The 55329-nt window shown below is 64.5% G+C and carries 58 protein-coding genes, 1 tRNA gene and 1 pseudogene (2 of these 60 only partly in view); 35 read left to right on the top strand and 25 right to left on the bottom strand.

Features of this window, described 5'->3' with window-relative positions:
• From HWX14_RS33590 to HWX14_RS33555, 8 genes are all read right to left on the bottom strand, one after another.
• Positions 1-291 carry the 5' portion of a pilin gene (locus HWX14_RS33590; RefSeq protein WP_175886431.1) on the bottom strand. It extends 306 nt beyond the left edge of the window, so only the first 291 of its 597 coding nucleotides appear in the window; it begins with the start codon at positions 289-291; its stop codon lies beyond the left edge, outside the window.
• 95 nt (positions 292-386) lie between these two features.
• Positions 387-1091: a TerC family protein gene (locus tag HWX14_RS33585; protein ID WP_175886430.1), complete on the bottom strand. Its 705-nt coding sequence runs from the start codon at positions 1089-1091 to the stop codon at positions 387-389.
• A 157-nt stretch (positions 1092-1248) separates the two neighbouring features.
• A complete protein-coding gene (gene sucD / locus HWX14_RS33580; protein WP_006477916.1) occupies positions 1249-2130 on the bottom strand; it encodes a succinate--CoA ligase subunit alpha in 882 nt (293 codons plus the stop codon).
• Between the two features lie 69 nt (positions 2131-2199).
• Positions 2200-3366 carry an ADP-forming succinate--CoA ligase subunit beta gene (gene sucC / locus HWX14_RS33575; RefSeq protein ID WP_006477915.1) on the bottom strand — a complete coding sequence of 389 codons (1167 nt, stop codon included), beginning with the start codon at positions 3364-3366 and terminating at the stop codon, positions 2200-2202.
• 68 nt (positions 3367-3434) lie between these two features.
• Positions 3435-4043: a DUF2889 domain-containing protein gene (locus HWX14_RS33570; protein WP_175886429.1), complete on the bottom strand. Its 609-nt coding sequence runs from the start codon at positions 4041-4043 to the stop codon at positions 3435-3437.
• 146 nt (positions 4044-4189) lie between these two features.
• Complete coding sequence (gene recX, locus HWX14_RS33565) at positions 4190-5068, bottom strand: recombination regulator RecX (RefSeq protein ID WP_175886428.1); 879 nt, start codon at positions 5066-5068, stop codon at positions 4190-4192.
• A complete protein-coding gene (gene recA / locus HWX14_RS33560; RefSeq protein ID WP_011546125.1) occupies positions 5068-6138 on the bottom strand; it encodes a recombinase RecA in 1071 nt (356 codons plus the stop codon). Before recA ends, recX begins: the two co-directional genes overlap by 1 nt.
• A 49-nt stretch (positions 6139-6187) precedes the next feature.
• Complete coding sequence (locus HWX14_RS33555; protein WP_175886427.1) at positions 6188-6328, bottom strand: hypothetical protein; 141 nt, start codon at positions 6326-6328, stop codon at positions 6188-6190.
• Between HWX14_RS33555 and HWX14_RS33550 the strand changes: the two genes are divergently transcribed.
• The 6 genes from HWX14_RS33550 to HWX14_RS33525 all read left to right on the top strand — a co-directional run bounded on the left by HWX14_RS33550 (position 6327) and on the right by HWX14_RS33525 (position 12539).
• Complete coding sequence (locus tag HWX14_RS33550; protein WP_175886426.1) at positions 6327-7055, top strand: response regulator transcription factor; 729 nt, start codon at positions 6327-6329, stop codon at positions 7053-7055. The two genes, HWX14_RS33555 and HWX14_RS33550, sit on opposite strands and share 2 nt — an antisense overlap.
• Positions 7056-7071: 16 nt before the next feature.
• Positions 7072-8625 (top strand): sensor histidine kinase, encoded by a 1554-nt coding sequence (locus tag HWX14_RS33545; RefSeq protein WP_175886425.1) that lies wholly within the window; start codon positions 7072-7074, stop codon positions 8623-8625.
• Positions 8626-8852: 227 nt separating this feature from the next.
• Positions 8853-10511: an MFS transporter gene (locus HWX14_RS33540; RefSeq protein ID WP_175886424.1), complete on the top strand. Its 1659-nt coding sequence runs from the start codon at positions 8853-8855 to the stop codon at positions 10509-10511.
• Between the two features lie 159 nt (positions 10512-10670).
• Positions 10671-10747: transfer RNA gene (locus HWX14_RS33535), tRNA-Met, on the top strand.
• Between the two features lie 145 nt (positions 10748-10892).
• A complete protein-coding gene (locus HWX14_RS33530) occupies positions 10893-11945 on the top strand; it encodes a site-specific integrase (protein ID WP_175886423.1) in 1053 nt (350 codons plus the stop codon).
• Positions 11946-11960: 15 nt separating this feature from the next.
• A complete protein-coding gene (locus HWX14_RS33525; RefSeq protein ID WP_124678172.1) occupies positions 11961-12539 on the top strand; it encodes a hypothetical protein in 579 nt (192 codons plus the stop codon).
• Between the two features lie 409 nt (positions 12540-12948).
• Here HWX14_RS33525 and HWX14_RS36690 read toward each other — a convergent pair whose 3' ends face one another.
• Entirely contained in the window at positions 12949-13710 is a 762-nt protein-coding gene (locus HWX14_RS36690) for a hypothetical protein (protein ID WP_244130399.1), read from the bottom strand.
• Positions 13711-14184: 474 nt separating this feature from the next.
• Positions 14185-15150, bottom strand: coding sequence for a hypothetical protein (locus HWX14_RS33515; RefSeq protein WP_244130398.1), 966 nt, complete (start codon positions 15148-15150; stop codon positions 14185-14187).
• A gap of 99 nt (positions 15151-15249) precedes the next feature.
• Here HWX14_RS33515 and HWX14_RS33510 point away from each other — a divergent pair, with 99 nt between their 5' ends.
• From HWX14_RS33510 to HWX14_RS33445, 14 genes and pseudogenes are all read left to right on the top strand, one after another.
• The gene (locus tag HWX14_RS33510) at positions 15250-15483 is read left to right on the top strand and encodes a hypothetical protein (protein WP_004548065.1); all 234 of its coding nucleotides are present in this window, start codon (positions 15250-15252) and stop codon (positions 15481-15483) included.
• Entirely contained in the window at positions 15480-16094 is a 615-nt protein-coding gene (locus HWX14_RS33505) for a helix-turn-helix domain-containing protein (protein WP_175886421.1), read from the top strand. The genes HWX14_RS33510 and HWX14_RS33505 overlap by 4 nt, the downstream gene beginning before the upstream one ends.
• Positions 16095-16267: 173 nt before the next feature.
• Complete coding sequence (locus HWX14_RS33500) at positions 16268-16504, top strand: hypothetical protein (protein ID WP_077055763.1); 237 nt, start codon at positions 16268-16270, stop codon at positions 16502-16504.
• A gap of 4 nt (positions 16505-16508) precedes the next feature.
• Positions 16509-16748 carry a TraK family protein gene (locus HWX14_RS33495; protein WP_161935148.1) on the top strand — a complete coding sequence of 80 codons (240 nt, stop codon included), beginning with the start codon at positions 16509-16511 and terminating at the stop codon, positions 16746-16748.
• A gap of 329 nt (positions 16749-17077) precedes the next feature.
• A complete protein-coding gene (gene traJ / locus HWX14_RS33490) occupies positions 17078-17440 on the top strand; it encodes a conjugal transfer transcriptional regulator TraJ (protein ID WP_038740056.1) in 363 nt (120 codons plus the stop codon).
• A gap of 115 nt (positions 17441-17555) precedes the next feature.
• Positions 17556-18302: a P-type conjugative transfer protein TrbJ gene (trbJ, locus tag HWX14_RS33485; RefSeq protein ID WP_124678233.1), complete on the top strand. Its 747-nt coding sequence runs from the start codon at positions 17556-17558 to the stop codon at positions 18300-18302.
• A 10-nt stretch (positions 18303-18312) separates the two neighbouring features.
• Positions 18313-18501: a hypothetical protein gene (locus tag HWX14_RS33480; RefSeq protein WP_175886420.1), complete on the top strand. Its 189-nt coding sequence runs from the start codon at positions 18313-18315 to the stop codon at positions 18499-18501.
• Positions 18502-18515: 14 nt separating this feature from the next.
• Positions 18516-19934 carry a P-type conjugative transfer protein TrbL gene (trbL, locus tag HWX14_RS33475; protein WP_244130397.1) on the top strand — a complete coding sequence of 473 codons (1419 nt, stop codon included), beginning with the start codon at positions 18516-18518 and terminating at the stop codon, positions 19932-19934.
• A 66-nt stretch (positions 19935-20000) separates the two neighbouring features.
• Positions 20001-20231, top strand: coding sequence for a type I toxin-antitoxin system ptaRNA1 family toxin (locus HWX14_RS33470; protein WP_175886418.1), 231 nt, complete (start codon positions 20001-20003; stop codon positions 20229-20231).
• 39 nt (positions 20232-20270) lie between these two features.
• Positions 20271-20783, top strand: coding sequence for a hypothetical protein (locus HWX14_RS33465; RefSeq protein ID WP_175886417.1), 513 nt, complete (start codon positions 20271-20273; stop codon positions 20781-20783).
• A gap of 93 nt (positions 20784-20876) precedes the next feature.
• Entirely contained in the window at positions 20877-21104 is a 228-nt protein-coding gene (locus HWX14_RS33460; protein ID WP_009951092.1) for a hypothetical protein, read from the top strand.
• A gap of 108 nt (positions 21105-21212) precedes the next feature.
• Positions 21213-21434: pseudogene (locus HWX14_RS33455) on the top strand (conjugal transfer protein TraD); the annotation flags it as partial.
• A gap of 76 nt (positions 21435-21510) precedes the next feature.
• The gene (locus HWX14_RS33450) at positions 21511-23673 is read left to right on the top strand and encodes a P-loop NTPase fold protein (protein WP_124678178.1); all 2163 of its coding nucleotides are present in this window, start codon (positions 21511-21513) and stop codon (positions 23671-23673) included.
• Between the two features lie 41 nt (positions 23674-23714).
• Positions 23715-24416: a competence protein CoiA family protein gene (locus HWX14_RS33445; protein WP_175886416.1), complete on the top strand. Its 702-nt coding sequence runs from the start codon at positions 23715-23717 to the stop codon at positions 24414-24416.
• Positions 24417-24590: 174 nt separating this feature from the next.
• Here the strand turns inward: HWX14_RS33445 and HWX14_RS33440 are convergent, their stop codons facing one another.
• The 4 genes from HWX14_RS33440 to HWX14_RS33425 form a co-directional block, all read right to left on the bottom strand.
• Positions 24591-25073 carry a DUF4411 family protein gene (locus HWX14_RS33440; protein ID WP_027807633.1) on the bottom strand — a complete coding sequence of 161 codons (483 nt, stop codon included), beginning with the start codon at positions 25071-25073 and terminating at the stop codon, positions 24591-24593.
• Positions 25060-26208, bottom strand: coding sequence for an ImmA/IrrE family metallo-endopeptidase (locus HWX14_RS33435; protein ID WP_124678179.1), 1149 nt, complete (start codon positions 26206-26208; stop codon positions 25060-25062). The genes HWX14_RS33440 and HWX14_RS33435 overlap by 14 nt, the downstream gene beginning before the upstream one ends.
• A 348-nt stretch (positions 26209-26556) precedes the next feature.
• Complete coding sequence (locus HWX14_RS33430; RefSeq protein ID WP_175886415.1) at positions 26557-27531, bottom strand: LysR family transcriptional regulator; 975 nt, start codon at positions 27529-27531, stop codon at positions 26557-26559.
• A gap of 174 nt (positions 27532-27705) precedes the next feature.
• The gene (locus HWX14_RS33425) at positions 27706-28680 is read right to left on the bottom strand and encodes a GlxA family transcriptional regulator (protein WP_175886414.1); all 975 of its coding nucleotides are present in this window, start codon (positions 28678-28680) and stop codon (positions 27706-27708) included.
• Between the two features lie 114 nt (positions 28681-28794).
• Here HWX14_RS33425 and HWX14_RS33420 point away from each other — a divergent pair, with 114 nt between their 5' ends.
• Positions 28795-29478, top strand: coding sequence for a DJ-1/PfpI family protein (locus HWX14_RS33420; RefSeq protein WP_175886413.1), 684 nt, complete (start codon positions 28795-28797; stop codon positions 29476-29478).
• 59 nt (positions 29479-29537) lie between these two features.
• Positions 29538-29849, top strand: coding sequence for a cupin (locus HWX14_RS33415; protein WP_175886412.1), 312 nt, complete (start codon positions 29538-29540; stop codon positions 29847-29849).
• A 58-nt stretch (positions 29850-29907) separates the two neighbouring features.
• Here HWX14_RS33415 and HWX14_RS33410 read toward each other — a convergent pair whose 3' ends face one another.
• On the bottom strand, positions 29908-30186 hold the full coding sequence (locus HWX14_RS33410) for a PAAR domain-containing protein (RefSeq protein WP_175886411.1): 279 nt from the start codon (positions 30184-30186) through the stop codon (positions 29908-29910).
• Between the two features lie 585 nt (positions 30187-30771).
• Here HWX14_RS33410 and HWX14_RS33405 point away from each other — a divergent pair.
• Positions 30772-31659, top strand: a complete 888-nt coding sequence (locus HWX14_RS33405; RefSeq protein ID WP_175886410.1) for a LysR family transcriptional regulator — start codon at positions 30772-30774, stop codon at positions 31657-31659.
• Positions 31660-31904: 245 nt separating this feature from the next.
• Positions 31905-35012: a transglycosylase domain-containing protein gene (locus HWX14_RS33400; protein ID WP_175886409.1), complete on the top strand. Its 3108-nt coding sequence runs from the start codon at positions 31905-31907 to the stop codon at positions 35010-35012.
• A 39-nt stretch (positions 35013-35051) separates the two neighbouring features.
• On the opposite strand, the gene HWX14_RS33395 is transcribed toward HWX14_RS33400, so the two are convergent.
• Positions 35052-35399, bottom strand: a complete 348-nt coding sequence (locus HWX14_RS33395; protein WP_175886408.1) for a GFA family protein — start codon at positions 35397-35399, stop codon at positions 35052-35054.
• A 147-nt stretch (positions 35400-35546) separates the two neighbouring features.
• Here HWX14_RS33395 and HWX14_RS33390 point away from each other — a divergent pair, with 147 nt between their 5' ends.
• Positions 35547-35792 carry a DUF1272 domain-containing protein gene (locus HWX14_RS33390; protein WP_175886407.1) on the top strand — a complete coding sequence of 82 codons (246 nt, stop codon included), beginning with the start codon at positions 35547-35549 and terminating at the stop codon, positions 35790-35792.
• 25 nt (positions 35793-35817) lie between these two features.
• On the opposite strand, the gene HWX14_RS33385 is transcribed toward HWX14_RS33390, so the two are convergent.
• The gene (locus tag HWX14_RS33385; protein ID WP_175886512.1) at positions 35818-36501 is read right to left on the bottom strand and encodes a FadR/GntR family transcriptional regulator; all 684 of its coding nucleotides are present in this window, start codon (positions 36499-36501) and stop codon (positions 35818-35820) included.
• Positions 36502-36653: 152 nt separating this feature from the next.
• Here HWX14_RS33385 and dgoD point away from each other — a divergent pair, with 152 nt between their 5' ends.
• Complete coding sequence (gene dgoD, locus HWX14_RS33380) at positions 36654-37802, top strand: galactonate dehydratase (RefSeq protein WP_175886406.1); 1149 nt, start codon at positions 36654-36656, stop codon at positions 37800-37802.
• 119 nt (positions 37803-37921) lie between these two features.
• On the opposite strand, the gene HWX14_RS33375 is transcribed toward dgoD, so the two are convergent.
• Positions 37922-38854 carry a CopD family protein gene (locus HWX14_RS33375; protein ID WP_175886405.1) on the bottom strand — a complete coding sequence of 311 codons (933 nt, stop codon included), beginning with the start codon at positions 38852-38854 and terminating at the stop codon, positions 37922-37924.
• Between the two features lie 390 nt (positions 38855-39244).
• Between HWX14_RS33375 and HWX14_RS33370 the strand changes: the two genes are divergently transcribed.
• The 3 genes from HWX14_RS33370 to HWX14_RS33360 all read left to right on the top strand — a co-directional run bounded on the left by HWX14_RS33370 (position 39245) and on the right by HWX14_RS33360 (position 42925).
• A complete protein-coding gene (locus tag HWX14_RS33370; RefSeq protein ID WP_072443436.1) occupies positions 39245-40009 on the top strand; it encodes a c-type cytochrome in 765 nt (254 codons plus the stop codon).
• A gap of 19 nt (positions 40010-40028) precedes the next feature.
• A complete protein-coding gene (locus HWX14_RS33365) occupies positions 40029-41327 on the top strand; it encodes a cytochrome c (protein ID WP_011546140.1) in 1299 nt (432 codons plus the stop codon).
• 137 nt (positions 41328-41464) lie between these two features.
• A complete protein-coding gene (locus tag HWX14_RS33360; protein ID WP_175886404.1) occupies positions 41465-42925 on the top strand; it encodes a DEAD/DEAH box helicase in 1461 nt (486 codons plus the stop codon).
• Here HWX14_RS33360 and HWX14_RS33355 read toward each other — a convergent pair.
• The 3 genes from HWX14_RS33355 to HWX14_RS33345 all read right to left on the bottom strand — a co-directional run bounded on the left by HWX14_RS33355 (position 42919) and on the right by HWX14_RS33345 (position 46291).
• Positions 42919-43425: a hypothetical protein gene (locus HWX14_RS33355; RefSeq protein ID WP_175886403.1), complete on the bottom strand. Its 507-nt coding sequence runs from the start codon at positions 43423-43425 to the stop codon at positions 42919-42921. The genes HWX14_RS33360 and HWX14_RS33355 overlap by 7 nt on opposite strands.
• Before the next feature lie 70 nt (positions 43426-43495).
• Positions 43496-44323, bottom strand: a complete 828-nt coding sequence (locus HWX14_RS33350) for a ferritin-like domain-containing protein (protein WP_011546143.1) — start codon at positions 44321-44323, stop codon at positions 43496-43498.
• Between the two features lie 327 nt (positions 44324-44650).
• A complete protein-coding gene (locus HWX14_RS33345) occupies positions 44651-46291 on the bottom strand; it encodes a gamma-glutamyltransferase family protein (protein ID WP_175886402.1) in 1641 nt (546 codons plus the stop codon).
• Positions 46292-46503: 212 nt separating this feature from the next.
• Between HWX14_RS33345 and HWX14_RS33340 the strand changes: the two genes are divergently transcribed.
• On the top strand, positions 46504-47283 hold the full coding sequence (locus HWX14_RS33340; RefSeq protein ID WP_012329184.1) for a DeoR/GlpR family DNA-binding transcription regulator: 780 nt from the start codon (positions 46504-46506) through the stop codon (positions 47281-47283).
• A gap of 301 nt (positions 47284-47584) precedes the next feature.
• A complete protein-coding gene (locus HWX14_RS33335; RefSeq protein WP_006477892.1) occupies positions 47585-47782 on the top strand; it encodes a hypothetical protein in 198 nt (65 codons plus the stop codon).
• Between the two features lie 94 nt (positions 47783-47876).
• On the opposite strand, the gene HWX14_RS33330 is transcribed toward HWX14_RS33335, so the two are convergent.
• Positions 47877-48245, bottom strand: coding sequence for a hypothetical protein (locus HWX14_RS33330; protein WP_175886401.1), 369 nt, complete (start codon positions 48243-48245; stop codon positions 47877-47879).
• Between the two features lie 162 nt (positions 48246-48407).
• Here HWX14_RS33330 and glpD point away from each other — a divergent pair, with 162 nt between their 5' ends.
• From glpD to HWX14_RS33315, 3 genes are all read left to right on the top strand, one after another.
• Complete coding sequence (gene glpD / locus HWX14_RS33325; protein WP_175877821.1) at positions 48408-49931, top strand: glycerol-3-phosphate dehydrogenase; 1524 nt, start codon at positions 48408-48410, stop codon at positions 49929-49931.
• 113 nt (positions 49932-50044) lie between these two features.
• Positions 50045-51547, top strand: a complete 1503-nt coding sequence (gene glpK / locus HWX14_RS33320) for a glycerol kinase GlpK (protein WP_175886400.1) — start codon at positions 50045-50047, stop codon at positions 51545-51547.
• An 86-nt stretch (positions 51548-51633) separates the two neighbouring features.
• Positions 51634-52350 (top strand): MIP/aquaporin family protein, encoded by a 717-nt coding sequence (locus HWX14_RS33315; RefSeq protein ID WP_011546148.1) that lies wholly within the window; start codon positions 51634-51636, stop codon positions 52348-52350.
• Positions 52351-52392: 42 nt separating this feature from the next.
• Here the strand turns inward: HWX14_RS33315 and HWX14_RS33310 are convergent, their stop codons facing one another.
• The 3 genes from HWX14_RS33310 to HWX14_RS33300 are packed head-to-tail and all read right to left on the bottom strand — an operon-like array spanning position 52393 to position 55093.
• A complete protein-coding gene (locus HWX14_RS33310) occupies positions 52393-53661 on the bottom strand; it encodes an FAD-dependent oxidoreductase (protein WP_175886399.1) in 1269 nt (422 codons plus the stop codon).
• A gap of 4 nt (positions 53662-53665) precedes the next feature.
• A complete protein-coding gene (locus tag HWX14_RS33305; RefSeq protein ID WP_175886398.1) occupies positions 53666-53974 on the bottom strand; it encodes a non-heme iron oxygenase ferredoxin subunit in 309 nt (102 codons plus the stop codon).
• 36 nt (positions 53975-54010) lie between these two features.
• The gene (locus tag HWX14_RS33300) at positions 54011-55093 is read right to left on the bottom strand and encodes a fatty acid desaturase family protein (protein ID WP_175886397.1); all 1083 of its coding nucleotides are present in this window, start codon (positions 55091-55093) and stop codon (positions 54011-54013) included.
• A 174-nt stretch (positions 55094-55267) separates the two neighbouring features.
• Between HWX14_RS33300 and HWX14_RS33295 the strand changes: the two genes are divergently transcribed.
• On the top strand, positions 55268-55329 hold the beginning of the coding sequence (locus HWX14_RS33295) for a LacI family DNA-binding transcriptional regulator (RefSeq protein WP_175886396.1). The gene runs 1003 nt beyond the window's last position; 62 of the gene's 1065 nt are visible here — the first part of the coding sequence; the start codon lies at positions 55268-55270; its stop codon lies beyond the right edge, outside the window.

The following is a 55329-nucleotide window of genomic DNA, read 5'->3' as shown; positions in this document are numbered from 1 at the left end:
CCCGGCGGGCGGGCTGTAGCCGCCGTCGAGGCTCGCGCCGCTCGCGGCATTGTCGGCGACCGCGAGCCGCGCCGACGACGCGAGCGCCAGCCCCTCGCCGACACGCGAACGCGCGAGGTAATCCTGGTACGCGGGAATCGCATAGGCTGCGACCACGCCGACGATCGCCAGCACGATCATCAGCTCGATCAGCGTGAAGCCGGCCAGCCGCCAGCGCGGCGACGGCCGGTTCGCGCGCCGCAGATCGGCGGCAACGCGACGGAACAGGGAAACGGAAAAGGCTTCGAACATGGCAGGCTCCGGAAACGAAAAACGCCTGCCGACAAAGGCAGGCGTCTCGATCGTAGCCAGCGGGCCGCGAAACCGGCAGTCAGCCGGATGGCCAGTCAGGGCGCGTGCGGCACGCTGCGGCGTTTCCTGAGCGCGTAGCCGATCGCGACGACGAACAGGGCGCCGACGATGCTCGCGCCGTAGACCACTTGCGGCGTATCGAGCACCGGCCAGCGGTCGCCGACCGGGTCGTTCACGATCAGCCCGCCCGCGATCCAGCCGAGCAGCCCGGCGCCGAACGCCACGACGACCGGGAAACGGTCGAGCAGCTTCAGCACCAGCGTGCTGCCCCACACGATGATCGGCACGCTGACGACGAGCCCGAAGATCACGAGCGCGATCCGGTGCGACGGATCGGCCTGCTCGGCCGCGCCGGCGATCGCGATCACGTTGTCGAGGCTCATGACCGCATCGGCGATCACGATCGTCTTCACGGCGTCCCACAGCCGGTCGGCCGGCTTGATGTCGTCGTGCGCGTCGGCGGCCGGCGCCATCAGCTTGATGCCGATCCACAGCAGCAGCAGCCCGCCGCCGAGCTTCAGGAACGGCACGTCGAGCAGCGCGACCGCGAACGTGATCAGCGCGACACGCAGCAGGATCGCCCCCGCGGTGCCCCAGACGACGCCCCGCAGCCGCTGGTTCGCCGGCAGGTTGCGGCACGCGAGCGCGATCACGACCGCGTTGTCGCCGCCGAGCAGGATATCGATGATGATGATCTGGAGGATCGCGCCCCAGTGCAGCGAGGTCAGGAATTCGAGCATGGCGGAGAGGAAAGGACAACGGCCGCCTCGCGGGCGGCCCGGTTCATCGTAGGCGCATGCAGAACGCATGCCCGGTGCTTACGAATTCATTGCGGGAGCATAACAAAAAACGCCGGCTAAGCCGGCGTTTTCTGCAGGACGAGCCCGATGGAAATGATTACAGCGCCTTCTTCAGCAGACGGCCCATTTCCGACGGGTTGCGCGTGACGGTGATGCCGCACGCTTCCATGATTTCCAGCTTCGCTTCGGCCGTATCCGCACCGCCCGAGATCAGCGCGCCGGCGTGGCCCATGCGCTTGCCCGGAGGCGCCGTGACACCCGCGATGAAGCCGACGACCGGCTTCTTCATGTTGTCCTTGATCCACTCGGCGGCGTTGGCTTCGTCCGGACCGCCGATTTCGCCGATCATCACGACCGCATCCGTGTCCGGATCGTCGTTGAACATCTTCATCACGTCGATGTGCTTCAGACCGTTGATCGGGTCGCCGCCGATACCGACTGCCGACGACTGGCCGAGGCCCAGCGCCGTCAGCTGGGCAACCGCTTCATACGTCAGCGTGCCCGAACGCGACACGACGCCGATGCGGCCCTTGCGGTGGATGTGACCCGGCATGATGCCGATCTTCAGTTCGTCCGGCGTGATCGTGCCCGGGCAGTTCGGCCCGAGCAGCAGCGTCTTGCGGCCTTCGCGACGCATGCGGTCCTTCACTTCGATCATGTCACGGACGGGGATGCCTTCCGTGATGCAGATCGCGAGATCCAGATCGGCTTCGACCGCTTCCCAGATCGCAGCGGCTGCGCCTGCCGGCGGCACGTAGATGACCGACACGGTCGCGCCGGTTTCCGCCTTCGCTTCCTTGACGCTCGCGTAGATCGGAATGCCTTCGAAATCTTCGCCGGCCTTCTTCGGGTTCACGCCCGCGACGAATGCTTCGCGGCCGTTTGCGTATTCACGGCAGGCGCGCGTATGGAACTGACCGGTTTTGCCGGTAATGCCCTGCGTGATGACCTTCGTGTCCTTGTTGATCAGAATCGACATGTATTTTGACCTCTGTTCGATGGGCGTCGCGTGCAAACCGCGCCGCCATACGTGTTCATTAGCGCGTGCTTACTTGCCTGCGGCAGCCGCGACGACCTTCTGCGCAGCCTCTTCCATGCTGTCGGCCGAGATGATCGGCAGGCCCGAATCGGCCAGCATCTTCTTGCCGAGGTCTTCGTTCGTGCCCTTCATGCGCACGACGAGCGGCACGTTCAGGTTCACCGCCTTCGAACCGGCGATCACGCCTTCCGCGATCACGTCGCAGCGCATGATGCCGCCGAAGATGTTCACGAGGATCGCCTTCAGGTCCGGGTTCTTCAGCATCAGCTTGAACGCTTCCGTGACCTTCTCGGTCGTCGCACCGCCGCCGACGTCCAGGAAGTTCGCCGGTTCGCCGCCGAACAGCTTGATGGTGTCCATCGTCGCCATCGCGAGGCCTGCGCCGTTCACGAGACAGCCGATGTTGCCGTCGAGCGAGATGTACGCGAGGTCGAACTTCGACGCTTCGATTTCAGCCGGATCTTCTTCGTCCAGATCGCGGTACGCGACGATTTCCGGGTGACGGAACAGCGCGTTCGAGTCGAAGTTGAACTTCGCGTCGAGTGCGGTGACCTTGCCGTCGCCGGAGACGTTCAGCGGGTTGATTTCAGCCAGCGATGCGTCGGTTTCCCAGAATGCCTTGTACAGGCCTTGCAGGATCGCGCGCGCTTGCGGAATCGATGCGGCCGGCACGCCGATCTTCGCGGCGAGGTCGTCGGCCTGCGCGTCCAGCAGGCCCGTCGACGGCTCGACGATGACCTTGTGGATCAGTTCCGGATGCTTTTCGGCGACTTCTTCGATGTCCATGCCGCCTTCGCTCGAACCCATCAGCACGATCTTCTGCGAGATGCGGTCGACGACGAGGCTGACATACAGTTCCTGCTTGATGTCCGCGCCTTCCTCGATCATCAGGCGGTTGACCTTCTGGCCTTCCGGGCCCGTCTGGTGCGTGACGAGCTGCATGCCGAGGATCTGGTTCGCGTATTCGCGCACCTGCTCGATCGACTTCGCCACCTTCACGCCGCCGCCCTTGCCACGGCCACCCGCGTGAATCTGAGCCTTCACGACCCAAACCGGGCCGCCGAGCTCTTCCGCCACCTTGACGGCCTCGTCCACCGAGAACGCCGGCTTGCCGCGCGGTACCGCGACGCCGAATTTCCGCAGGATTTCCTTACCCTGGTACTCGTGAATCTTCATGCGTGATTCCCTTCAGTCTGAGAGTTGGATGAAATGTCGCTTAAGACGCTTCTTCGAATGATTTCCGTTCATTCCTTCGTGCTGCCTTCACCGGGCAGATCCGGCCGAATCGGGCCATACCAGCGCGGGTAGTACTGCCGCACGACCTCGCCGTCGAATCGCAGCGCGCGGCAGCGGCCGAGCTGGAAAGGCGGTTCGGCGTGCACGCCGTCATGATCCGGCCCTTCGCCGCCCTCCTCGCGCACGTTCCACACCTCACCGGCGAACGCCTGGATCGCGGCCGTCGGCAGCACGGCGCACAGTTCGGTGAGATGGGAACAGCCTGCGACGCCGGCGAGCAGCCGGTTCGCGTTGCGGCGGAAATTGCGGAAGAGATTGAGCCCGATGAGGGCCCGATAGGCAGGCGAGGCGGATTGACAGTGACCGGGATAGGGCACCCATTCCGAAGACGCTTCGGCGTCGACGACATTGAGGTCACGATCGATGGTCACGCGCAGCCAGAGTTCGTGGATCGGCAGGCCCTGGGGCCGGATGCCCGACGCAAGCGCGACATCGCGCGGCTTGTGGTCGGTCAGGCAGGCTTCGATGTCCCACAAGCCGTCGCCGCGCTCGTAGGCTTCCGCTCGGATTGCGCGTCGATGTCGCAACTGACGGGGCACGGGCTCGGATAGCGGCATGCTGGAGGTTGAGGCCGAAGAGGAAAACCCGTGGATTTTAGCATATTGGGTATTTGAGACAGTTTGCCGCAACGGCGGGTATTCCCGCCTGTCCAGAAGCGGTTGCAATGCAGCAAAATCGCGCGCCACGCGCGCGACCGGGTGGCTCAGTCGTCGATCGGGAAATCGTCGCCGACCTTCAGCAACTTCACGATGGTCGCACTCGAGAAGCCGCGCGCGGACAGGAAGCGCGCCTGCTTCGCGCGTTCGGCGGGCGTTTGCGGCAGTGCACCGAATTTCTTGCGCCAGACGGCCTGCGCGCGCGTCAATTCGGTCTCGCGCAATTGGGCATTCACCTCTTCGACGAGACCGTCGCCGACCGCATGGCGCTTCAGTTCGCTGACGATGCGCGCGACGCCCACGCGCGACGCGCGACGATGCACGAGGCTCTCGGCGAAGCGTGCGTCGGACAGCCAGCCTTCCTTTTCCAGCGCATCGAGCACCGGTTCGACGGATTCGTCCTCGCCGACGTACGGTGCGAGCTTGCGCGCGAGCTCCGCGCGGCTGTATTCGCGCCTCGACAGATAGCCGAGCGCGCGGCCCTTCAACGACCGCGGCGGCTTCGACGACTTGCGCTCGCCAGCGCCCGGAGCGTCGCTTGAAGCGGTACCGCCGGAAGATGCGCCGAAAGACGCACCGGCGGCGCGGCGTGTGCGGCGCGGATGCTGGCTGCTGCGCGTATAGACATCTTCCGTCGCGGGCGCATCGGCGGCGCGATCGCCCGGGAAGCGGACACCGGACACGCGACGGCGGGGGCGATCGTGTGCGTCGAACGACTCATCGTCGTCGAACGGATCGTCCGGTGCGGCGATCTCAAACGAAACGAGGGCATCGTCGGATGCCCTCGTCGCGGTGCGGTTCGCGGCGTTGCCGCCTGCGTCCCGCCGGTCGGCGCCCGAGGGTCCGGCTCGCCGGCCGGAGCGACCCGCCGTGTCGGGCGTGTCGTGCTCCTCCGGCTCGCCAGCCTGACCTCGGCGCGCAACCATCACTCTTCTTCGTCCAACGCCTCGGCTTCGTTGGCTACGCCATCGGGCATGCTGACGACACCGAGCGATTCGCGGATGCGGTTCTCGATCTCGCGGGCAATTTCCGGATTCTCGCGCAGGAATTCACGCGCGTTGTCCTTGCCCTGACCGATCTTCTCGCCGTTGTAGCTGTACCAGGCGCCGGCCTTGTCGACGATCTTCGCCTGCACGCCGAGATCGATGATCTCGCCCTGGCGGGAAATACCTTCGCCGTACAGGATGTCGAAGATCGCTTCGCGGAACGGCGGCGATACCTTGTTCTTGACGACCTTCACGCGGGTTTCGTTGCCGATCACCTCGTCGTTCTTCTTGATCGAGCCGATCCGGCGAATGTCGAGACGCACCGACGAATAGAACTTCAGTGCGTTGCCGCCCGTCGTGGTTTCCGGGTTGCCGAACATCACGCCGATCTTCATCCGGATCTGGTTGATGAAGATCACGAGGCAGTTCGTGCGCTTGATCGTGCCGGTCAGCTTGCGCAGCGCCTGCGACATCAGGCGGGCCTGCAGACCCGGCAGCGAATCGCCCATCTCGCCTTCGATTTCGGCCTTCGGCACGAGCGCCGCGACCGAGTCGATGACGATCATGTCGATCGAGCCCGAGCGCACCAGCGCATCGGTGATTTCCAGCGCCTGCTCGCCGGTGTCCGGCTGCGAGATCAGCAGCTCCGGCACGTTCACGCCGAGCTTCGACGCGTACTGGACGTCGAGCGCGTGCTCGGCGTCGATGAAGGCTGCGGTGCCGCCGATCTTCTGCAGTTCAGCGATGACCTGCAGCGTGAGCGTGGTTTTACCGGACGATTCCGGACCGTAGATCTCGACCACCCGGCCGCGCGGCAGGCCGCCGACGCCCAGTGCGATGTCGAGACCCAGCGACCCCGTGGAGACGACCTGGATATTCTCGGCCGCCTCGCCGTCGCCCATGCGCATGATCGAGCCCTTGCCGAACTGCTTCTCGATCTGCGCGAGCGCGGCCGCCAGCGCCTTGCTCTTCTCGGCGGTCATCCCGGAGCCCTTCTTGCTATCTTCCATGAATCGTCCTTTGCTATGATGAGCAGCGTCTGTTGGAGGCGCGCCCGCATCAAGCGCTGCCCACGAATGCAGACACTGTATAAAAAAACAGTAGTTTATGCAAGCCCGCAATTTGGGTTGCGTTGTACACGAATAACTTCGGAGACAGCCGCGCCGGCGTGAACGCCCTGCCGGCATCGGTCAGCAACATGCGAATTCTCATCGCCGAAGACGACAGCATACTCGCGGACGGCCTCACCCGGTCACTCCGCCAATCGGGCTATGCCGTCGATCACGTGAAGAGCGGCGTCGACGCCGACACCGCGCTGTCGATGCAGACTTTCGACCTGCTGATCCTCGATCTCGGGCTGCCGAAAATGTCCGGCCTCGACGTGCTCAAGCGCCTGCGCGCGCGCAATTCCACGCTCCCCGTGCTGATCCTGACCGCCGCCGACAGCGTCGACGAACGCGTGAAGGGGCTCGACCTCGGCGCCGACGACTACATGGCCAAGCCGTTCGCGCTCAACGAGCTCGAGGCGCGCGTGCGCGCGCTGACCCGGCGCGGCGCGGGCGGCGGCCCGACCGTCGTGCGCCACGGCTCGCTCGCGTTCGACCAGGTCGGCCGCATCGCGTATGCGAACGATCACGTGCTCGATCTCTCCGCGCGCGAACTCGGCCTGCTCGAGGTGCTGCTGCAGCGGATCGGCCGCCTCGTGTCGAAAGAACAGCTCGTCGATCACCTGTGCGAATGGGGCGAGGAAGTCAGCAACAACGCGATCGAAGTCTACGTGCACCGGCTGCGCAAGAAGATCGAACCGAGCGGCGTGCGGATCTCGACCGTGCGCGGCCTCGGCTATTGCCTCGAGAAGGTCGCGCCCGCGACGCCGGCCGACACGGCCGCGCCCCAGCCCGCGGCCGCCGGCACGCCGCTGCGCTGACGTCGGCGGCGCCGCGATGGCCACGCCGGCCCATTCCCCTTCCCGCCCCCCGACCGGCGCGCCGTCGTCGGCTGCGGACGAGGCGCGCGACGCGCGCTACGAGAACCCGTTCGCACCGCCCGACGAAACCGAATCGCCCGAGACGCCGCGCCCGCGCTCGCTGTTCGGCGAGATCCTCGACTGGATGCTCGCGCCGCTGCTGCTGCTGTGGCCGATGAGCATCGCCGTCACCTATCTCGTCGCGAAGACGATCGCGAACAGCCCGTTCGACCGCGCGCTCGAAACCAACGCCTATGTGCTCGCGCGGCAGATCCATCCGGTCAACGGCGTCGCCGAGCTGACGCTGCCGGAGCAGACGCGCGACTTCCTGCGGGCGGACAACATCGACAGCGTCTACTTCCAGGTGCTCGGCACGCGCGGCGAGCTGGTCGCGGGCGAGGCCGACATGCCGCTGCCGCGCGACGAGGACCGCCCGCCGCCGGGCGTCGTCGTGTTCCGCGACGACCTGCTGCGCGGCAACGACGTGCGTGTCGCGTATACGACCGTCGCGCTGCCGCAGGCGAGCGGCGCGCAGCCCGTGCTCGTGCAGGTCGGCGAGACGCTCGACAAGCGCAATGCGCTCGCCAACGACATCATCAAGGGCGTGATCCTGCCGCAATTCGTGATCCTGCCGCTCGCGATCCTGCTCGTCTGGTTCGGGCTGTCGCGCGGGCTCGCGCCGCTCAACGCGCTGCAGGCGCACATCCGCGCGCGGCGGCCCGACGACCTGTCGCCCGTCGAGGCGCAGCGCGCGCCGCCCGAGATCGAGCCGCTCGTCACGTCGTTCAACGACCTGCTCGCGCGCCTCGAACAGAACATGGCGCTGCAGAAACGCTTCATCGCCGATGCCGCGCACCAGATGAAGACGCCGCTCGCGGGCCTGCGCACGCAGGCCGAATTCGCGCTGCGCCACCCGGTCCCGCCCGACGTGCAGCGCTCGCTCGAGCAGATCGCGACGAGCTCCGAGCAGGCCGCGCGACTCGTCACGCAACTGCTCGCGCTCGCGCGCGCCGAGAACCGCGCGAGCGGGCTGACGTTCGAGCCGGTCGAGATCGGTTCGCTCGCGCGGCGCACGGTGCGCGACTGGGTGCAGGCCGCGCTCGCGAAACGCATGGACCTCGGCTACGAAGGCCCGGACGACGACGCGCCGCTCGACGTCGACGGCAATCCGGTGATGCTGCGCGAGATGCTCGGCAACCTGGTGGACAACGCGATCCGCTACACGCCCGAAGGCGGGCGCATCACCGTGCGCGTGCGGGCCGAGCCCGCGGCGCGGCGCGTGCATCTCGAAGTCGAGGATACCGGCCCCGGCATCCCGGCCGGCGAGCGCGAGCGCGTCGTCGAGCGCTTCTACCGGATCCTCGGCCGCGAAGGCGACGGCAGCGGCCTCGGGCTCGCGATCGTGCGCGAGATCGCCACGCAGCACGGCGGCACGCTGACGCTCGACGATCACGTCTACCAGAGCGCACCGCGCCTCGCCGGCACGCTCGTGCGCATCAGCCTGCCGCTGACCGACACCGCCCCGGATTAACCCTGACGCGCGCCGCCGCGGCGCGGCGCAAAAACGTCGAAACCGGCGATTTACCAACCGTTCGCGCCACGATCGGCGCGCGAAGCGGCCGATTCGACGCGGGTTAACGCGCAGTGGTTTTGTACGCGCGAGTCAGTGGGCCGTAAGTTTCCGTGCCAATAATCGTCGTCAGGCCCGCCCCTCCCAAGGCGGCCGCACATCTATATCAAGGGACTTGGAGACGATTCATGGCAACGTTAGGCGGGCAAATTTCGCACTCGCCGATGACGGGCGAAGAGAAGAAGGTGATCTTCGCGTCGTCGCTCGGCACCGTGTTCGAGTGGTACGACTTTTACCTGGCCGGCTCGCTCGCGGCCTACATCAGCAAGAGCTTCTTCTCCGGCGTCAATCCGACCGCCGCGTTCATCTTCACGCTGCTCGGCTTCGCGGCCGGCTTCGCGGTGCGGCCGTTCGGCGCGATCGTGTTCGGCCGGCTCGGCGATCTCGTCGGCCGCAAGCACACGTTCCTCGTGACGATCGTGATCATGGGCGTCTCGACGTTCGTGGTCGGCTTCCTGCCCGGCTACGCGTCGATCGGCATCGCCGCCCCCGTGATCTTCATCGCGATGCGGCTGTTGCAGGGCCTCGCGCTCGGCGGCGAGTACGGCGGCGCGGCGACCTACGTCGCCGAGCATGCGCCGGCCAACCGGCGCGGCTTCTACACCGCGTGGATCCAGACGACGGCCACGCTCGGCCTGTTCCTGTCGCTGCTCGTGATCCTCGGCGTGCGCACGTTCATCGGCGAGGACGCGTTCGGCAGCTGGGGCTGGCGCGTGCCGTTCGTCGCGTCGATCCTGCTGCTCGCGGTGTCGGTGTGGATCCGGCTGCAACTGAACGAATCGCCGGTGTTCCTGCGCATCAAGGCGGAAGGCAAGACGTCGAAGGCGCCGCTGACCGAAGCGTTCGGTCAGTGGAAGAATCTGAAGATCGTGATCCTCGCGCTGATCGGCCTGACGGCCGGCCAGGCCGTCGTGTGGTACACGGGCCAGTTCTACGCGCTGTTCTTCCTCACGCAGACGCTGAAGGTCGACGGCGCGAGCGCGAACATCCTGATCGCGATCGCGCTCCTGATCGGCACGCCGTTCTTCCTGTTCTTCGGTTCGCTGTCGGACAAGATCGGCCGCAAGCCGATCATCCTCGCGGGCTGCCTGATCGCGGCGCTGACCTACTTCCCGCTGTTCAAGGCGCTTACGCACTACGCGAACCCGCAACTCGAACTCGCGACGCAGAAGGCGCCGATCACGGTCATCGCCGATCCGGCCGCCTGCTCGTTCCAGTTCAACCCGGTCGGCACGTCGAAGTTCACCAGCTCGTGCGACATCGCGAAGAGCGCGCTCGCGAAGGCCGGCCTGAACTACGAGAACGTCGCGGCGCCGGCCGGTACGCCGGCCCAGATCAAGGTCGGCGACACGGTGATCCAGACCTACGACGGCAAGGCGGCCGACGCGAAGGCGCAGGGCGCGGCGTTCGACAAGACGCTCGCGTCGACGCTGAAGGGGGCCGGCTACCCGGCCAAGGCAGACCCGGCGCAACTCAACTGGCCGATGACGATCGTGATCCTGACGATCCTCGTGATCTTCGTGACGATGGTCTACGGGCCGATCGCCGCGATGCTGGTGGAGATGTTCCCGACGCGGATCCGCTACACGTCGATGTCGCTGCCCTATCACATCGGCAACGGCTGGTTCGGCGGCTTCCTGCCGGCGACGGCGTTCGCGATCGTCGCGGCGAAGGGCAACATCTACTCGGGGCTCTGGTATCCGATCGTAATCGCGCTCGCGACATTCGTGATCGGCCTGCTGTTCGTCAAGGAGACGAAGGACTCGGACATCTACGCGCAGGATTGATATTGCGCGTGGAGCGGGGGACCGCCGGCGGAGATGCGCCTTCCGGCGGCCGGCTCCCGCCCGGGATGGAGGCCGGCACGGGGCGGCGGCAACTTTTTTCGGGGAAGATGGAAAAAGGTATTGACAGCCGGCCGACCGATCGACATAATTTGGGTCTTCGGCGAATTAGCTCAGTCGGTTAGAGCGACGGAATCATAATCCGCAGGTCCGGGGTTCGAATCCCTGATTCGCCACCAAATGCGAAAGCCCTGTAAATCTTTGATTTACAGGGCTTTTTCACTAAGGGCTCTGCGGCTTCGCTGCGAGCCCTTTTCTTTTTACCGGCCCCTCGCGGTGCAAATTCGGTGCAATACGCGGTGCAGACCTCACGGAAGGAGCACCATGGCAGCACTGACGAAAACCCCCTCTGGTACCTGGAAAGCAACCATCCGGCGCGTTGGTTGGCCGACCGTCGCCAAAACGTTCCGCACGAAGCGCGACGCAGAGGATTGGGCTCGGCGCACCGAGGACAAGATGGTGCGCGGCGTGTTCATCCAACGCGCTCCCTCGGAAAAAACCACGGTAGCGGACGCCCTCGACCGATACGAGCGGGAAATCGTCCCCACCAAGAAAGCCAGCACGCAGCGTCGGGAAGGCGCTCGTATTCGAGAGCTGAAAGCGCACTTCGGGAAATACTCATTGGCGGCCGTCACGCCTGACCTCGTGGGCCGCTACCGCGACGACCGGCTCGCCCAAGGTAAAGCAAACAACACCGTCCGCCTCGAACTCGCCCTGCTCGGTCACTTGTTCAACGTAGCAATCAAGGAATGGCATGTCGGACTGGTCTACAACCCTGTCGCCAATATCCGCAAGCCCCGCCCCGGAGAGGGGCGAAATCGGCGTCTGTCCGGCCGTGAGCAAGCACTGCTACTCGCAGCTGTCGATAAACACACGAACCCCATGCTGGGATGGATTGTGCGCCTGGCGATAGAAACCGGAATGCGACAGTCGGAAATAGTTGGGCTACGGCGCGGCCAGATCGACCTGGAACGTCGCGTTGTCCGCCTGACCGACACCAAAAACAATGCTGCCCGCACAGTGCCCCTGACCAAGCTCGCGGCGTCGGTCTTGCAAAGCGCCCTTGCGAACCCGATTCGCCCTATTGACACCGACCTCGTCTTTTTCGGAGAACCCGGCCGCGACAGGAAACGGCGAGCGTACCAATTCACAAAGGTCTGGAACGCCATCAAAAAGCAGACAGGCCTGATCGACTTCCGCTTTCACGACCTCCGCCACGAAGGGGTTAGCCGGCTGGTCGAGGCGGGGCTGAGCGATCAGGAAGTGGCTTCGATCAGCGGGCACAAGTCGATGCAGATGCTCCGCCGGTACACGCACTTGCGTGCCGAGGACCTTGTCGGCAAGCTTGATGCCATCAAAACGGCCTCGCTGACCTAACGGAGTTCACGACCTATGCCCGCTAACGAGCAATGGGAACAATTGCTGACGCCAGCGGTGATGCAAGAAAAGCTCATCTCGGCGTCGCTCTACATCACAGCCTTTGAACTTCTGAGGCAATCAATCGTCGGGCGTATTCGCGATTTCTACAACATTGAAAGCATTGGTCTCGAGCCGGGTACGTATCAGCTGAGCGAGGAATATCGCTCGGAAGTTCTCGCTCGCAACAAAAGCACCCTGTACGCATCGCTCGATTGGCTGACCGAGCATGGCGCAATCGATCTTGGCGATCTTGAGACCTTCGAACGCATCAAGTCGATCCGAAACAAGCTAGCTCACGAACTGCCATCGGTCGTGATGGGCTCGGTGGATTTTGACCACGTCGAGATTTTCCAAGATTTGATCACCATCTTGAGAAAAATCGAGGTCTGGTGGGTGGTGAACGTTGAGATTCCAACCAATCCCGACTTTGACGGGCAGGAGATCGATGAGGCGGGGATCGTTCCGGGACCGGTCTTGATGCTTCAAATGATGGTGGAGGTCCTTTCCGGTAACGAAGATCTGTTAGAGCACTATCGAAAGGGCAAGACCTAAATCATCTCAAGCTCAACGCGGCTTTACGCGCAGAAGCGTATGCCGAAATGCCAGATGCGCTCGGCCCGTATAACTTGGGACGTCAGCGGACGGATACCGTCAGATCCGGCGAAGGCTTTTCAACCATGCACGTAGTGAACGCCGGTACCGACCCCGAAGCGGCACTCCGAATTTCCGGGACGCGGCCTTTTGAAGTCGCATGCAGCCACCGGAGAGCAATGAGGCGCTCTCCTCGGAAGCGCGATCTACGGTTCTAGCACGTTCTCTTGTGCATCCGTGGCATTGAACCATGTCGCCGATAATTGCATCCATTTCTCTACGTCTAAAAATTTCTCCTGCAAGACGCGACTGCAAGAATTTTTATGATACTAGGCTCAATCTTTCCTTCTGCGAAACCAACGCGATTAGCTCAAAAGTTATCCGATTCATCAAATGTAACATTCCAATCGTCAGACTCCTCATCATCTCCGCCATCGATGCCGTGAAAATTTTCGAAGAGTGTATTCGACACATAAGAACGTGTTCGCATATCTGGTAGCTCGGCACATATAGCGAGAACTGTGCACTTAATTAAGATCGCCTTTTTGTCTTCACTACGTGAGATGCTTCCTACACGACAAAAACTACCGACAACATTCCGGCCTGTTAGCCACACCGTATTGGCAGACGTCGATGTTGCCTCCCAACGATCGAATACAAACTCGATCTGAACTGAGTTTGCCGATCGACGTCCCCGGACTAATTGCCCTGGACCGAATGACACGTCATTGAGCTGCTTAAAGTTGTGCGCCCCTGCAACATAGATTAAGTCGTTTTGAATGATCGTGCTGGAAAGATCTCCCTTGTCGAGTCGATCCGAGATATTGATTATGGATATTCCTTCAAGTACGCGCATGAAAAGGTCTTTAGCATAGTAATACCTTAGCGGCGCGTGCGAACCTGAATACGCATATAAACTGTCCCTCTCTTCTGGTACCAAATGCCCGTGAGCATCCAAAATTCCAGCTATGCGCGCATCGACATAGTGAGGGAGTGTTTGTAAGTCGATATGCTCGTGCTCGGCGAACTCATACAATCGAAGAAGATTAAAGAAATACCAATATTCACCGATTGATTGAGCAGCCTTCTGTATCACCGCTGAGTCATCGATTTTTACCTCTGCTTCCCACAAGCGCTTTAATTCTCTGAGCCTATTCGGCGTTAGATTTTGGGTAAGGTCGCCTCTGCTGTGTGCTCTGCTGTGGTCGTTGGGACACAGCACAACCAAATTGTCTGCCTCATGTGACCGGCTGGTCGCCCACGGTTCTATGTGATGAACTACGACCGCGTCGTCGCGTGAACGACAAACACAGCAGACCCATTTGTTGTCATAGAGCAATTTCAGTAGACGGTCTTCGGGGATGGGCGTTCGTCCAGACCGAAGGCCCCGTGCAACGGGCTCAGATAGCCCGAGCGACAGAAGCTCGTCGAGCGCTTTTGTCTTGAGCGTGCCAATTTTGTGCCCTTCGGAAAACAAACGTTGTGCGAGTTCCGAGCTTACGCCCCGCGCTATCAGAGAGAGAACACTTCGATTCTTAATCGCGTTCACTTATGCCCCGTGCATGTAGCTATGTCGTACTTCCGCATGCCATCGAGCCGTGCCTTCCTAGCACTGCGACAGCCCGGCGATGCATTCAATATGGCGAGCCAGCGAGGGCTCGCCTTGGACCACACCCAGCATCGCGAAAAATGGGTTTTCGACGTAGGTGTACACATCGAACGGATGCCCCGTCGAATACCTTGTCTCAATAACGTCCGCATATTGGGGATGCAACCGAACCCGGTCACGCTCCATATCGATGATGTAGGACGCTAGATCATTCCATACGCCAAGACATCGAAGCACCGGTGACAGCTCCGCCATCGCAAGCCTAACCAACAGATATGCATCAACGCCATCCTCTGGACTCCCCGCTATACCGGCAAGCTCAAGTCGGTAAAGCACGATTGCGCGCCCGAGGTCTTCGAACTCAATCTCAACACCACAGCGCGAATCGCTCCATAGCTTCATCGAGAGCTCCGCGAGCACATCGGTAAAACTCTCGCTCGGCCCCCATAGACTATTCGGTGGGTAGATCTCCCACAGCTTCGACAAAGCCTCACTGTGTGCCCAAAGAGCCTCCCACAACCTACCGGGGCCGGCATCGTAAAGCTCGCGCACACGCATTGGTGCAGATCCGCGCGATACCGGATACGCAACTCTCGTTTCCTGCTCTCGCCCACACAAGCCAACGGCACTGTAGTAGCGACCATCTGGAAACAGTTCCTGCAAGTGCTCAATTGACTCCGGATTCAGCGCAACGCTGCCGGCGAAATTCTTGCGCCACTTGCCTGACTCTTCGGTCTCCCACGGAAGCAGCGGATGCTGCTTCCGCATGATCCCGTCGAACCAGCGTGCGAACTGGTTTGCATTCTCTACAGTGGTGACCCGCGTCAGCAGCTCATTCAATGTTGCGACCACGCGGATGCGGTCGCGCAAGCGCGCTTGGTCGTCCTTGATGGAACCAAGCGGCCGACCGCGCCTTGGCCGGACAGGCACCACACTTAACGTAGTCGAAAGAGCTTTGGGCATCGGCGGACTCGCGGCGAATTTCTTTTACCGCCCAATATAGCTGAGTTCAGCGAAAACTAGCGATACCAAACGTAACTTGCAGATGTCCCCGGAGCTACAGTGACAACGACGCTTGCCGCATTGAAGGAACGATATTCCGTGTTGCTAACGCTGGATCAGCTCGCGGAAATTCTCGACCGCAGCCCGGAAGGCCTGCGCATCAGCCTGAGTACGTCGCGCGCCGATTGGGCACGCCACATCAACGCGACGAAGGTTCATATCGGACGCCGGATTTATTTCCGCACCGAAGCGATCGCGAAGCTGATCGACGAGCAGTTCTCGGTGCAGCCATGAAGACCAACGTCATGCACGAGCAAGGCGACCTGTTTCGCGCGGAGACGACTTGGTTCCACGTGTTCCACTCCATGATCGAAACCGGCGATATAGCTCGCATGGGACCGTATGCGGTAACGGTCTGTCTCGTCATCAAGGCTCACACCAATTTCAATACCGGACGCTCGTTCCCCGCAATCGACACGATTTCTGCGGAGTCAGGCATCAGCCGCAGCCAAGTGATCCGCGAGCTGAAGACGCTTGAGGCATTCGGTTACATCACCAAGACACGCGACGGCCGGCGCAATGAATATCGGCTGCGCGAGAAAGTTTGCATTCAAGACGGCGCCGGTCGGCCAACCGCCGTGGCGACGTGGGACTACCTGCCCTCGTCGGTACAGGCCGCGACGGCCGACCTGAAAAACGTCTTGGTTTCGGGTGACTTCGCTGGATCGAGGATCGTTCAAATCGAACGGCTACAGGTCAACGTCACGCACGCGAGCGGCAACGCCGTCGTGTTCAACGCTCAGGACATCGCCTGCCTGCCGCAGGACATGCGAGACATCCTGATGTCGTTGCGAACGAAGATCGAGGCTCGACGCCAGGAGGAAGTTATACACAGCTCAGGCTGATACGTGTCTGCCTGACACTCGACATATCCACATTGGTGTCCGGCAGATACCGATTGGCCGCGAATCAGTGTCAGCCGGACACCCTAACAAGATAGATAAATCTATTTAACAAGAAGTACAGCTGCCAGCAGCAGGCTGTGGACAACCTGCGAAACCTGAATTGAGGGACGCACATGAAACGACTCACCGTCACCGTGAGTGACAAGACGGCAACCGAGCTCGACGAGCTCGTGAGGCTACTCAACGATCACCATGAATCCGTCGACCGGTATAGCAGTCACGGCCACCTTACCCGAGCGAGCCTTCTTGCCATGCTAGCTGAGGATGCCGGCCTGGTAGTCAGTCGGCCGGGAAGCTGGGAGGGAGCCAACATGGCCAATGTTCTGTCGTCTCACGGTTATACGGTCTGATGCCATGAAAACACTATCCGAGCGCATAGCAGAGAGGGCGCTGAAGCGCGCCGTTGGTCGCAATGCAAGGAACCGCGCAGCGTTTCTTCTCATGCGTACCGAAATTCAGGCAGCCATCGACGACGGACATTCGCTGATGAGCATCTGGGAGGCACTGGTGGAGGAAGGACACATCCACTACGGCTACCAGGCTTTCCGAAGATACGCCGACGAGCTGACGCGCAGTCAGGAAGTGGCCCGGTAATGGTCAGCAACCTTGCTGCATTCGGCCATTGCCTTCCTGGAGTCGAACAAAACAGGGCTTTTTTCGGCCCATGCGGCATTCGCACGTTGTTCTTTCGATTGATCGAAAGGGATATGGCAAATCAACACCGGCATGTCGATGGCGGAAAGGTCCGATCTCATTTCGAGAGCGATTGCATACCGGGCAGGATAGGTGAAGTTAGCTAACCGGCAAGCCGGCTATCTATCTTCACTCCCCTCATTCGCGCCCTCGGCGCTCAACGGGAATCCTGCTCTGCGAGGCAGCGGCTACCGCCGCTCAGTGCCGGTTCACACCGGCTTGGAGAAGCGATGAACGACGAGAAAAAGATGACAACGCGCAAGTATGGTCGTCACCTCCGCGTGCCGGTCTTGCCCGACGAAGAGGCAGCAATAAAGCGCAACGCGGCGGCCACTGGCTTGAGCATCGCCGCCTACTTGCGAAACGTGGGTGTGGGCTATGAGGTTCGCGGCATCCTCGATCTCGTTCAGGTCCAGGATTTGGCCCGAGTCAATGGCGACCTCGGTCGCCTCGGTGGCCTGTTGAAGCTCTGGTTGACGAACGATGAGCGGACGGCTGGGTTCACGCCAGCAACTATCCGTGCGCTGCTGGCGAAGATCGAGGCCACACAGGACGAATTGCGAGCTGTCATGAAGCGAATAGTGCTCGGATGATTTTTTTAGCCGCTAAAACGAGCATCCCATCGCTACTGATGTTCGGTTCGCAGCGCGGCGTCTCACAAATCGAAGGAGAAGCAAGATGCGTAGAGCAACGCGTCAGGCCACCAAGATGGCACTGGCTATCGGAATCACAGCAGCATTCGGTGGCCCGGTACACGCCGGCATCCCCGTTATCGACGCGACGAACGTTGTTCAAACGACGATCAGCGCCATGCAAAACGTGGCGGCGGTCGCGAAACAGATTCAGCAGTACGAGACGCAGTTGCAGCAATACCAAAACATGCTGCAAAACACGCTCGCGCCGGCTGCCTACGTGTGGGATCAGGCAAACCAGACCATCAGCAAGCTCCTACAAGCACAGGACACGCTGAACTACTACAAGAACCAGGCTGGGAGCATCGACGGGTATCTGTCGCGTTACCAAGACGTGGCCTATTACCGCTCGTCGCCGTGCTTCACCTCGACTGGTTGCACAGACGCGCAGCGGCAAGCACTGCTTGATGCGCAAGCGAACGGCTCTGAGGCGCAAAAAAAGGCAAACGATGCCGTATTGAAGGGCGTCGATCGGCAGCAACAAACGCTCGCGACAGACGCCGCGAACCTTCGCCAGTTGCAGTCACAAGCGACGAGTGCGCAGGGACAAATGCAGGCGCTGCAGGCAGCGAACCAGCTCGCTAGCGCGCAGACAAACCAGCTCCTGCAAATCCGGGGCATGCTGACAGCGCAGGCAACAGCGGCCGCCACCCGCGCACAGGTGATTGCAGATCGAGAGGCCCAGCAGGCGGCATCGGCAAAGCAGCTTCGTGATGGAAGCAACATCACCACCCCGACGCCGAAAAACTGGAGCTTTCAATAAGAGGCCGACGATGAAATTCATTATCTCGCTCTCACTGATTGGGCTCCTTGCAGGCTGCAATGATAAGGGCACCCAGACCGATTCCCAGCGGGCTGCCGCAGCGAAGCAACTGCATGATGGCAGCAACATCATCATCCCCTCTCCAAAAAACTGGTCATGGGGCGATACGCCGTCACAACCGAAGAAAAACGATCAATGACGAAGGACAGCGCTATGAAAACGATGTTTTCCAACGGCGGCAAACTCTCAGTGCTCGGCTTGATGGCCGTCGCGTACTCGGCGACTGTGACGGCCGCGCCGATGAATGCCGATGTGGTCGATTCGGTGATGGCGAAATACCAGGCTGCGGCCAGCGCGTGGGGCAGCGTCATGGTCAATTACGCATCGTGGCTCTTTTGGGGCCTCGCGTTGATAAGCATGGTGTGGACCTTCGGAATGATGGCGTTGCGAAACGCCGGCATTCAGGAGGCGTTTGCCGAAATCGTTCGTTTCTTCGCCGTGCTCGGCTTCTTCTGGTGGATTCTTTTCAATGGCCCTGCGATTGCCGACTCCATCGTCAAGTCGATGTGGATGATAGGTGCCAAGGCCATCGGCCAGTCAACCGGTTTTACGCCAGGAGGTATCGTGCAAATCGGCTACGAAATTTTTACCAAGGCGCTCGATCAGTCGTCGGTCTGGTCGCCCACGGACAGCGTAGTAGGTCTGCTCATGGCGTTGGTCGTGATGATCGTTCTTGCGATTGTCGGCGTGAACCTGCTCCTGGTCTTTGTGTCGGCCTGGATCATGATCTACGGCGGGGTGTTCTTTCTGGGCTTTGGCGGGGCACGCTGGACGTCAGATATCGCGATCAGCTACTACAAGCATGTCTTGGCAATCGGGGCCGAGCTGATGGTGATGCTGCTGCTCATCGGCATCGGCAGAACGTTCATCAACGAGTACTACGCCAGCATGAGAGCCGGCATCGATCTCAAGGAAATGGCGATCATGCTCATCGCCGCATTCGTGCTGATGTATCTCACAAACAAAGTGCCGCCGAGGATCGCTGGCATCGTCGGGGTTGGCGGCGCTGGGTCCATCGGTGGCGTAGGGGTTGGTTCGGTGATGGGTGCGGCCGCCATGACTGCGAGCGCGGCAGCTTCGGTCGGTTCCGCTGCGATGGCTGGCGCGACAAGCGCAGCGGGTGGGACGTCAGCCCTGAAGGCCGCGTTCCAGTCGGCCCAGCAGAACATGGCAAGCGGTGGCGGCATGTTTTCGAGCGGTGGTAACGGCTCTGTCTCGGGTGACGGCGTGAGCTCGTCATCGGGCGGCAGCAGCGGGTTCATGTCCGCAATGGGCACGGCCAGTCGATTCGCAGCTGACATGGGCGTGAATCTCGCCAAGGGAGCAGGCGAGATCGCCAAGGACAAAGCCGCGAACATGGCAGATACCACCAAGGAACGAATCGCACAGACGACGGGCGGCAAAATCGCATCGGCAATTTCGAACAAGAGCGGCGCCGGCATCGACGCCGGACCGAGTTTCGCCGGCGACAGTCTGAGTGGGGGGCAGCAAACTGCGACGGCCGGTACCACCATGAACGATGAGGTAGCCGCGTTCGTGAACAGGCAACGTCCAACGCAAGACGATGCTTAGAAAGCGCACCGGCCGGCGGCAACCGGCCGGCACTTCCAATATCAACACCTGCTAGAGAGGTGAAGCATGGCAACTACGCATAATATCGAAGCGCAGCAAGTTATCCATCATGCCGCAACGCAACTCGCTGACTTGGATTTCATGGACCAGCGCACCGCTCGGGAGCTGTCGAAAATGGCCGAGGCAGTTGCGAACTTGTTCATGGTCGTTTTCTATCAGGCCGAAACTGGACGAGCGACGCGCCTGGATTTCAGTGAGGCAATGGCTGCTGTACGCGAAACCTTGCAGCGCCATTGAGTCGTTGGCGAGCAGCATCTATCGGCACAAGGAGTTTCCATGAACCACTCCGACTTTCATATCGGCCTGGTCTTCATGGATTGCACCGGATGGTGGCGTTGCACCGATGTCGGGGCGCGAACCATCTTGGCGATCCGGTTGGACCACGACGATTCGCACTGGTATGAAGGCCCGCCCTATATCGTCAAAGAGGAGGTATTTGATGAAGACGACATTGCGCGTTGTCATCTTACAGTCGAGGAATCGATTCGGGCAGCGGTCCACGCCGCTGATAGCTCAGAGCATCCCGGCTTTCCTCACGAGGTCGTCGAACGGATGATGGCGACCCGGGGCGCACACCAGTACCCACACCAAGGACTTCTGCGATTTGACCGCAAGCGTTCGGATGGCGAAGTTCTTCACCCTTATGCTGGGCGCAAAGAAGGTGAATCGTGGGTTGTGGATTGCTACCTACCGTTTCGTGGCACCTACGAGACAATGGCCGAACTCGACTTCATATCGCTGCCGAGAGCCACGCCGGATGACCTTCGAGCCAGGGCACGCCGCTTGTGACCAGCACGCAGTGCATAGCGCCGTAAGAATATTATTCTCTTACCGGCTACCGCAACACAGTGCATCGCATTTGAACCGAGCTGGAGTGCCCCGATGCTTGAATATCAGCCCATTACCGTCTACGAAGCCGTCTCCTGCACGTGCGATCGCTGTACCCGCCGCCTCACGTCCGCCGATATGGAGTGGCACGAAAAATTGTCGCTCTCCTTCACGGGCGGTTACACGTCCGTTTTCGGGGATGGCAGTCAAATCAGTATCGACCTCTGTCAGCGGTGCCTGAAGGACGTTCTTGGCCCGTGGCTGCGTATCACGCACCCGTGAACGTCGATCTTCAACGGAGCCAAGACGCCTATGACCGTGAGCAGCGACGAAAAACAATCGAACCTCAATGACCACACCCAACAAAGCGGCAAGGCGGAGAACTCGACCGGTGCGTTCAAGGAGAATGTCTTGAGCGAGCAAGATGCCATCGCACGGGGTAAGGTCTCGGTCAACTTGGCTAACGCGCCAGAGCCAACTTTCTTAGACGACGAAGGCCCCAGCCTTGACGTTCCGCTGTTCATCACGAGGACTAATGCTCGCGAACTATTTGGCCTACTTCCCGGTGAGACGGTGGCACAAGCTGAAGCACGCAAGGCCTCGGAAGGTTAGGCCGGCCGGTCGCTCCCTCGGTGCCAAGGCGCTGCTAAGATGGCTGGCTATCCGACCTGCGCGCTGAGATGGAGCTATGACCGAGCACCTGTCTTACAACGACCAACCGATCGAAAGCCCAAGCGAGGATCGCTTCGGCGTTGACCCTTTTGCACGCGCCCTTGCTGCAAGCATTCGTAAGATGCAATCGCCCCAGGGGGCCGTGATCGGTCTCAACGGTCCCTGGGGTTCCGGCAAAAGCAGCGCGGTCAATCTTTGTAAGCACCATCTGGCCGAAGCAGTCAAGGCTAACGAGCTTGTCGTCATCGACTTCGCCTGCTGGTGGTTTAGGGGCGAAGATGCCCTTGCGCTCGCCTTTTTCCGAGAGTTGTACGCCGGCCTAGGCCCAAGCCTCGGCGACAAGGTAAAGAAGAAGCTGCCAAAACTCGGGGCACGCCTGCTCCGGGCCGGCGCGCTTGTCGGGAAAATCGCGGAGGCCGCCGGTGCAGTGATTGCGGGCGGTATCGCCGAAAAGGGCATGGAATGGCTCGCAGGCCTGATTGAGGAAGACGAAACCGTCGAGGCGCTTCACGCAGAGCTGTCGAAGGCGTTGCGAGAACAGAAGAAGCGCTTCCTCATCGTCATCGACGACATCGATCGTCTCTCACCTGACGAGGCCTTACTGATCTTCCGACTCGTCAAGTCGGTCGGCCGTTTGCCGAACGTCATGTACTTGCTGGTTTATGACCGGCCGCTCGCCGAGAGGATCGTCAGCGACCGCTACCCATCGGAGGGCCCGCATTACCTCGAAAAGATCGTTCAGGCTGCATTCGAACTACCCGATCCGGCAGCGCTTGATGTTCAGCAGCATTTGCTATCGCTGATCGAGTCGATCTGCGGCGCGCCCGCGGAGGCAGACATGGTCCGCTTCATGAACATCTTCTATGAAGGGATCTCGCCGGCGATGCGGACTCCGCGGGATGTCACACGCTTCACCAATTCACTGAGCGTGTCGTGGCCCGCCGTAGCCGGTGAAGTAGACCACGCCGATTTCCTTGCGCTAGAGATGCTTCGGCTTTTGCATCCCGCGATATATCGCGCCATCCGCCAAAACAAGGAGCAATTGAGCGGCAGTGGACGCGACGAAGGGCGTGACCGTGCGGCGGCAGCGCGACACTTCAACGAGCTATTGTTCGGTGCTACGCCACCCCCACAGCATGACCGGATGCGACGGGTACTGATGAGGCTGTTCCCGGTCTTGGAGTCCGCTTGGGCAAATATGGGCTACGGCGAAGGGTTCGCAAAGCAATGGGCAATGAAACGCCGTGTGTGTTCGCCTGCTCATTTCGACGCCTACTTCCGCTTCTCGATCGGCGATGAGGTGCTCACGAGCACCGAACTTGATGAGTTTGTAGCGCGCGCCGATGACATCGAATATGTGAAGGCGACATTGCGCCACGCCTTAACGGTGACTCGACGATCGGGTGGCACCAAGGCTGCTGTATGGCTCGGCGAGCTGATAACACACGCCGAACGTGTAGATCGCGACAAGGTTGGGGCACTCTTGACCGCGCTATTCTCGATCGCCGACGAGATCAACGTCGAAGCTGATTCCGCGAAAGCTTTCAGCATGGACAGCAACGAATTGCGTCTGCACTGGCTGCTGCGAGCGCTCACGAAAGAGCGGTACACGCTCGACGAACGCTCCGCGATCTTCCGGCACGCCTGCGACGCGGCTTCCCTTGGGTGGCTTGCCGACTTCACACGTTCCGCTTGGACCGACTACCACCCACGCGAAGGCCAAGAGCGCGAGCCTCCGGAAAACTGCCTGACCACAGAAGCCGACGCGGAGCATCTCCGCGCCCTCCTGCGCTCGCGAATCGAAGCGGCAGCAGCGGATGGCACGCTGCTCGCACACCGCGATCTATCGTACCTTTTGCATTGGTGGGCAGACTTAACTACTGACGATGGCGCGGCAGTTCATGCATGGACATCTGGAGTCTTCGCCAGTGATGATGGCGTTCGCCACCTCGCAAAAGCATTCACCTCATACGGCTGGACCCAATCGATGGGCTTCGGAGGAATGGGCGACGTTGTCGCCCAGCGCGTGACAAGAGTCAATCGGAAAGGCATGGCCCGATTACTCGACCTCGACGCGTTCCGATCCCGAGTCGAAGCTGTTGCCGGCGCAGGCCAGCCTCCAGAGGTCTTGGAATTCCTTGATGCTTGGCGGCGCGCTGAGCAAGGCAAAGACGACTGACCGCGCCGCGCCAGCACTGCACTTTTTCGAAGAGGACTGCCATGACGCAATCAGCCTGGACACGTGACGGTCGTCCGGTGGACGCAACCGCAATCGCTAGCGCCGAGTGGGATCGACTGAAGCAGACCGCGCCGCTAGGCGACTTCGTGATGCCATGCTGCAAGGCCCCAGCGGTGCTAAAGACGAGCATCAACGGCCTGCCCTTCTTCGCTCATCTGTCGGACGAGTGCATCACTGCACCCGAGACTAAATGGCATAAGGCCGGCAAAGCGGCGGTCCTAGCAGCTTTGAATAGCATGGGCATTGTGGGCAGCGAAGAAGCGCCTGGAAGATCATCGAGCGGCGACAAGTGGGAGGCCGACGTTTTCTTCTCCGTCCCTGGGCGTACCGTCGTGATTGAGCTGCAACGCTCGTACCAGCACTTACGCGATTTCATTCGCCGCCAAGAACGCTACACCGCTTCGGCCGTCGAATGTTATTGGCTGGTCCGCAAAGAGAACTTTCGCACGTTGGCGAAGGCAACGTCACGCCTGCTGCTAAAACGCGATTTCGGCAACGAGTTCCCACCGGGCGGAATCGGCACGGGCATGCTGCCAGAGTTACCGGTAGCGATGCTCGATACCGAGGGCTCGCAACTCGTCCTGTTCGGTGGTCTTAAGACAGCGACGGTATCGATGTGGCTGGCTGGCATCCTCAACGGCACCTACGGATACCGAGGCGGCTCATGGAACCTCGGCGATTGAGGCAAGCTGATTGACACTTGGGGGATCGGGATTTGAGCGGTATCGCCGGTGCAAGTCCCCGTCCCATCAACGAGTCGCCGAAGGCAGCCGCCAGGCGCACGGTGTCCCTCATCTGTCAACAACCCGAAGGCGGCGCAATGGGACGCGACAGACCACTTTCCACCCCAGAAATATTTAGCGGAAGACCGCCTCTGATCGACGTATGTATTGAACGAAGTCGATGCAAGGTACTGCAACCTCACGCATGGAACAAACGGAAGGTATCTTGCGTTTCGAGTTCACGTCCGGTGGATTGTTTTGTTGAGCCTCATTCGATATCAGCTCTCTCCCGTGGGCCCGAGCTGTAGCAATGATGAGCAAGTCGTTTTCGCCCACGCCCTTCGGGTGGTAGTTATCGCCCACCACTCCAAGTAGCGCCTTGATGCGCATGGCATCCTGCACAATTTCGTTGGTGACTTCCAATCGCTCGAGACCGGCCGTCACGAGCCAATCACCACAGTCCGGTGTCCCTGCGCATACCTCTCCGTAGGCCACGATAGACATCATGAGCCTCCGCGCATTGATCTCAGCCGCTATCCAGGTCCACAGTCCTGGAAATTGAGCTACGGGATAGTTGTCCCAGGCATAGATCATCGAAGAGGCGTCAAACACCTGCATAGAAGCGTTCCAATTGATGCAGGTCGTTGATCTTTAAGCCATCGAGATACCGACTCGCCTTTGCCAACGTAATGTATCGGCCATTCAGTGCATCCAATACCGTACGCACGAATCTGTCGCCGAAAATATGCGAGGGCTCCCGATGGCGGTACATCCGACTCCCGCTATCTTGCTCGGGCCAGGGCTGAGCAGCCCGCCACTGACGATAAGCAGCGTATTGCTCCTGCGGCAGTCGGCCCGCGTCAAGCAGCCGACGCAATATGACCTCGGTACTGACGCCCCACTGACGCCGCAGTGGCTTGAGCCACTCGTCGTACTCAGCAACTTGTCGCGGGCGACCCAGATCATCCACCCTGGCCAAGAACGCCGCAGGCACAAGCAAGTAACCGGCAAAAGCGTTCGCGTCCCGCTCGTTACCTCGGTGGGACTGCATGTCATGCTCATCGTCGATCGAACTGCTCCGATGCAGCAGTAGGTGCCCCAGCTCATGCATGAGCGTGAAGGATTGCTGGGGTTCATAGGCCTGCTTTTTTACAACGATGACAGGACAGTCAGGGCTGTAGATGCTGAAGCCGAGGATTGGGCTCTCTTTGGCAATCTGCCACTTGCCGTTGTACCCGTTGCTACGGAATACCAACACACCGCGCGCTTCCACAGCCGACCGGTAACTGTCAAACGTGTTGTCGTCGCCGAGGCCCAGCCACCGGCGAGCAATCCTCGCTGCCTCCACCGGATTGTCGCGGGGGAGATCCGGCTCCTCGAATCGAGGCAAGTCCGCGTCGTCCAAGTCCTCGCGAAGGCTCAGATATATCTCGCGCTGTCTCTCGACCCGCTCTATGAGCACCTTCAGCCTGGCCGTCAACTCCGGCTTCTGGTTCGCCAAGGTCCGGAAAGCCGGGGTATGTACCTGGGCTTCATCGACCGGCCCTGGCTCCAGGAAGAAAAGCGCTCCCCGACCAAAGAAACTTGCCACCTTGCTGAGCTGAGGAAACGTCAAGCCTCCCTCCCCCGCCATAAGACGGTCCATCGTCGTCGGCGCGATGCCGACAGCGGACGCGAGTTCCCCTGGCGTCGTGCCGTGATCGGCACAGCACCAAGCTATCCGCTCGGGGTTGATCGACTGTATGCGCTCCATAGCAGTTCATTATACCGGCGGGGTGCCGGCTTGCTGTGCCTCCGCCGCCGCTCAGAAGTGCATGGGCGGTGCATAGCTCAGCTTCTCTAACCCCGCCCAAATTACGGTAAACTACTGAGGCAAAACAACTTTTGATTTCGGTCGTTTACGGTCGAATTCTCTTAGTTTTCAGTAACTTACCGCGTCACACGCCGAATCATAATCCGCAGGTCCGGGGTTCGAATCCGTGATTCGCCACCAAATGCGAAAAGCCGCTGTTTCGAAAGAAACAGCGGCTTTTTTCATTGCTTCATCCGGCGCACGCGGTGTCGCGCGTGGCCCGCCTTCAGGCCGCGCGCTGCGCCGCGGCTACGCCACCACCGCTCCGCGCTGCGCATCCGGCGTCTCCGCCCGCAGCTTCCCCCGCCAATTCTCCCCACCCTCCAGCGACGGCGTCGACTCGAACACCTCCGCGATCCAGTCCGCGAACACGCGCACCTTCTGCGACAGATGCCGGTTGTGCGGATACACGATGGAAATCGGCTTCGGCTTCGGATTGCAGTCCGGCAGCACCTCGACCAGCGAGCCGTCGAGCAGGTTCGGCAGCACCATGAACAGCGTCGGCTGGATCATCCCGAAGCCTTCGAGACCACACGTCACATAGGCATCCGAATCGTTGACCGTGACGCTGGCGTTCATCCGCACCTCGAACGGCTTGCCGTCGATCATGAACACCCACGGAATCGGCCGCGCGCCGTGGCTCGCGCGGAAATTCACCGCATGATGTTCGACGAGATCGGCAATCTCGTTCGGCTCGCCGTGACGGGCGAGGTAGTCAGGCGACGCGCACGTCACGCGTTTCAGCATCCCGATGCGCCGCGCGACCATCGACGAATCCTCGAGCGGCCCGACCCGGATCATGCAGTCGATGCCCTCCTCGACGGGGTCGACGTAGCGGTCGGACAACCCCAGCTCGAGCGTGATGTCCGGATAGCGCTGCCGGAAGATCGACAGCGACGGCAGCACGATGCGCCGCCCGAGCGAACTGGGCATGTGAACGCGCAGCACGCCGCTCGGCTTGCGGTTGCCGGCCTGGAAACTCGCGTCGGCCTCGGCGATCTCCGCGATGATCTTCATGCAATGCTCGTAGTACGCGGCGCCCTCCGGCGTCAACGACAGCCGGCGCGTCGTCCGGTGCATCAGGCGCACGCCGAGCAGCGCCTCGAGATTCTGGATGATGGTCGTCACCGATGCGCGCGGCATCGCGAGCGTGTCGGCCGCCCGCGTGAAGCTATTCGCGTCGACCACGCGGGTAAAAACTTCCATTGCCTGGATTCGGTCCATGCTGCTTCCCCTTCGAATCGCCAACGGAACAGAATAGAGCGCGCGGCGGGCGCGGCACAAGCCCCCGCCTATTGTTCTCCGATCCTGAATAGTTTCGACGCTTCGGACTGGAAACCGACCGGTTTCCGTGCAGTTCCACGCAGCGCCGCGCCGGCCCCGCTCATCCGTCGACCGTTATCGCACGAACCGCTCGCGATATCCCTGCGGCGACACGCCGAGCACGCGCACGAAGCTGCGCCGCAGCGTCTCCTCGGAACCGAAGCCGCAGCGCCCGGCGATCCGCTTGACGGGCCACGCCGTTTCGCCGAGCAGGCGTTGCGCGGCCTCGACCCGGATCTGCTCGACCGCGCGTGCAGGCGTGCGGCCGGTTTCCGCGCGATAGTGGCGCACGAAGCTGCGCTCGCTCATGCTCACGCGCTCGGCGAGCGCGGGCACCGACAGGTCGGCCGTCAGGTGCTCGGCCATCCACGCGTGCAGCTCGCCGAACCGGTCGGCGGTGCGCTGCATCGACAGCATCGTGCTGAACTGCGCCTGCCCGCCCGGACGCTTCAGGAACACGACGAGTTCGCGTGCGACGTCGAGCGCGGTCGCCCGCCCGAGATCCTCCTCGACCAGCGCAAGCGCGAGATCGATGCCGGCCGTGACGCCGGCCGACGTCCACAGCGCGCCTTCGCGGATGAAGATCGGGTCCGGCTCGACGCGCACGTTCGGGTAGCGCGCCGCGAATTCGTCGCAGCGCGCCCAGTGCGTGACCGCGCGCCGCCCGTCCAGCAGCCCGGCCTCGGCGAGCAGGAACGCACCGGTGCAGACCGACGCCACACGCCGTGCGCGCGCGGCCTGCTGCCGCACCCAGCGCACCACCTGCGCATCCTTCGATGCCGCATGCACGCCCTTGCCGCCGGCGACGATCAGCGTGTCGGGACGGCGAGCGGCCGCGCGCAGCGACTCGGCCATCACGACGAGGCCCGACGACGTCTCGACGGGCCCCGCTTCGACGGCCACGACACGCGGCGCATACGGCGCCGGCTGCCCGCGCTCCAGCGCGAGCTCGTTGACGGACGCGAACACCTGCAGCGGCCCGGTCACGTCGAGCAGTTGCGCACGGGGAAACGCGAGGACCAGGATCGAACGCGGGGCGGCGGCAGGCATGGAGATTGGCTGAAAACGTGGGTGATATGGCAATTTCGCCAAACACTACGCGCCTAGAATCGATCTGTCCATCCCGTGCCGAACGGCGCGTTCCCTTCCCGTCGGAGCCTTCACATGACCCTGCACATCGGCCTTCTCGTCTTTCCCGGCGTCCAGCAACTCGACCTCACCGGCCCGCACGACGTGCTCGCGTCGCTGCCCGACGCGGCCGTCCATCTGGTGTGGAAGTCGCGCGACGCGGTCGCGTCGAGCAGCGGCCTCGCGCTCGCGCCCACCTGCACGTTCGACGACTGCCCGCCGCTCGACGTGATCTGCATTCCCGGAGGAATCGGCATCAATGAGCTGCTGCTCGATGCCGAAACGATCGCGTTCGTGCAGCAGCGCGCGGCCGCCGCACGCTACGTGACGTCGGTCTGCACCGGCTCGCTGCTGCTCGGCGTGGCCGGCCTGCTGCGCGGGCGGCGCGCGACGACGCACTGGCGGTTCCACTCGCTGCTCGAACCGCTGGGTGCGATACCGGTGCGCGAACGCGTCGTGCGCGACGGCAACCTGGTCACGGGCGGCGGCGTGACGGCCGGCATCGACTTCGCGCTGACGATCGCCGCGGAGCTGGTCGGCGACGAAGAGGCGCAGGCGATCCAGCTGCAGCTCGAATATGCGCCCGCGCCGCCGTTCGACGCCGGCTCGCCCGACACCGCGCCGGCCGCGGTCGTGACGCGCGTCACCGAACGGACGGCAGCCGGCTTCGCGAAGCGCAAGCAGATCGTCGAGCAGGCGCTGCGCGCAGCGTCGCGCTGAATGCGGATGTCGGAAAAATCGCGGGAAAGCGGCGCACGCGCGCGCCGGAGAACCCATCGATGAACATCATCCGGAGTGCCGCATTCACGGCCGATCGCGCGTGGGGCGCGCTCGACATCGCGAACCTGAACGGCATCACGGTCCGGCTGCACTGGACCGACCAGCCGTATCGCTGGCACGTGAACGACGGCGAGGAAGTGTTCGCGGTGCTCGATGGCCGCGTCGAGATGCGCTACCGCGCAGCAGGCGTCGAGCACGCGACGGTGCTCGAAACGGGCGACGTCTTCCACGCAACGGTCGGCACCGAGCACGTCGCGCATCCGCTCGGCGCCGCGCGCATCCTGGTGATCGAGACCGAAGGCAGCGTCTGACGGCGGGTATCGGTATCCCGATGCCGCGCGGATGACGAGCGCCTGCGCGCGGCGGAGCTCAGCCCGAGATCGTCCCGGTTGCCTGCGACGCGATCAGTTTCGGCTGCGGCGTGCACTGGCACAGGTCGTGTTCGAGCGCGACGACCTTGCCCATCACGGTCATCGTGCGCTCGCCGCCGTCCGACACGATCACGCCGGGCGACTTGCACGCCGCACAGAACACGGATGCGCCGAGATACGCGAGTTCCCGCCCGTCGAACGACGAATTGGCGATCCCTTCGAGCACGACGCCGCCGTGATCGGTCGTGTCGCCTTTCAGAATGAATTTGCGGCTCATGATGTCGGTTCTTCCCTCGGAAACGCCGCGCGACGCGGCCGCGCGCGGGCATCGCGAAACCGCCCGTCGGTCGCGGGCGTCCCGCGAGCATATCACCGCTCGCCGCGGCCACAACGCGGGCCCTCGGCATCGGCCGGCCGCTGCAAGACGTGTTCGTCGCGCACAGCTATCCGGCGCAACGACGTACTCACGCGCCGCGATGCGCTGAACACGGTTGCATGCGACTACTTGATCCACCGCTTCGTCGAGGCCGTGCGCCGGCACGATCGCGCGACGTCGCCGGGGCGATAGGGATGCATCCGGCCGGGCATCACCTTGCATCGATAACGTCTGATGCTTTAACGAAAAAATGAGTCTATATTTTCGTACAATTACTAAATACAAATCCATCAAAATGGTTTAATTGCAGGCGGAAATTCAATCACCGACTCAACGCCCCGCTCGCCCCGAAACCCATCATTCTCCGACCGTTCGCACACCCGATAAATACGCGATTCCATAATAATCATTCGTGAAAAACGGCCATTAAAGTTCGTCAATACGATAGATAGAATTCATTCAACCCTTTCTGTTTATCGATAAAAAATGGACGAACTTCTACCGATGCGACTATTCGTCAAGGTCGCCGAACTTCGCAGTTTCGCGCGCGCGGCCACGGAACTGAACATCTCCAATTCGTCGGCCACGCGCCTCGTGATGAGCATCGAGGATCGGCTCGGCGCACGCCTGCTGAATCGCACCACCCGCAGCCTGTCGCTGACCGACGCAGGCCACCTCTATCTGGCGCAGATACGTCACGTGATCGACGAAATCGACCGGGTCGAGGAAACGATCGCCTCGATGCATCACGAACCGATCGGCTCGCTGAAAATCGCCGCGCCGGTGATGTTCGGCATGCACGTGCTCGCGCCGGCCATCGACGCGTTCAAGACGCGCCATCCGGCCATCGTGCCGGAAGTCACGATCGTCGACCGTCACGTCGACCTCGTGTCCGAGGGCTTCGACATCGGGCTGCTGCTGTCGCAGCACATCAGCAACAACACGCTCGTGAAGCGCCCGCTCACGCGAATCAACCGGATCGTCTGCGCGGCGCCGCACTATGTCGAACGGCACGGCACGCCGGGCCATCCGCACGATCTCGCGTCGCACGCGGGCCTGGCATTCCACGCCGATTTCGCGGGCGAATATCTGTCGTTCGAACACGAACAGACGCGCGTCACCGTGCGCCCGAACAAGTCGGCATCGTCGAACAACGTCGGGTTGATCCGGAACTGGGCGCTGTCCGGCATGGGCATCGCGGTCCTGCCCGACTTCCTCGTCCAGCCGGATCTCGACGACGGCCGGCTGCTCGCGCTGCTGCCCGGCTATCGGCTCGAAACCCTCGAGATGAACGTCGCGTACCCGAGCCGCCGGCACTTTCCGCGCAAGGCGCGGCTTTTCGTCGATCACCTGATCGAGCATTTCGTCAGTTGAATGAACCGCGGAATCGCTCACCATTTTTGCACGCTGCCTCGCCGCCGCCCGCTCGACCCGCACATGTCCGGGGCAGCGCGCCGGCCATGCCTGGACGGGCTGAGGCCGTCGCCCGGCGGATGCGGGCACGCCTGTTGCGTCGGCGCATCTCGGTAGTCGACCGCCCTTGGCAGCCCGCCGCGGAGGACTACACTAATCCTTAATGGGGTGTGGCCGGACAACCGCGCCCTCAGGGAGACGCCGCCATGAATCGGCCGCTGAATCGTATCCTCCCGCGCGTGACCGGTCTCGCATCGGTCTGGACGTGGGTCAAGTGGTCTATGCTCGCCGCACTGCTGATCGCGGTGGCGATCGTCGCGCGGCTCGTGCAGACCGAGATCGAAACGTCCCGGCTGCAGGCGCGCTACCTGTCCGAGCTCACCCGCGACGTCGGCTACACGGTCGAAGCGGGCCCGAGCGACCACATCCGCTTCCCCGCGAACGGCCCGTACGACCAGCGCTTCGGCTACGCAATGATTCCCGCGTTCCAGCAGCGGCTGCTCGCGCGCGGCTTCGTCGTCAGCGAACAGGCACGCGATTCGCAGCGGATGCTGTCGCTCGGCGAGCGCGGGCTGTTCCTCCCTTACGAAGAGAAAGACCAGACGGGCCTGATGCTGTTCGATTCGACCGGCTCGCCGCTGTTCGCGACCGTGTTCCCGCAGCGCGTCTACGCCGACTTCGACACGGTGCCGCGCGTGATCACCGATTCGCTGCTGTTCATCGAGGATCGCTACCTGCTCGATGCGAACGAGCCGAACCGCAACCCGGCGATCGACTGGGGGCGCTTCAGCCGCGCGCTGGCGGACCAGGCGCTGCACGTCGTCAACCGTCATCAGGCGCGCCCGGGCGGCAGCACGCTCGCGACGCAGATCGAGAAGTTCCGCCATTCGCCCGAGGGCCGCACCGCGACGCCGCCCGAGAAGCTGCGGCAGATCGCGTCCGCGTCGGTGCGCGCCTACCTGAACGGCCCGCAGACGATGCTCGCGCGCCGCACGCTCGTCGTGCGCTACCTGAACTCGGTGCCGCTCGCCGCGCGGCCGCACGTGGGTGAAATCACCGGCATCGGCGACGGTCTCGCCGCATGGTACGGCCGCGACTTCAACGACGTGAACCGCGTGCTGGCCGCGCCGACGACCGGCGACAACGTCGACCAGCAGGGCAAGACGTTCCGCGAGGTGTTGTCGCTGCTGATCGCGCAGCGCGCGCCGTCGTACTTCCTCAACCGCGGCTATCCGGCGCTGCAGAAGCTGACCGACAGCTACCTGCGGCTGCTGTCGAACGGCGGCGTGATCTCGCCCGCGTTGCGCGATGCCGCGCTCGCCGCGCAGATCGAACGCAGCGCGCCGCCAGCCGCCGCGCGCGTGCAGTCGTTCGTGTCGCGCAAGGCCGTCACGTCCGCGCGCGCGTCGCTGCTGTCGGCGCTCGGCATCAGCGACCTGTACCAGCTCGACCAGCTCGACCTGCAGGCCACCAGCACGCTCGACAACGGCGTGCAGCAGGCGGTCGCCGAGCGGCTCGCGCGGGCATCGACGCGCGACGGCGCGCAGGCCGCCGGCCTGTACGGTTTCGAGATGCTCGCGCCGAAGGACGATCCGTCCCACCTCACGTACAGCTTCACGCTGTACGAGCACCGCAACGGCGCGAACCTGCTGCGCGTGCAGACCGACAGCGTGAACCAGCCGTTCGACGTGAATCGCGGCGGCCGCATCAACCTCGGCTCGACCGCGAAGCTGCGCACGCTGATCACGTACCTGCAGATCGTCTCCGACCTGCATGCGCGCTATGCACACCTGTCGAACGCGGAGCTGGCGCGCGTGAAGCCCGATCCGATCGACGGGCTGTCGCGCTGGGCGCTCGACTACCTGTCGCATACGCGCGACCGCTCGCTGCAGGCGATGCTCGATGCGTCCGTCGAGCGCAAGTATTCGGCGAGTCCGGACGTGTTCTACACGGGCGGCGGCGCGCAGGTGTTCTCCAACTTCGAGAAGTCGGACAACGGCCGCATCCTGACGCTGCACGCGGCGTTCGAGCACTCGGTCAACCTCGTGTTCGTGCGGCTGATGCGCGACATCGTCCACTACGAGACGCTGCAGGCGGCCGGCCCGTCGTCGTCGTGGCTCAACGATCCCGCGCAGCGCCAGCACTACCTGCAGCAATTCGTCGACGGCGAAAGCCAGGTCTACGTGAAGCGCTACTACGCGCGCTATGCGGGCAAGGCGCCCGACGACGCGCTCGCGCTGATGCTGCGCGACGTACGCAAGTCGCCGCCGAAGCTCGCGACCGTGCTGCGCAGCGTCGCGCCGAACGAATCGCTCGCGTGGTTCGATGCGCAGATGCGCGCGCAACTGAAAGGCACGCCGGCCGCGACGCTGTCCGACGACGATCTCGCCGCGCTCTACGCGAAGTACGCGATCGACCGCTTCAACCTCAACGATCGCGGCTATATCGCGAGCGTCCATCCGCTCGCGCTGTGGACGCTCAACTACCTGCGCGCGCACCCGGCTGCATCGCTCGCCGACGTTCAGCGCGACAGCCGCGATGCGCGTTTCTACACGTATTCGTGGCTGTACAAGACCCGCTACCATGCGACGCAGGACCGGCGCATCCGCCGCATGGTCGAGCTGCGCGCGTACGCGGAAATCACGAAGTCGTGGCGCGCGCTCGGCTACCCGTTCGCGGAAGTGACGCCGTCCTACGCGGCCGCGATCGGCGCATCGGGCGACCAGCCCGACGCGCTCGCGAAGCTGATCGGCCTGATCGCGAACGGCGGCCAGAAGGCGCCGACCGAGACGATCACGCGGCTCGATTTCGCGAAGGGCACGCCGTACGAAACCCGCTTCGTGCGCGCGGCCGCGCAGCCGCAGCCGATGCTGGCGCCGGAGATCGTCAACGTGGCGCACACGCTGCTGCGCGACGTCGTGCTCCACGGCACCGCGCGCCGCCTCGCGGGCGGGCTCACGCTGCCGGACGGCAAGACGCTCGACGTGTACGGCAAGACGGGGACGGGCGATCAGCGCTTCAACGTCTATGCGCGCGGCGCGCGGCTGATCGAATCGCGCAAGGTCAACCGCAGCGGCACCTTCGTGTTCGCGATCGGCGACCGGTTCTTCGGCGTGCTGACCGCGACCGCGCACGAGCCATATGCGGCGCGCTACGACTTCACGAGTGCGATGGCCGTGCAGTTGCTGAAGTCGATGGCGCCGGCGCTCGCGCCGCTGATCGAACGCCCGGCCGATGCCGGCACGCGCACCGCGGGCCCGGCGCCGCAGGCGGAAACGCCTGCGGCGAACGCGGCGGCCGTGCAACCGTCCTGATCTGGTCGCGGCGCGCAGGCGCCCGCACCGAAGCGCCGCTCAGCGCGAGCGGCCGTCGTAGTGCGTGACGGGCAGCGCGTCGAGGTCGACGCCGTCGACGCAGCGCACGTTGATCGCGGCCATCGCGGTGCCGTCCGGAAGGACGCCTTCGCCGAACGCGTGAATCCCGCAGCGCTTGCAGAAGCGATGCCGGATCACGTGCTTGTTGAACAGGTAGGTCGCGAGATTTTCGTCGGGCGTCAGCAGCTTCATGTGGTCGCGCGGCACGAACCACATCAGCGCGCCCTTGCGCCGGCAGATCGAGCAGTTGCACGCCATCACGCCCTGCAGGTCGCCTTCCGCCTCGAACGTCACGTCTCCACAATGACAGCTTCCGCGATAAAGCATGGTCGTCTCCCGGTGCAGCCCGTGCACATCGCCGGCGCCCCAGCGGGACACCGTTGGCCGGACTGATCCAAACGCGTACAGTAGCGCTCGCATGCGCCGCCCGCAATGTCCGGACGGCGCCCATCCCACCGACCCAGGAGACCCCTCATGCTGGAACTGCGCCCCGGCTGCGAATGCTGTAACAAGGACCTGCCGCCCGATTCGGCGGAAGCACGCATCTGTACGTTCGAATGCACGTTCTGCGCGACTTGCGCGGACGACGTGCTGAAGGGCTGCTGCCCGAACTGCGGCGGCGACCTGGTCGCGCGGCCGCGGCGGCCGGCGAGCCTGCTCGCGAAGTACCCGCCGTCGACGAAACGCATCCACAAGCCGGGCGGCTGCGCGAACGCCTGACGGCGCCGCCTCGCCCCCGCTCCCGTCACGACATCTCGATCCGCGCACGCGTCACCGCGAGCAGCGACGCCATCGCGCGACGCGCGCCGCTCTCGTCGCGCACGCGGATCGCGTCGCTGACGGCCGCATGCTCGGCAAGCGACGCGTTGTACACGTCCGCCCGACGCGCATTCAACTGCAGTTGCGCCTCGAGCGTGCGATCGATCAGCGCGCCGAGCGGCACCAGCAGCTCGTTGCCGCCGGCCTCCAGCACGCTCAGGTGAAAGTGCAGGTCGGCGCGCACCCATTCGTCGACGTTGCGCGCGGCGGCCATCGCGCGCACCGCGCCGTCGATCGCGTCGAATGCTTCGGGCGTATGGGTGCGCGCGGCCAGCGCGGCCGCGTGCGGCTCGATCATCTCGCGCATCTCCTGCAGCTTCAGCGCGAACGCGAGCGGCGGCGCGACGCGCGCATACCAGTCGAGCAGGTCGGCATCGAGCAGGTTCCATGCACGGCGCGGCCGCACGCGGGTGCCGACCTTCGGCCGCGATTCGACCAGCCCCTTCGACGTCAGCGTGCGCAGCGCCTCGCGCATCACCGTGCGGCTCACGCCGTACATCTCCATCAGGTCGGGTTCCCTCGGCAGCAGCGATTCGGGCGGATAGTCGCCGCGCAGGATCGCCGTCGCGAGCCGGAAGGCCGTCTGTCCATGCAGGTCGCGTTGAATGATCGTTCTCCGTCGGGCGGGCTGCCCACTATCTGCACATTAATGCTATTAATACTATTTTTTATTCGGCTACGCTAGGATAACCGCGAAAGCACGGATCGTGCGCCGCGCCCGCGCCCGCGCGGGCGCGCCGGTCAATCATGGAGACTCGCGTCATGAAAATCACCCGCCTCGAAACGTTCGTCGTCCCGCCCCGCTGGCTGTTCCTCAAGATCGAGACCGACGAGGGCATCATCGGCTGGGGCGAACCGGTCGTCGAAGGCCGCGCGCACACGGTCGAGGCCGCCGTGCAGGAACTGGCCGACTACCTCGTCGGCCGCGATCCGCTGTTGATCGAGGATCACTGGCAGGTAATGTACCGCGCCGGTTTCTACCGCGGCGGCCCGATCATGATGAGCGCGATCGCGGGCGTCGACCAGGCGCTGTGGGACATCAAGGGCAAGCATCACGGCGTGCCCGTGCATGCGCTGCTCGGCGGCCAGGTGCGCGACCGCATCAAGGTGTATTCGTGGATCGGCGGCGACCGGCCGAGCGACGTCGCGAACAATGCGCGCGCGGTGGTCGAGCGCGGCTTCAAGGCGGTGAAGATGAACGGCTCCGAGGAGCTGCAGATCGTCGACACCTACGACAAGGTCGAACAGGTGATCGCGAACGTCGCGGCGGTGCGCGACGCGGTCGGCCCGCACGTCGGGATCGGCGTCGACTTCCACGGCCGCGTGCACAAGCCGATGGCGAAGGTGCTCGCGAAGGAGCTCGACCCGTACAAGCTGATGTTCATCGAGGAGCCGGTGCTGTCGGAGAACGCCGAGGCGCTGCGCGACATCGTCAACCAGACCAACACGCCGATCGCGCTCGGCGAGCGGCTCTACTCGCGCTGGGACTTCAAGCACATCCTCGCGGGCGGCTACGTCGACATCATCCAGCCCGACGCATCGCACGCGGGCGGCATCACCGAGTGCCGCAAGATCGCGACGCTCGCGGAAAGCTACGACGTCGCGCTCGCGCTGCACTGCCCGCTCGGGCCGATCGCGCTCGCCGCGTGCCTGCAGCTCGATGCGATCAGCTACAACGCGTTCATCCAGGAGCAGAGCCTGGGCATCCACTACAACCAGGGCAACGACCTGCTCGACTACCTGCGCAACCCCGAGGTGTTCCGCTACGAGGACGGCTTCGTCGCGATTCCGCAGGGCCCGGGACTCGGCATCGACGTGAACGAGGAGAAGGTGCGCGAGATGGCGAAGACGGGCCATCGCTGGCGCAACCCGGTGTGGCGCCACGCGGACGGCAGCGTCGCCGAGTGGTGATGAACGCGTGAGACAAGCACGATGCGTGGCGCGACGCGCGACGCGCAATGTGTTCGACACGGCCGCCCCGGCAAGGCGGCCGTTGTTGCATCCGCGCGCCGCCCCGCGCCGTTCGGCCGTCAGCCGAGCGCCGCGAACCCCGGCACGCTGAACGACAGCACGGCCGCCGCGACGAACACGCCGATCATCGTCATCCCTTCGAGATGCAGGATGTTGCGGAACGTGTATGCGTCCTCGGTCGACGCGGTGCGACGCAGGCGCGGCAGCGCCGAGAAGCGGTTGAGGCCGCCGAGTATGAGCGCCAACGCGACGAGCAGCAGCTTCAGCAGCAACACGCGGCCCCACGTGCTGCCGTCGAGCGGCGCGAGCGAGCCGCCGAGCCCGCGGATCGCGTTGAGCACGCCCGTGCCGAGCACGAACACGACCGCGACGATCGACGTGCGCGACAGGTGCTGGCCGATGCGGATCAGCGCGCCGCGCGCGACCGACGTCCCCAGCGCGGGCAGCACCGCGAGCCCGCCCGCGAGCACGAGGCCGCCCCATACGGCGGTGGCCAGCAGATGCAGCGTCTGCACACCGACTGCCGCGGACAGCACGCCGCTATCGGCCGCATGGCCGAGCGATGCCTTGCCGGCCGCGACCACGATCACCGCGAGCCACAGCACCGCATGCGCGAGCGGGCCGTCCGGCTTCGCGAGCGCGACGATCGCGAGCAGCACCGCGCCGGCGAACGCGACGCTCCAGGCGAAGCCCGTGTGCGTCTGCATCAGCATGACGGGAATCGCGGCGAACGCGCCGCCGAGCCCCGCGCCGCTCATCGTCGCGGCCTCGTAGACGAGCCAGCCGAGATCGGCGAGCACCAGCGCCAGCGCCGCCGCGACCAGCGAATGTTGCGCACGCAGCCATGCGGGGTGCGACGGCGCGATGACCGGCCGCGCGCCGTCCTTGCCGAGCCACGCCTTGAGCAGCGCCGAGCCGACCGCCATCGCGAACGCCGCATCCATCAGCGCCGCGAGCGCGACCTGACCGATCCACAAGCTGTCGAACTTCATCGCGCGCACCCTCCGGCAAGCGGCAGGCCGGCAGTGCGGCGGCGAGGGGACGGACAGCGGGACGGACGGCGTGAGGCAGGCAACGGCACGGTAGAAAACGTCATCGATGAATCCGGAAACGGGAGAAATGACTGGACCAGCGGCGGAGGCGGCGCCGCGCGACCCGCGAGTGTACGGTCTTCGATGGTGAAAACGCACGCCGGTTCACACACCCGCACCGCAATGCGCGTCAAATTGTCGCAAGTCGCAAACGGACAGGAACCGATGTCCTTTTGCCAAATAGCCGTCATTACCCATCGATGATAGAATGCCGCGTCGCAGCAGCCCGGCTGTCCTGCCGTCCATGCGCCGAGCCGATCGTAGCCCGGACAAGGTCCCCGACGAATAAACATGGAGTCTCGTGTGTCTTCAAGACGCCTCTTCCGTCCGTTGCTCGCCGTTCTCTTGATCGGTGGCGCGGGCCTTATGAGCGCTGCCCAAGCGCAGACCAAGCCCACGGAGCAAGCGCACGCCCAACAGGCGCCGCTCAAGGCACCCGATACGATGGCCGAGCGTGTGCGCGGCTGTACCGCATGTCACGGCGTTCACGGCCAGGGCACGGACAACGATTATTTCCCGCGTCTTGCCGGCAAGCCGGCCGAGTACCTGTACAACCAGCTCGTCAACTTCCGTGACGGCCGGCGCAAGTACCCGCCGATGAACTATCTGCTGACGTACCTGAACGACGACTACCTGCGCGAAATCGCCGAGCACTTCTCGGCCGAACGTCCGCCGTACCCGACGCCGGCGAAGCCGACGCTGCCGGCCGCGACGCTCGCACGCGGCAAGCAGCTCGTCACGCAGGGCGACCCGTCCCGCAAGCTGCCGGCCTGCGTGGCCTGCCACGGCGCGGGCCTCACCGGCATGCAGCCGGCGATCCCGGGCCTCGTCGGCCTGCACGCCGATTACCTGAGCGCGCAGCTCGGCGCATGGCGCTCGGGCAACCGCCACGCGAAGGCGCCCGATTGCATGCACGACATCGCCGCGAAGCTTTCCGACGAAGACGTGACGGCCGTGACCGCATGGCTCGCCGCGCAACCGGCGCCCGCCAACCCCGTGCCGGCCCCGGCGCGTTCGATGAAGACTCCGCTCGCCTGCGGCAGCGAACCGCAATAAGGCAAGGGAGACAGACACAATGAAACGCAAGTCCCTGTTTGCACTCTCGGCCGTCGCGATCGTCGCGGCTGCCGCCCTCGTGCCGGTCCTGTGGCCGGGCAACGACACGCTGCACGGCGCTGCCGCCGTCGCGGCCACGCCGGCCGACCAGGCCGCGCTGATCAAGAAGGGCGAATACCTCGCGCGCGTCGGCGACTGTATCGCGTGCCACACCGTGCGCGGCGGCAAGTCGTTCGCGGGCGGCCTGCCGATGGCGACGCCGTTCGGCACGATGTACACCCCGAACATCACGCCGGACGACCAGAACGGTATCGGCAAGTGGACGTCGGACGACTTCTACCGCGCGATGCACACCGGTCGCTCGAAGGACGGCAGCCTGTTGTATCCGGGCTTCCCGTTCGCGAGCTACACGAAGGTCACGCGCGCCGATTCGGACGCGATCTACGCGTACCTGCGCTCGGTCGCGCCGGTGTCGGTGCCGAGCCGTCCGCACGAACTGAAGTTCCCGTTCAACAACCGCAACCTGCTGATCGGCTGGCGCACGCTGTTCTTCAAGGAAGGCGAGTACAAGCCGGATCCGACGAAGTCGGTCGAATGGAACCGCGGCGCGTATCTCGTCGAAGGCCTCGGCCACTGCTCGATGTGCCACACGTCGATCAACATGATGGGCGGCCCGGTGAGCTCGTCGGCGTTCGCCGGCGGCCTGATCCCGCTGCAGAACTGGTATGCGCCGTCGCTGACGAACGACAAGGAACTCGGCCTCGGCGACTGGCACGTGCAGGAGCTGTCCGACCTGCTGCAAGCCGGCGTGTCGCAGAAGGGCGCGGTGTTCGGCCCGATGGCGGACGTGGTCCACAACAGCCTGCAGTACATGACCGACGAAGATACGCGCGCGATGTCGACGTACCTGAAGTCGATCCCGCAGAAGGCTGAGGCGCCGAAGAACATGCAGTACGAGCCGTCGAAGCAGTTCGGCAACGCGCTGTTCGACCAGGGCAAGAAGATCTACGCGGACAACTGCGCGACCTGCCACGCCGAAACCGGCGCCGGCAAGCCGCCGGCCTATCCGCCGCTCGCGGGCAACCACTCGATCATGATGGAATCGGCCGTCAACCCGATCCGCATGGTGCTGAATGGCGGCTACCCGCCGAGCACGTTCAAGAATCCGCGTCCGTATGGGATGCCGCCGTTCGCGCAGTCGCTGTCGAACCAGGAAGTCGCGGCGGTCGTCACGTATATCCGGATGTCTTGGGGTAACAACGGTACGCCGATCTCGCCGCAACAGGTGAGCGATCTGCGTTCCGCGCCGCTCGACTAAGAAGCGGCTCACACACACGGGGCGCGGCTGCGGGAAACCGCGGCCGCGCCCTTTTGCTTTTTGGCTGTTTAGCGATGCAGGTTTGCCGCGCGGGCCGCGCGATGCGTCGCCGATCATAAAACTCAAGAGTGGTATCTATGTCTTTCGAATCTCTCGGCCTGGCCGAACCGCTGGTCAAGGCGGTCAACGAGCTCGGCTACACGTCGCCGACCCCGATCCAGCAGCAGGCGATCCCGGCCGTCCTCGGCGGCGGCGACCTGCTCGCCGGCGCGCAAACCGGCACCGGCAAGACCGCCGGCTTCACGCTGCCGATCCTGCAACGCCTGCACACGTTCTACGCCGAGCACCGTGGCGCGAAGCGCGCGGTGCGCGCGCTGATCCTCACGCCGACGCGCGAACTCGCCGCCCAGGTCGAGGAAAGCGTGCGCGCGTACAGCAAGTACCTGAAGCTGCGCTCGACCGTGATGTTCGGCGGCGTCAGCATCAATCCGCAGATCGATGCGCTCAAGCGCGGCGTCGACATCGTCGTCGCGACGCCGGGGCGCCTGCTCGACCACATGCAGCAGAAGACCATCGACCTGTCGGATCTCGACATCCTCGTGCTCGACGAAGCCGACCGGATGCTCGACATGGGCTTCATCCACGACATCAAGCGCGTGCTCGCGAAGCTGCCGCCGCAGCGCCAGAACCTGCTGTTCTCGGCGACCTTCTCCGATGAAATCAAGGCGCTCGCCGACAGCCTGCTCGATTCGCCCGCGCTGATCGAGGTCGCCCGCCGCAACACGACCGCCGAGAGCGTCGCGCAGAAGATCCACCCGGTCGACCGCGACCGCAAGCGCGAGCTGCTCACGCACCTGATCCGCGAACACAACTGGTTCCAGGTGCTCGTGTTCACGCGCACCAAGCACGGCGCGAACCGGCTTGCCGAGCAGCTGACGAAGGACGGCATCAGCGCGATGGCGATCCACGGCAACAAGAGCCAGTCGGCGCGTACGCGCGCGCTGGCCGAGTTCAAGAACAGCACGCTGCAGGTGCTCGTCGCGACCGATATCGCCGCGCGCGGAATCGACATCGACCAGTTGCCGCACGTCGTCAACTTCGACCTGCCGAACGTGCCCGAGGATTACGTGCACCGGATCGGCCGCACGGGCCGCGCGGGCGCGACCGGCGAAGCCGTGTCGCTCGTGTGCGTCGACGAGAAGCAATTGCTGCGCGACATCGAGCGGCTGATCAAGCGCGAGATCCCGCAGGAAGTGATCGCGGGCTTCGAACCCGATCCGAACGCGAAGCCGGAGCCGATCCAGCAGCGCCGCGGGCAGCAGCAACCGCGCAGCGGTGGTGGCGGCGGCGGCAATCGCCAGCCGCGTGGCGGCGGCTCAGGCCAGCCTGCCGCGAAACGCGACGGCAATGCGCAACCGAAGGCATCGCAACCGAAGGCTGCACAGCAGAAGGCCGCGAAGCCGCGCACGCAAGGCGGCGCCGGCGGCAATGGCGGCGGACGTCCGGCAGGCGGCGGCAACGGCGCCCGCCCGGCAAGCGGCAACGCCGCGCACCCGAACCGCAACCGTTCGTCGCGCAGCGGCCAGCGCGGTCACTGAAGCCGCGCGGCCGCGCGCCGCAGGTGCTCGATCTGGCGTTGCCAGCGTGCGAGCACCGCGGCGCGCTCCCCTTCCAGCGTGAACGTGACGCCGGTCGCGAGACGCGCATAGCCGACTCGCTGCGCATCGCCGTGCGCGATCGTCGCAGCGAACCCGGCCAGCCCGCCGAAGTCCCCTTCGAGCGGCGCCATCTCCAGTTGCGCCTGAAAGAACGCATCGTCCGCGACGAGCGTCAACGCGGCCGTGCGCCGTTGCGCGATCGCGCGCGCCGCCCGCGACTGCGGCCAGAGCGCGATCAGCAGCGTGCGCGCATCGTGTGCATAGATCTCGCCGACGCCGAGCAGCGTCGTGCGCAACTGGCCGTCGTCGGTCGCGACGATCAGCGACGCGGCGATATCCGCATGACGCTCGAGTGCGGTGCCGTCGAACAGCGACACGACGGCGGGCGGCCACGCGTCGAACGTCCAGTGTTCGAGCGCGTGGCGATGGGTATCGGTCATGATGGCGTGGCCCCGGTGCGGATCGGATGAGGATGCGCCAGCATACGCGCGCCGGGCCGCGCTGCGGCGATCAGCGCAGGAAAACGTGACGCGTGATCTTCGTGAGCGGATAGTGGACGCCCGGCTGGATCTTCGCAGGCAGGTCGAGCGGCTTGAGCAGCATCTTCACGCACATGTCGGCCGACAGGTTGCGCCGCACCAGCGAATTGATGCGCGCGGCGCGCTCGCGGTTGTACTGGCTGTCGCCGACGCGGTCCGGATAGCGGATCGCGAACACGTGACGCAGCGCGATCTCGGAATCCTCGTTCTTGATTTCCATCACGCGGCGCGCGAGTGCGCCGAGCACCGCGAGCCGGCCGTTGCCTTCGACCTGGTTGTACTTCTTGAAGAACTTGAAGAAGTGCTTGTAGTGACGCACTTCGTCCGTGCGGATGTTGTCGGTGATTTCCTTCAGCACCGGCTCGTCCGAGCATTCGTTGATCGCGCGATAGAGCGTGGCCGTGCCCGTCTCGACGACGCAGCGTGCAACCATTTCGAGCGCGCGGGTTTTCTCGAACGCCTCGACCGAGCAGGTCTTCGAATACTCGGCGAAGAAATTCGCGAAGGCCGTATCCCAGTCGAACTCGGGCCACACGTGCGCGATGTACGCCTTCAGCGCGCGGCCGTGCTGCAATTCTTCGGGCTCCCATGCATTGTTGAGCCATGCGGAGACTTCCGGATCGTCATTGAAGAATTCGCTCAGATTGCTCGTATAGAGATCCGAGCCGCTCTCGATGAACGACGACGCGCACAGCAGCAGCAGCAGATCCTCGTTCGCGGCGGCACGCTGACGATCGATCCGGTTCAGGTCGATGTCCTCGATACGCCACGGCATCACATGCGTCGTTTTGGTGTCCATGGTAGTGCGCTCCCAGTCGTCGCGCGGAGGCCGGCCCATGCCTGGGGCACAGGCGCCAGCCGATCCGCAGGCGGCGTTTTACTTGCGTTTATAGTGAATCGGTCCGGCCGAACCATCCTGGCATCTTAGCCGGACTTTGAAGTTCGTGCTCCAGAGCACTGACCATACCCGACAAGCGCAGTTCCACGGCGTCTGTTGCCGTTCGTTAGATGAGTCCTTCAAACCGCTTGCGCGCGTCCGACGGGATGCGCCGCGTCAAACGAAAACGGGCGGCCGCCGGGCCGCCCGTGATGCCGGGAAACTGCCGGGAAAGCTGGAAGCGATCCGTCAGAAACCGGCCGCCAGCCCGTCGCGCCGGCTGTCGCTCGCGGCCACGTAGCCGCGCTCCGGATCGTCGGGATCGAGGCGCCACACGAACTGCCCCGAACCGAAATCCATGTAAGGATCGTCGATCGACTTGATCGTATGGCCGCGGGCGGCCAGCGCGTCGACCGTCGCGCGGTTCATCGTCGCCTCGACGTCGAGCGTGAAGTCGCGGTTGACCTTCCAGCGCGGCGCGCAGCACGCGGCCTGCGGCTGCTGGCCATAGCCGAGCATCCGCACGACGGTCTGCAGATGGCCTTGCGGCTGCATGTCGCCGCCCATCACGCCGAAGCTCATCACGGCCTCGGTGCGGCCGTTGGCTTCCTCGGTGACGAACGCCGGGATGATCGTGTGGAACGGCCGCTTGCCGCCTGCGACGACGTTCGGCGAAGCCGGGTCCATCGAGAAGCCGTGCCCGCGGTTCTGCAGCGCAATGCCCGTGCCGGGCACGACGAGCCCCGAGCCGAAGCCCATGTAGTTCGACTGGATGAAGCTCACCATCATCCCGCGCTCGTCGGCCGCCGACAGGTAGATCGTGCCGCCGGAATGCGGGCGGCCGGCGGCGAAGTGCGTTGCGCGCGCGGGATCGATCAGCTTCGCGCGTTCGGCGAGATAGGCGTCGTCGAGCATCTGTTCGGGCGTGACGTCCATCGCGCGCGGATCGGCGACGTAGCGATAGACGTCCGCGAACGCGAGCTTCATCGCCTCGATCTGCAGATGCTGCGAATCGACCGAGTCGACCGGCCATTCCGTCACGCCCGCATGCTCGGCGATGCCGAGCGCGATCAGCGCGGCGATGCCCTGCCCGTTCGGCGGGATCTCGTGAATCGTATGGCGACCGAAGCGCTTGCCGATCGGCTCGACCCATTCCGGCCGGTACGCGCGCAGGTCGGCTTCGGTCAGCGCGCCGCCGCCTTCGCGCGCGAACGCGGCGATACGCTCGGCGAGCGCGCCTTCGTAGAACGCCCGGGCGCCGTCCTTCGCGAGCGTGCGCAGCGTCTGCGCATGACCGGGCAGGCACACGCGTTCGCCGACCAGCGGCGCGCGGCCGTGCGGCATGAAGGTGTCCGCGAAACCGGGCAGGCCCTGCAGTTCGGGGATGGCCGCCGCCCACTTGTGCGCGACGATCGGCGGCACCGAATAGCCGCGCTCCGCGATCTCGATCGCCGGCTCGAGGAGGTCCGCGAACGGCAGCGAACCGAACTTCGCGTGCAGCGCCTCCCAGCCCGCGATCACGCCCGGCACGGTGACGGTGTCCCAGCCGCGCGTCGGCTTGTTCGCGAGGCCGCGCGCGTCCTCGCCGTGGCGCTTGCGGAAGTAGTCGACGTTCCACGCGGCCGGCGCGACGCCCGATGCGTTCAGCCCCGACAGTCGCTCGCCGTCCCACACGAGCGCGAACGCATCGCCGCCGAGCCCGCACGACACGGGCTCGACGACCGTGATCGCGGCGGCCGCGGCCAGCGCCGCGTCGACCGCGTTGCCGCCCTTCCACAGCATCCGGAGCCCGGCCTGCGCGGCCAGCGGGTGCGACGTCGACACGACGTTGCGCGCGAACACCGGAATGCGGGTCGACGGATACGGGTTGTGCCAGTTGAAGCCACTCATCGATGCCACCTCGTCGAAAGCTGAATGAACGCGCCCGCATGAGCGGGGCAATCCGCCATTGCAGCGCGATCGGCACGATCGCACAAATTCATTTGTCACATGAATCCATGCCATTTCCGCATGAATCATGTATACCGACGTCCACCATGCCGGCCGAACGCCGTTACCGCCCTTACAATACCCGCTCCGTCTCACGACACGACCATCGAGCCATGACCCGAGATCCCCGCCTCACCCTCAACGCGCGCCAGCAGGAATTGCTCGAATGGGTGCAGCGCGACGGCTTCGTGACCGTCGACGATCTCGCCGCACACTTCGCGGTCACGCCGCAGACGATCCGCCGCGACGTGAACTGGCTCGCCGACCTGAACCTGCTGCGCCGCTACCACGGCGGCGCGAGCCTGCCGACCAGCTCGGAGAACGTGTCGTACACCGCGCGCCAGCGGATGTTCCACGACGAGAAGCGGCGCATCGCGGCGCTCGCGGCGTCGCACATCCCCGACCAGGCGTCGCTGTTCATCAACCTCGGCACGACGACCGAGGAAGTCGCGCGCGCGCTGAACCGCCATCACGGGCTGCACGTGATCACGAACAACCTGAACGTCGCGTCGATGATGAGCGGCTATCCCGACTGCGAGGTGCTGATCACCGGCGGGATCGTGCGGCCGTGGGACAAGGGCATCGTCGGCGAGCTCGCGATCGACTTCATCCGCCAGTTCAAGGTCGACTACGCGATCATCGGCACGTCGGCGATCGAGGCCGACGGCACGCTGCGCGATTTCGACACGCGCGAGGTGCGCGTCGCCGAGGCGATCATGCAGCATGCGCGCACGGTCTACCTCGTCACCGACCATTCGAAGGTCGGCCGCCCGGCGCTGGTGCGCCAGGGCCATCTGAGCCAGGTGCACGCGCTGTTCACCGACAAGCCGCTGCCGCCCGAAATGGCCGATACGGTGGCCACCGCCGGCACCCAGGTGTACGTCGCGGAATGACGGTTGCGATGCTGCACCGCACCTGAAACTTCAAGTGAAATCAAGAAGTTGGCGCCGCGTGCGGACCGCTCGTGGGGTGCGTTTCTGTCAAACGGAAAATTAACGGGGCACGATTTGTCGTTGCCCGCGCACTCGACTAGACTCCAGTTCCCCGGCCCGTTCGCCGATCCGCCTGTGCCAGGGCGGAGCGAATCGCAGGCCGGCGAATGCAGCTTTTCCCCCCAAGCCATACCCCCGCGGGGTATCGCGCGGCGGCGTATGCGCCGCCCGCGCGGGCAGTCTGATTGCCACGGAGAGAACGATGCTGAGTCCGCATGAATTCGCCACGCTCTTGCTTGTAAAGGACGCGCCTGACCAGCGCGACATGGATCGGGATGAACTGGACATCCTGCTCGAACAACAGCTCGTCCGCCTGGAAGGGCTCGGCTCGGGGCGCAAATACTGCGTGACCGAGACCGGCGACGCCGCGCTGCGATCCATCAAGTACCGCTATTCGTAAGCCCCGCCGTTCCTGACCTGACCTGATCGCGCGGCCGCCATCCGGCCGCGCGGTCGTTCCTGCCCTCCGTTCCGCCCGTTCGCCGCCGCCGGCTTCAACCGCCGCGCAGCGTCGGATCGACTGCCGCCCGCCAGCTGATGGCCTGCGCGCGTGCGCCGTTGAAATACGCGATCCAGCCGGCCCGCGCCGCCGCGTCAGGCGCCACATAGTGGGTCGAAAGTTCGTTTACGAACGCACAATAGTTCGCTTCGGTCAGCCCGCGATACCGTTTCGCCACGTACGCGTCGTACAGCGTCGAGTAGACCGGCTGCGCGTCCGCGCCCCAGTCGCGCGCCGCGCCGCCGCACGACGTCTGCAGGTCGACGAACGACGGCGCGCGCCAGTTGCCGGCGAGCGGCGGCGTGCCCGCGCCGCACCCCGCCAGAAGGACGGCGCACGCGCCGGCCCACATCCCAATCCGCATGATTCACCTCGCGAAACGATCGATTCCGCCAGTATCGTCCGGGATCGTGTCACGCGCTACTGGCCCCGCTTTTTCGAACTTTACTTTTTCGATTTCGTTCGTTAAATTTCGAATTCGAACATTTCGTGTTCATCAACTTTCAACAGACGATAAGGACAGCAGGTGACCCAACCGAATCGCTACGATCTGCTCGTCGTCGGCGGCGGCATCAACGGCGCGGGCATCGCGCGCGATGCGGCCGGCCGCGGCCTGTCGGTCATGCTCTGCGAGCAGGACGACCTCGCGTCGCACACGTCGTCGTCCAGCACGAAGCTGATTCACGGCGGCCTGCGTTACCTCGAGTACAACGAGTTCGGGCTGGTGCGCAAGGCGCTGCAGGAACGCGAAACGCTGCTGCGCGCGGCGCCGCACATCATGTGGCCGCTGCGCTTCGTGATGCCGCACATGCCGAACCTGCGCCCGGCCTGGCTGATCCGCATCGGCCTGTTCCTCTACGATCACCTCGCGAAGCGCGAACTGCTGCCCGGCTCGCGCGGCATCGACATGCGCCGCCATGCGGCCGGCGCGCCGCTGATCGACTCGATCAAGCGCGGCTTCGTGTATTCCGACGGCTGGGTCGACGACGCGCGCCTCGTCGTGCTGAACGCGATGGATGCGAAGGAGCGCGGCGCCGAAATCCTGACGCGCACGAAGCTCGTTTCCGCCGAACGCCGCGGCGACGAATGGGAAGCGCGGCTGCAGCACGCCGACGGTTCGATCCGCGTCGTGCATGCGCGCGCGATCGCGAACGCGGCCGGCCCGTGGGTCGGCGACGTGCTGCACGGTGCGCTCGGCCGCGGCGCGCATCACAGCGTGCGGCTCGTGAAGGGCAGCCACATCATCACGCGCCGCCTGTTCGATCACGATCACGCGTACATCTTCCAGAATCCGGACAAGCGGATCATCTTCGCGATTCCGTACGAGCACGACTTCACGCTGATCGGCACGACCGACGTCGAATACACGAACGATCCCGCGAAGGTCGCGATCGATCGCGACGAGACGCAGTACCTGTGCGATTCGATCAACCGCTACTTCAAGCGCAAGATCTCGCCGGCCGACGTGCACTGGACCTATTCGGGCGTGCGCCCGCTGCTGGAAGACGAGAACGCGGCGAATGCGTCGGCCGTCACGCGCGACTATCGCCTCGAACTCGACGACGGCGCGGGCGCCCCGCTGCTGTCGGTGTTCGGCGGCAAGATCACGACGTTCCGCAAGCTCGCGGAAGAAGCCGGCGACATGCTGTGCCGCGCGCTCGGCCGCGACGCGAAGACCTGGACGGCCGGCGTCGCGCTGCCGGGCGGCGACATCGCGGACGCGAAGTTCGACGGGTTCGCCAGCGCGTTCGCGAAACGTCATCCGTGGCTGCCCGCCGCGCTCGCGCGCCGCTATGCACGTGCGTACGGCACGCGTGCGGAGCGCGTGGTCGACGGCGCGACCTCGCTCGCCGATCTCGGCGCCGAAATCGCGCCGGGCATCCACGACGCCGAACTGCGCTACCTGCGCGACGCCGAATGGGCGACCTGCGCGCAGGACGTACTGTGGCGCCGCTCGAAGCTCGGCCTGCACGTCGCGCCCGGTACGCTCGATGCGGTGACCGCCGCGGTCGATGCGTGGTTCGCCGCGGCGCATGCGCCACACGCCTGATTCGAATGCAGTTGCAGTGGTAGTTTTGCCTGACCGACGTTGATTCACCGACGCGCCGCCCCACATGCGGCGCGCATCACAACTAAGCCAATCCACGGATGGAGATGAGAGACATGCAGGACCAGTACATCCTCGCGCTTGACCAGGGCACCACGAGTTCCCGCGCGATGCTGTTCGATCGCCAGGGCAACATCGTATCGATCGCCCAGAAGGAATTCGAACAGATCTACCCGCAACCCGGCTGGGTCGAGCACGACCCGCAGGAAATCTGGTCGACGCAAGCCGGCGTCGCCGCGGAAGCCGTCACGCGCACGGGCCTGAACGGCACGTCGATCGCCGCGATCGGCATCACGAACCAGCGCGAGACGACGATCGTCTGGGATCGCGAGACGGGCCAGCCCGTCTACAACGCGATCGTTTGGCAGGATCGCCGCACCGCCGACTTCTGCGACTCGCTGAAGAAGCAAGGGCTCGAAGCGAAGGTGCGCGCGAAGACCGGCCTGCCGATCGATTCGTACTTCTCCGCGACGAAGATCCGCTGGATTCTCGACAACGTGCCGGGCGCGCGCGACAAGGCACGCCAGGGCAAGCTCGCGTTCGGCACCGTCGACAGCTGGCTCGTGTGGAACTTCACGAAGCACGAACTGCACGTGACCGACGTGACCAACGCGTCGCGCACGATGCTGTTCAACATCCACACCCGTGAATGGGACAGCGAGCTGCTCGAACTGCTCGACATCCCGCGCAGCATGCTGCCGGAAGTGAAGGCATCGTCGGAAATCTACGGCCACACCAAGACCACCGTGTTCGCGTCGAAGATCCCGCTCGCGGGCATCGCCGGCGACCAGCACGCGGCGCTGTTCGGCCAGATGTGCACGACCTCGGGCATGGTGAAGAACACCTACGGCACCGGCTGCTTCCTGATGATGAACACCGGCGACAAGCCGATCGAATCGAAGAACAACCTCGTCACGACGATCGCCTGGCAGATCGGCGACGACGTGCAGTACGCGCTCGAAGGCAGCATCTTCATCGCGGGCGCGGTCGTGCAATGGCTGCGCGACGGCGTCGGCATCATCAAGACCGCCGCCGAGATCGAGGCGCTCGCCGCGACCGTGCCGCACACCGACGGCGTGTATCTCGTGCCCGCGTTCGCCGGCCTCGGCGCGCCGCACTGGAACGCGCGGGCGCGCGGCTCGGTGTTCGGCGTCACGCGCGGCACGACGTCCGCGCACCTCGCGCGCGCGGCGCTCGACGCGATCGCGTACCAGTCGCTCGACGTGCTGGCCGCGATGGAAGCCGATTCGGGCATCAGCATCGGCGAGCTGCGCGTGGACGGCGGCGCGAGCGCGAACGACCTGCTGATGCAGTTCCAGGCCGACCTGCTCGGCGTCGACGCGGTGCGTCCGCAGATCACCGAGACGACCGCGCTCGGCGCGGCCTATCTCGCGGGCCTCGCGATCGGCTACTGGAAGAGCCTCGACGAAGTGCGCGACCAGTGGCAGCTCGATCGCCGCTTCGCACCGTCGATGCCGAAGGAGCAGGTCGAGCAGCGCATGGCTGGCTGGCAGCGCGCGGTGCGTGCCGCGAAGGCATGGGCCGACGACGCGCAATAAACTGAAGCAAACCAAACGAAATACAACAACACCGGCGGACCGCGCAGCAGCACGCGCGAGTCCGCCGTGATATTCGAGAGACAACCATGTCACCTTATATTGCAGAATTCATCGGCACGGCGATCCTCGTGCTGCTCGGCAACGGCGCGGTCGCAAACGTGCTGCTTGCAAAGACCAAGGGCAAAGGCGCGGACCTGATCGTGATCGTGATGGGCTGGGCGATGGCGGTGTTCGTCGCCGTCTACGTGACCGCGTCGTTCAGCGGCGCGCACCTGAACCCGATCGTCACGATCAGCCTCGCGCTCGCGGGCAAGTTCGCGTGGTCGAAAGTCGGCGGCTACGTGCTCGCGCAGATGCTCGGCGGGATGGCCGGCGCGTTGCTCGTGTGGCTCGCGTATCGCCAGCACTTCGCGAAGGAAGCCGATGCGGACCTGAAGCTCGCGGTGTTCTGCACGGCGCCGGCGATCCGCAGCACCACGCACAACGTGCTGACCGAAGCGATCTGCACGTTCGTGCTGATCCTCGGCGTGCTGTATCTCGCGTCGCCGCAGGTCGGCCTCGGCGCGCTCGACGCGCTGCCCGTCGGCCTGCTCGTGCTCGGCATCGGCATCTCGCTCGGCGGCCCGACCGGCTATGCGATGAGCCCCGCGCGCGACCTGTCGCCGCGCATCATGCATGCGCTGCTGCCGATTCCCGGCAAGCGCGACAGCGACTGGCGCTATGCATGGGTGCCCGTCGTCGGCCCGCTGCTCGGCGGCGCCGCGGCGGCCGGCCTGTATCTGCGCCTGCACGCGATGGCCTGATCGCGGTCTGAACGAAGCGCGCGGCGCTCACTGCCGCGCGCTTCACTCTTCTCCTTTCTTCTGCCGGTCATTCACGGCCGTCACCAGCGATTTCAGCTTCACCGCGACGTCCGCGACCTCATCCGGCGTCACGTCGATCCCGCGTTCGACCAGCATTCTCGCCACGCGCATTTCCTTCACGAATCCCGCGGCACGGCCGAAGCCGCTCGCCGCGACGAGCCGCCCGCCCGCATCGAAATGGAAATGGATTTCCGCATCGTCGCCGAGCACGCGCGCGACCGACTGCGTGCCAAGCGCCGGCTCCCCAGCCACCTGCAACTGCGCATCGTATTGATCGGACCAGAACCACGGTATGTCGCGATACGGTTGGTTCGCGCCGAGCATGTTGCGGGCGACGACGGGCGCCTGCGTCTCGGCGCCGTGCCACGTCTCCTGTCGAACCGGCAAGCCCGATAACGCACTCGGAAACACCGCGACGTCGCCAGCCGCGTAGATGCCGCGTGCCGACGTCTCGAGCTGCGCGTTCACGACGATCCCGCGCTCGACCGCAAGGCCCGCATCGCGCGCCAGCTCGTCGGCCGGTTCGATGCCGATGCCGGCCACGACCGTGTCGGCGAGCAGCGTATCGCCGTCGTCGAGCACGACGACGAGCGCACCGCCCGACGTCCGCTCGATCGCCACCGGCTTTCGGTTCAGGCGAATCGCCACGCCCTGCTCGTCGTGCAGCGCATGCACGCGCGTCGCGATGGCTTCCGGCACCGCGCGGCCGAGCAGCCGCGGCGCCGCGTCGAGCACGGTCACGCGGCAGCCGCGCTGCTGCGCCGACGCCGCGACTTCGAGGCCGATGAAGCCGCCGCCGATCAGCACGATCCGCGCGGCGGGCACGAGCCGCGCGCCGAGCGCGGCCGCATCGTCGAGCGTGCGCAACGCGACTACGCCGTCGAGCGCCGCACCCGGAACGGCCAGACGGCGCGCACGGCCGCCTGTGGCCAGCAGCAGCGCGTCGTAGCCGAACATGCGCCCGCCCGACACGCGCACTTCGCGTGCGTGCGGATCGATGCGCTCGACGGTCGCGACGATCCGCTCGATGCGATCGGCCGCCCATGCTTCGGCATCGCGCAACCGGCATTGCGCGGCACTACGCTCGCCCGTCAGCACACCCTTCGACAACGGCGGCCGCTCGTACGGCCAATGCGGCTCCGCGCCGATCAGCACAATGCGCCCGCGCCAGCCGGACGCGCGCAGCACCTGCGCCGCACGCCCGCCCGCATGGCCCGCGCCGACGATCGCCATCAACCCGTCGTGGCTCATCGCGTCACACCTCGATCAGGATGCGGCCGTCCTCGATCTTCGCGCGGTACGTACGCAGCTTCTCGCACGCGGGCGCCGACAGCGGCCGGCCGTCGCGCACGTCGAAGCGGCCGTTGTGCTTCGGGCACTCGATCACGTGATCCATTACGAGCCCATCCGCGAGATGCACGTGCTCGTGCGTGCACAGCCCGTCGCTCGCATACACCTCGCCGTCGATCCGGTAGATCGCGTAAGTGCGGCCGGCGTGATCGAAGCGCGCGACGTCTTCGTCGTCGATGTCGTCGAGCGCGCCGGTGTCGATCCATTGCGTCATGGTGCGTGTCTCCTTCGTTGTGAGGTTCGATAGCGGTCAGGCGCGCGCCGCGTCCGGCACCGGCCGCACGACGTAATCGGACGGGTCGCGCGTCTGCCGGATCAGCGCCGGCACGATCTCCGCATACGCCGCCAGCGTGCTGCGGTACGGCGGCGGCATGTCGGCCTTCACGGCTTCGTGCAGCTGCGGCAGCGCATGGAACGGCACCATCGGAAACATGTGGTGCTCGACGTGATAGTTCATGTTCCAGTACAGGAAGCGGAACACCGGGTTCATCATCACGGTCCGGCAGTTGCGCCGGTGATCGAGCACGTTCTCCGGCATGCCCGCGTGCTGCGTGAGGCCGAAGTACAGGTACAGCCACGCGCCGTAGAGGCTCGGCAACCCGATGTAGAGCAGCGGCAGGATCGTGTGCCAGTAGAGCGCGGCGCCCGTCACGAGCGCGTAAATCGCGAGATGGATGCGCGACTCGCGCACGACCTTCGGCCATTCCGATTCGGGCACGTAGGTGCGCTCCTCGTCGTCGAGCCGGCCGGTGAACGACACCGCGAGCATCTTGCGCAGCTCGCCGGCCACGTGCTTCAGCGCGACGACGTTCAGCGCGAGCGCGAGCCAGTCGGTCGGCTTCGGCGCGGCGATTTCCGGATCGCGCCCGACGACCAGCGTATCGGTGTGATGGCGCGCATGGCTCCAGCGCCAGGCGGTCGCGCGGCGGAACACCTGGAACGACGCGACCTGGTACAGCGCGTCGTTCATCCAGCGCGTGCGGAACGCGGTGCCGTGTCCGCATTCGTGCCAGCGCGAATCGGCCGGGCTGCAGTACAGCGTGCCGTACACGAAGAACGCGGGAATCGCCCATGCCGAATGCGCGCGCCACGCCAGCCACCCGAGCGCGCCGCTGATCGCGATCGCCGCGTACCAGATCAGCGTGTCGCGGATCGCCCGCGCATCGCCGCGCTGCATCAGTTGCTTCATCAGCGGCCGCGGCACCGCGCACCGGTACCACGCGGCGTTGACGAGCCCGGCCGCGTGCGCGCGCTCGCCGGCGCCGCCGATCATTCGGTATGCCTGACGGCGCGCCGCCGTGGGTTCGCGTGCCGGGTCGTCGGGTTGGGCCACTTCTGTCTCCTGGGGTTCTTGTGCGCGGGAAGCGCGGCAAGCGCTTCGCCATAAGAGCGAAATTAGGCGACCGGCCGCCCCGCCTCAATCGAAACGTTGACGAAATTTCGCCATCGCTTTAGCGTTCCCGACAACGCCACGCGATCGATGGCGACCCTCACGATGGAGACGACCATGGCAGGTGAATCCGGGCCGCGCTGGCGCAAGCGCACCGCGCGCTTCGACGAGATCGCGGC

The sequence above is a fragment of the Burkholderia sp. BCC0044 genome (assembly GCF_902832955.1).
Lineage (GTDB): Bacteria > Pseudomonadota > Gammaproteobacteria > Burkholderiales > Burkholderiaceae > Burkholderia.
Note: the sequence above shows the minus strand (reverse complement) of the source record. Positions and strands in the feature narration are given on the sequence as shown.

Coding starts and splice junctions, on each gene's coding strand:
- HWX14_RS33585 (WP_175886430.1), bottom strand. CDS start 1,091: ATGCTCGAATTCCTGACCTCGCTGCACTGGGGCGCGATCCTCCAGATC.
- sucD (WP_006477916.1), bottom strand. CDS start 2,130: ATGTCGATTCTGATCAACAAGGACACGAAGGTCATCACGCAGGGCATT.
- sucC (WP_006477915.1), bottom strand. CDS start 3,366: ATGAAGATTCACGAGTACCAGGGTAAGGAAATCCTGCGGAAATTCGGC.
- HWX14_RS33570 (WP_175886429.1), bottom strand. CDS start 4,043: ATGCCGCTATCCGAGCCCGTGCCCCGTCAGTTGCGACATCGACGCGCA.
- recX (WP_175886428.1), bottom strand. CDS start 5,068: ATGGTTGCGCGCCGAGGTCAGGCTGGCGAGCCGGAGGAGCACGACACG.
- recA (WP_011546125.1), bottom strand. CDS start 6,138: ATGGAAGATAGCAAGAAGGGCTCCGGGATGACCGCCGAGAAGAGCAAG.
- HWX14_RS33550 (WP_175886426.1), top strand. CDS start 6,327: ATGCGAATTCTCATCGCCGAAGACGACAGCATACTCGCGGACGGCCTC.
- HWX14_RS33555 (WP_175886427.1), bottom strand. CDS start 6,328: ATGTTGCTGACCGATGCCGGCAGGGCGTTCACGCCGGCGCGGCTGTCT.
- HWX14_RS33545 (WP_175886425.1), top strand. CDS start 7,072: ATGGCCACGCCGGCCCATTCCCCTTCCCGCCCCCCGACCGGCGCGCCG.
- HWX14_RS33540 (WP_175886424.1), top strand. CDS start 8,853: ATGGCAACGTTAGGCGGGCAAATTTCGCACTCGCCGATGACGGGCGAA.
- HWX14_RS33530 (WP_175886423.1), top strand. CDS start 10,893: ATGGCAGCACTGACGAAAACCCCCTCTGGTACCTGGAAAGCAACCATC.
- HWX14_RS33525 (WP_124678172.1), top strand. CDS start 11,961: ATGCCCGCTAACGAGCAATGGGAACAATTGCTGACGCCAGCGGTGATG.
- HWX14_RS33515 (WP_244130398.1), bottom strand. CDS start 15,150: ATGCCCAAAGCTCTTTCGACTACGTTAAGTGTGGTGCCTGTCCGGCCA.
- HWX14_RS33505 (WP_175886421.1), top strand. CDS start 15,480: ATGAAGACCAACGTCATGCACGAGCAAGGCGACCTGTTTCGCGCGGAG.
- HWX14_RS33500 (WP_077055763.1), top strand. CDS start 16,268: ATGAAACGACTCACCGTCACCGTGAGTGACAAGACGGCAACCGAGCTC.
- HWX14_RS33495 (WP_161935148.1), top strand. CDS start 16,509: ATGAAAACACTATCCGAGCGCATAGCAGAGAGGGCGCTGAAGCGCGCC.
- traJ (WP_038740056.1), top strand. CDS start 17,078: ATGAACGACGAGAAAAAGATGACAACGCGCAAGTATGGTCGTCACCTC.
- trbJ (WP_124678233.1), top strand. CDS start 17,556: ATGGCACTGGCTATCGGAATCACAGCAGCATTCGGTGGCCCGGTACAC.
- HWX14_RS33480 (WP_175886420.1), top strand. CDS start 18,313: ATGAAATTCATTATCTCGCTCTCACTGATTGGGCTCCTTGCAGGCTGC.
- trbL (WP_244130397.1), top strand. CDS start 18,516: ATGAAAACGATGTTTTCCAACGGCGGCAAACTCTCAGTGCTCGGCTTG.
- HWX14_RS33470 (WP_175886418.1), top strand. CDS start 20,001: ATGGCAACTACGCATAATATCGAAGCGCAGCAAGTTATCCATCATGCC.
- HWX14_RS33465 (WP_175886417.1), top strand. CDS start 20,271: ATGAACCACTCCGACTTTCATATCGGCCTGGTCTTCATGGATTGCACC.
- HWX14_RS33460 (WP_009951092.1), top strand. CDS start 20,877: ATGCTTGAATATCAGCCCATTACCGTCTACGAAGCCGTCTCCTGCACG.
- HWX14_RS33450 (WP_124678178.1), top strand. CDS start 21,511: ATGACCGAGCACCTGTCTTACAACGACCAACCGATCGAAAGCCCAAGC.
- HWX14_RS33445 (WP_175886416.1), top strand. CDS start 23,715: ATGACGCAATCAGCCTGGACACGTGACGGTCGTCCGGTGGACGCAACC.
- HWX14_RS33440 (WP_027807633.1), bottom strand. CDS start 25,073: ATGCAGGTGTTTGACGCCTCTTCGATGATCTATGCCTGGGACAACTAT.
- HWX14_RS33435 (WP_124678179.1), bottom strand. CDS start 26,208: ATGGAGCGCATACAGTCGATCAACCCCGAGCGGATAGCTTGGTGCTGT.
- HWX14_RS33430 (WP_175886415.1), bottom strand. CDS start 27,531: ATGGACCGAATCCAGGCAATGGAAGTTTTTACCCGCGTGGTCGACGCG.
- HWX14_RS33425 (WP_175886414.1), bottom strand. CDS start 28,680: ATGCCTGCCGCCGCCCCGCGTTCGATCCTGGTCCTCGCGTTTCCCCGT.
- HWX14_RS33420 (WP_175886413.1), top strand. CDS start 28,795: ATGACCCTGCACATCGGCCTTCTCGTCTTTCCCGGCGTCCAGCAACTC.
- HWX14_RS33415 (WP_175886412.1), top strand. CDS start 29,538: ATGAACATCATCCGGAGTGCCGCATTCACGGCCGATCGCGCGTGGGGC.
- HWX14_RS33410 (WP_175886411.1), bottom strand. CDS start 30,186: ATGAGCCGCAAATTCATTCTGAAAGGCGACACGACCGATCACGGCGGC.
- HWX14_RS33405 (WP_175886410.1), top strand. CDS start 30,772: ATGGACGAACTTCTACCGATGCGACTATTCGTCAAGGTCGCCGAACTT.
- HWX14_RS33400 (WP_175886409.1), top strand. CDS start 31,905: ATGAATCGGCCGCTGAATCGTATCCTCCCGCGCGTGACCGGTCTCGCA.
- HWX14_RS33395 (WP_175886408.1), bottom strand. CDS start 35,399: ATGCTTTATCGCGGAAGCTGTCATTGTGGAGACGTGACGTTCGAGGCG.
- HWX14_RS33390 (WP_175886407.1), top strand. CDS start 35,547: ATGCTGGAACTGCGCCCCGGCTGCGAATGCTGTAACAAGGACCTGCCG.
- dgoD (WP_175886406.1), top strand. CDS start 36,654: ATGAAAATCACCCGCCTCGAAACGTTCGTCGTCCCGCCCCGCTGGCTG.
- HWX14_RS33375 (WP_175886405.1), bottom strand. CDS start 38,854: ATGAAGTTCGACAGCTTGTGGATCGGTCAGGTCGCGCTCGCGGCGCTG.
- HWX14_RS33370 (WP_072443436.1), top strand. CDS start 39,245: ATGGAGTCTCGTGTGTCTTCAAGACGCCTCTTCCGTCCGTTGCTCGCC.
- HWX14_RS33365 (WP_011546140.1), top strand. CDS start 40,029: ATGAAACGCAAGTCCCTGTTTGCACTCTCGGCCGTCGCGATCGTCGCG.
- HWX14_RS33360 (WP_175886404.1), top strand. CDS start 41,465: ATGTCTTTCGAATCTCTCGGCCTGGCCGAACCGCTGGTCAAGGCGGTC.
- HWX14_RS33355 (WP_175886403.1), bottom strand. CDS start 43,425: ATGACCGATACCCATCGCCACGCGCTCGAACACTGGACGTTCGACGCG.
- HWX14_RS33350 (WP_011546143.1), bottom strand. CDS start 44,323: ATGGACACCAAAACGACGCATGTGATGCCGTGGCGTATCGAGGACATC.
- HWX14_RS33345 (WP_175886402.1), bottom strand. CDS start 46,291: ATGAGTGGCTTCAACTGGCACAACCCGTATCCGTCGACCCGCATTCCG.
- HWX14_RS33340 (WP_012329184.1), top strand. CDS start 46,504: ATGACCCGAGATCCCCGCCTCACCCTCAACGCGCGCCAGCAGGAATTG.
- HWX14_RS33335 (WP_006477892.1), top strand. CDS start 47,585: ATGCTGAGTCCGCATGAATTCGCCACGCTCTTGCTTGTAAAGGACGCG.
- HWX14_RS33330 (WP_175886401.1), bottom strand. CDS start 48,245: ATGCGGATTGGGATGTGGGCCGGCGCGTGCGCCGTCCTTCTGGCGGGG.
- glpK (WP_175886400.1), top strand. CDS start 50,045: ATGCAGGACCAGTACATCCTCGCGCTTGACCAGGGCACCACGAGTTCC.
- HWX14_RS33315 (WP_011546148.1), top strand. CDS start 51,634: ATGTCACCTTATATTGCAGAATTCATCGGCACGGCGATCCTCGTGCTG.
- HWX14_RS33310 (WP_175886399.1), bottom strand. CDS start 53,661: ATGAGCCACGACGGGTTGATGGCGATCGTCGGCGCGGGCCATGCGGGC.
- HWX14_RS33305 (WP_175886398.1), bottom strand. CDS start 53,974: ATGACGCAATGGATCGACACCGGCGCGCTCGACGACATCGACGACGAA.